General features: G+C 31.4%; 54 protein-coding genes and 2 riboswitches. Of the genes, 45 read left to right on the top strand and 9 right to left on the bottom strand.

Annotated elements, in window-relative coordinates:
• The first annotated feature begins 5 nt into the window (after positions 1-5).
• From RYO54_RS12920 to RYO54_RS12880, 9 genes are all read left to right on the top strand, one after another.
• Positions 6-1,145: an acyl-CoA dehydrogenase gene (locus RYO54_RS12920; RefSeq protein ID WP_315119417.1), complete on the top strand. Its 1,140-nt coding sequence runs from the start codon at positions 6-8 to the stop codon at positions 1,143-1,145.
• Positions 1,146-1,162: 17 nt separating this feature from the next.
• The gene (locus RYO54_RS12915) at positions 1,163-1,942 is read left to right on the top strand and encodes an electron transfer flavoprotein subunit beta/FixA family protein (protein ID WP_315119415.1); all 780 of its coding nucleotides are present in this window, start codon (positions 1,163-1,165) and stop codon (positions 1,940-1,942) included.
• Between the two features lie 16 nt (positions 1,943-1,958).
• Positions 1,959-2,966 carry an electron transfer flavoprotein subunit alpha/FixB family protein gene (locus RYO54_RS12910; RefSeq protein WP_315119412.1) on the top strand — a complete coding sequence of 336 codons (1,008 nt, stop codon included), beginning with the start codon at positions 1,959-1,961 and terminating at the stop codon, positions 2,964-2,966.
• A gap of 84 nt (positions 2,967-3,050) precedes the next feature.
• Positions 3,051-3,899, top strand: a complete 849-nt coding sequence (locus tag RYO54_RS12905) for a 3-hydroxybutyryl-CoA dehydrogenase (RefSeq protein ID WP_315119410.1) — start codon at positions 3,051-3,053, stop codon at positions 3,897-3,899.
• Between the two features lie 191 nt (positions 3,900-4,090).
• Entirely contained in the window at positions 4,091-4,984 is an 894-nt protein-coding gene (locus RYO54_RS12900; RefSeq protein ID WP_315119408.1) for a sulfide/dihydroorotate dehydrogenase-like FAD/NAD-binding protein, read from the top strand.
• Complete coding sequence (gene gltA / locus RYO54_RS12895; protein WP_315119405.1) at positions 4,984-6,375, top strand: NADPH-dependent glutamate synthase; 1,392 nt, start codon at positions 4,984-4,986, stop codon at positions 6,373-6,375. Before RYO54_RS12900 ends, gltA begins: the two co-directional genes overlap by 1 nt.
• A 56-nt stretch (positions 6,376-6,431) precedes the next feature.
• Positions 6,432-7,322, top strand: coding sequence for a DNA glycosylase (locus RYO54_RS12890; protein WP_315119402.1), 891 nt, complete (start codon positions 6,432-6,434; stop codon positions 7,320-7,322).
• 186 nt (positions 7,323-7,508) lie between these two features.
• Positions 7,509-8,996, top strand: a complete 1,488-nt coding sequence (locus RYO54_RS12885; RefSeq protein ID WP_315119399.1) for a 4Fe-4S dicluster domain-containing protein — start codon at positions 7,509-7,511, stop codon at positions 8,994-8,996.
• Between the two features lie 194 nt (positions 8,997-9,190).
• Positions 9,191-9,892: a TVP38/TMEM64 family protein gene (locus RYO54_RS12880; RefSeq protein WP_315119397.1), complete on the top strand. Its 702-nt coding sequence runs from the start codon at positions 9,191-9,193 to the stop codon at positions 9,890-9,892.
• Here the strand turns inward: RYO54_RS12880 and RYO54_RS12875 are convergent.
• The gene (locus RYO54_RS12875; RefSeq protein WP_315119394.1) at positions 9,889-10,515 is read right to left on the bottom strand and encodes a TIGR01906 family membrane protein; all 627 of its coding nucleotides are present in this window, start codon (positions 10,513-10,515) and stop codon (positions 9,889-9,891) included. The genes RYO54_RS12880 and RYO54_RS12875 overlap by 4 nt on opposite strands.
• Before the next feature lie 339 nt (positions 10,516-10,854).
• Here RYO54_RS12875 and groES point away from each other — a divergent pair, with 339 nt between their 5' ends.
• Both groES and groL read left to right on the top strand, forming a co-directional pair.
• A complete protein-coding gene (gene groES, locus RYO54_RS12870) occupies positions 10,855-11,139 on the top strand; it encodes a co-chaperone GroES (RefSeq protein ID WP_315119391.1) in 285 nt (94 codons plus the stop codon).
• Between the two features lie 32 nt (positions 11,140-11,171).
• Positions 11,172-12,803: a chaperonin GroEL gene (gene groL / locus RYO54_RS12865; protein ID WP_315119389.1), complete on the top strand. Its 1,632-nt coding sequence runs from the start codon at positions 11,172-11,174 to the stop codon at positions 12,801-12,803.
• Between the two features lie 123 nt (positions 12,804-12,926).
• Here the strand turns inward: groL and RYO54_RS12860 are convergent, their stop codons facing one another.
• Complete coding sequence (locus RYO54_RS12860; protein WP_315119386.1) at positions 12,927-13,664, bottom strand: ATP-binding protein; 738 nt, start codon at positions 13,662-13,664, stop codon at positions 12,927-12,929.
• Between the two features lie 147 nt (positions 13,665-13,811).
• A riboswitch (cyclic di-GMP riboswitch) is annotated at positions 13,812-13,897 on the top strand.
• A 68-nt stretch (positions 13,898-13,965) separates the two neighbouring features.
• On the opposite strand from RYO54_RS12860, the gene RYO54_RS12855 reads away from it, so the two are divergent.
• From RYO54_RS12855 to guaA, 12 genes are all read left to right on the top strand, one after another.
• On the top strand, positions 13,966-14,454 hold the full coding sequence (locus tag RYO54_RS12855; protein ID WP_315119383.1) for a type II secretion system protein GspG: 489 nt from the start codon (positions 13,966-13,968) through the stop codon (positions 14,452-14,454).
• Between the two features lie 15 nt (positions 14,455-14,469).
• A complete protein-coding gene (locus RYO54_RS12850; protein WP_315119380.1) occupies positions 14,470-14,979 on the top strand; it encodes a type II secretion system protein GspG in 510 nt (169 codons plus the stop codon).
• Positions 14,980-14,991: 12 nt separating this feature from the next.
• Positions 14,992-15,480: a type II secretion system protein gene (locus tag RYO54_RS12845; RefSeq protein ID WP_315119378.1), complete on the top strand. Its 489-nt coding sequence runs from the start codon at positions 14,992-14,994 to the stop codon at positions 15,478-15,480.
• The gene (locus tag RYO54_RS12840; RefSeq protein WP_315119375.1) at positions 15,467-15,883 is read left to right on the top strand and encodes a hypothetical protein; all 417 of its coding nucleotides are present in this window, start codon (positions 15,467-15,469) and stop codon (positions 15,881-15,883) included. Before RYO54_RS12845 ends, RYO54_RS12840 begins: the two co-directional genes overlap by 14 nt.
• Positions 15,884-15,905: 22 nt before the next feature.
• Entirely contained in the window at positions 15,906-17,153 is a 1,248-nt protein-coding gene (locus tag RYO54_RS12835; protein WP_315119373.1) for a prepilin-type N-terminal cleavage/methylation domain-containing protein, read from the top strand.
• A gap of 11 nt (positions 17,154-17,164) precedes the next feature.
• On the top strand, positions 17,165-18,838 hold the full coding sequence (locus tag RYO54_RS12830) for a GspE/PulE family protein (protein WP_315119370.1): 1,674 nt from the start codon (positions 17,165-17,167) through the stop codon (positions 18,836-18,838).
• 14 nt (positions 18,839-18,852) lie between these two features.
• Positions 18,853-20,043: a type II secretion system F family protein gene (locus RYO54_RS12825; protein ID WP_315119368.1), complete on the top strand. Its 1,191-nt coding sequence runs from the start codon at positions 18,853-18,855 to the stop codon at positions 20,041-20,043.
• Positions 20,044-20,066: 23 nt separating this feature from the next.
• Positions 20,067-21,479 carry a hypothetical protein gene (locus RYO54_RS12820; protein ID WP_315119367.1) on the top strand — a complete coding sequence of 471 codons (1,413 nt, stop codon included), beginning with the start codon at positions 20,067-20,069 and terminating at the stop codon, positions 21,477-21,479.
• A 20-nt stretch (positions 21,480-21,499) separates the two neighbouring features.
• The gene (locus RYO54_RS12815) at positions 21,500-22,261 is read left to right on the top strand and encodes a hypothetical protein (RefSeq protein ID WP_315119364.1); all 762 of its coding nucleotides are present in this window, start codon (positions 21,500-21,502) and stop codon (positions 22,259-22,261) included.
• Positions 22,262-22,292: 31 nt separating this feature from the next.
• Positions 22,293-23,060 carry a prepilin peptidase gene (locus tag RYO54_RS12810; RefSeq protein WP_315119499.1) on the top strand — a complete coding sequence of 256 codons (768 nt, stop codon included), beginning with the start codon at positions 22,293-22,295 and terminating at the stop codon, positions 23,058-23,060.
• Positions 23,061-23,134: 74 nt separating this feature from the next.
• Positions 23,135-23,232: riboswitch (purine riboswitch) on the top strand.
• Between the two features lie 103 nt (positions 23,233-23,335).
• Positions 23,336-24,790, top strand: a complete 1,455-nt coding sequence (gene guaB / locus RYO54_RS12805) for an IMP dehydrogenase (protein ID WP_315119361.1) — start codon at positions 23,336-23,338, stop codon at positions 24,788-24,790.
• 15 nt (positions 24,791-24,805) lie between these two features.
• Positions 24,806-26,338, top strand: a complete 1,533-nt coding sequence (gene guaA / locus RYO54_RS12800; protein ID WP_315119358.1) for a glutamine-hydrolyzing GMP synthase — start codon at positions 24,806-24,808, stop codon at positions 26,336-26,338.
• 53 nt (positions 26,339-26,391) lie between these two features.
• Here the strand turns inward: guaA and RYO54_RS12795 are convergent, their stop codons facing one another.
• Complete coding sequence (locus RYO54_RS12795; protein ID WP_315119355.1) at positions 26,392-27,333, bottom strand: LysR family transcriptional regulator; 942 nt, start codon at positions 27,331-27,333, stop codon at positions 26,392-26,394.
• 220 nt (positions 27,334-27,553) lie between these two features.
• On the opposite strand from RYO54_RS12795, the gene glsA reads away from it, so the two are divergent.
• Together glsA and RYO54_RS12785 are read left to right on the top strand one after the other, a co-directional pair.
• Positions 27,554-28,486 (top strand): glutaminase A, encoded by a 933-nt coding sequence (gene glsA, locus RYO54_RS12790; protein WP_315119496.1) that lies wholly within the window; start codon positions 27,554-27,556, stop codon positions 28,484-28,486.
• Positions 28,487-28,599: 113 nt separating this feature from the next.
• Positions 28,600-30,003 carry an alanine/glycine:cation symporter family protein gene (locus RYO54_RS12785; RefSeq protein ID WP_315119353.1) on the top strand — a complete coding sequence of 468 codons (1,404 nt, stop codon included), beginning with the start codon at positions 28,600-28,602 and terminating at the stop codon, positions 30,001-30,003.
• Positions 30,004-30,236: 233 nt separating this feature from the next.
• Here RYO54_RS12785 and RYO54_RS12780 read toward each other — a convergent pair whose 3' ends face one another.
• Both RYO54_RS12780 and RYO54_RS12775 read right to left on the bottom strand, forming a co-directional pair.
• On the bottom strand, positions 30,237-30,809 hold the full coding sequence (locus tag RYO54_RS12780; protein ID WP_315119350.1) for a GNAT family acetyltransferase: 573 nt from the start codon (positions 30,807-30,809) through the stop codon (positions 30,237-30,239).
• A gap of 135 nt (positions 30,810-30,944) precedes the next feature.
• Positions 30,945-32,192: a hypothetical protein gene (locus RYO54_RS12775; protein ID WP_315119347.1), complete on the bottom strand. Its 1,248-nt coding sequence runs from the start codon at positions 32,190-32,192 to the stop codon at positions 30,945-30,947.
• A gap of 190 nt (positions 32,193-32,382) precedes the next feature.
• Between RYO54_RS12775 and RYO54_RS12770 the strand changes: the two genes are divergently transcribed.
• Positions 32,383-32,979: a sugar O-acetyltransferase gene (locus tag RYO54_RS12770; RefSeq protein WP_315119344.1), complete on the top strand. Its 597-nt coding sequence runs from the start codon at positions 32,383-32,385 to the stop codon at positions 32,977-32,979.
• A 150-nt stretch (positions 32,980-33,129) separates the two neighbouring features.
• Here RYO54_RS12770 and RYO54_RS12765 read toward each other — a convergent pair whose 3' ends face one another.
• Positions 33,130-33,501, bottom strand: coding sequence for a YmaF family protein (locus RYO54_RS12765; protein ID WP_315119341.1), 372 nt, complete (start codon positions 33,499-33,501; stop codon positions 33,130-33,132).
• Between the two features lie 91 nt (positions 33,502-33,592).
• Between RYO54_RS12765 and RYO54_RS12760 the strand changes: the two genes are divergently transcribed.
• On the top strand, positions 33,593-33,730 hold the full coding sequence (locus RYO54_RS12760) for a hypothetical protein (RefSeq protein ID WP_315119338.1): 138 nt from the start codon (positions 33,593-33,595) through the stop codon (positions 33,728-33,730).
• On the opposite strand, the gene RYO54_RS12755 is transcribed toward RYO54_RS12760, so the two are convergent.
• Positions 33,709-33,996 (bottom strand): hypothetical protein, encoded by a 288-nt coding sequence (locus RYO54_RS12755; RefSeq protein ID WP_315119336.1) that lies wholly within the window; start codon positions 33,994-33,996, stop codon positions 33,709-33,711. The two genes, RYO54_RS12760 and RYO54_RS12755, sit on opposite strands and share 22 nt — an antisense overlap.
• 253 nt (positions 33,997-34,249) lie before the next feature.
• Here RYO54_RS12755 and RYO54_RS12750 point away from each other — a divergent pair, with 253 nt between their 5' ends.
• From RYO54_RS12750 to gatB, 15 genes are all read left to right on the top strand, one after another.
• Positions 34,250-35,596 (top strand): glucose-6-phosphate isomerase, encoded by a 1,347-nt coding sequence (locus tag RYO54_RS12750; RefSeq protein ID WP_315119333.1) that lies wholly within the window; start codon positions 34,250-34,252, stop codon positions 35,594-35,596.
• A 12-nt stretch (positions 35,597-35,608) separates the two neighbouring features.
• Complete coding sequence (locus RYO54_RS12745) at positions 35,609-36,088, top strand: YaiI/YqxD family protein (protein ID WP_315119331.1); 480 nt, start codon at positions 35,609-35,611, stop codon at positions 36,086-36,088.
• Between the two features lie 123 nt (positions 36,089-36,211).
• A complete protein-coding gene (locus tag RYO54_RS12740; protein WP_315119329.1) occupies positions 36,212-38,215 on the top strand; it encodes a triple tyrosine motif-containing protein in 2,004 nt (667 codons plus the stop codon).
• Positions 38,216-38,267: 52 nt separating this feature from the next.
• Positions 38,268-38,843, top strand: coding sequence for a lytic transglycosylase domain-containing protein (locus RYO54_RS12735; protein WP_315119493.1), 576 nt, complete (start codon positions 38,268-38,270; stop codon positions 38,841-38,843).
• A 75-nt stretch (positions 38,844-38,918) separates the two neighbouring features.
• The gene (locus tag RYO54_RS12730; RefSeq protein WP_315119326.1) at positions 38,919-39,638 is read left to right on the top strand and encodes a pseudouridine synthase; all 720 of its coding nucleotides are present in this window, start codon (positions 38,919-38,921) and stop codon (positions 39,636-39,638) included.
• Positions 39,639-39,960: 322 nt separating this feature from the next.
• Positions 39,961-40,275, top strand: coding sequence for a YerC/YecD family TrpR-related protein (locus tag RYO54_RS12725; protein WP_315119324.1), 315 nt, complete (start codon positions 39,961-39,963; stop codon positions 40,273-40,275).
• A 145-nt stretch (positions 40,276-40,420) separates the two neighbouring features.
• Positions 40,421-41,740 (top strand): amidohydrolase, encoded by a 1,320-nt coding sequence (locus RYO54_RS12720; protein WP_315119322.1) that lies wholly within the window; start codon positions 40,421-40,423, stop codon positions 41,738-41,740.
• An 82-nt stretch (positions 41,741-41,822) separates the two neighbouring features.
• The gene (locus RYO54_RS12715) at positions 41,823-43,346 is read left to right on the top strand and encodes an AbgT family transporter (RefSeq protein WP_315119319.1); all 1,524 of its coding nucleotides are present in this window, start codon (positions 41,823-41,825) and stop codon (positions 43,344-43,346) included.
• Between the two features lie 47 nt (positions 43,347-43,393).
• Entirely contained in the window at positions 43,394-44,578 is a 1,185-nt protein-coding gene (locus tag RYO54_RS12710; protein WP_315119316.1) for a M20 family metallopeptidase, read from the top strand.
• A 158-nt stretch (positions 44,579-44,736) separates the two neighbouring features.
• Positions 44,737-46,977: a DNA helicase PcrA gene (gene pcrA, locus RYO54_RS12705; protein ID WP_315119314.1), complete on the top strand. Its 2,241-nt coding sequence runs from the start codon at positions 44,737-44,739 to the stop codon at positions 46,975-46,977.
• A 43-nt stretch (positions 46,978-47,020) separates the two neighbouring features.
• Positions 47,021-49,012, top strand: coding sequence for an NAD-dependent DNA ligase LigA (gene ligA / locus RYO54_RS12700; protein WP_315119490.1), 1,992 nt, complete (start codon positions 47,021-47,023; stop codon positions 49,010-49,012).
• A gap of 30 nt (positions 49,013-49,042) precedes the next feature.
• Positions 49,043-49,306 (top strand): hypothetical protein, encoded by a 264-nt coding sequence (locus tag RYO54_RS12695; protein WP_315119313.1) that lies wholly within the window; start codon positions 49,043-49,045, stop codon positions 49,304-49,306.
• 147 nt (positions 49,307-49,453) lie between these two features.
• Positions 49,454-49,747 carry an Asp-tRNA(Asn)/Glu-tRNA(Gln) amidotransferase subunit GatC gene (gene gatC / locus RYO54_RS12690; RefSeq protein WP_315119310.1) on the top strand — a complete coding sequence of 98 codons (294 nt, stop codon included), beginning with the start codon at positions 49,454-49,456 and terminating at the stop codon, positions 49,745-49,747.
• Between the two features lie 28 nt (positions 49,748-49,775).
• Positions 49,776-51,233, top strand: coding sequence for an Asp-tRNA(Asn)/Glu-tRNA(Gln) amidotransferase subunit GatA (gene gatA / locus RYO54_RS12685; protein ID WP_315119307.1), 1,458 nt, complete (start codon positions 49,776-49,778; stop codon positions 51,231-51,233).
• Between the two features lie 33 nt (positions 51,234-51,266).
• A complete protein-coding gene (gatB, locus tag RYO54_RS12680) occupies positions 51,267-52,697 on the top strand; it encodes an Asp-tRNA(Asn)/Glu-tRNA(Gln) amidotransferase subunit GatB (RefSeq protein WP_315119304.1) in 1,431 nt (476 codons plus the stop codon).
• A 33-nt stretch (positions 52,698-52,730) separates the two neighbouring features.
• Here gatB and RYO54_RS12675 read toward each other — a convergent pair whose 3' ends face one another.
• Complete coding sequence (locus RYO54_RS12675) at positions 52,731-52,952, bottom strand: hypothetical protein (protein ID WP_315119302.1); 222 nt, start codon at positions 52,950-52,952, stop codon at positions 52,731-52,733.
• A gap of 158 nt (positions 52,953-53,110) precedes the next feature.
• Here RYO54_RS12675 and RYO54_RS12670 point away from each other — a divergent pair, with 158 nt between their 5' ends.
• A complete protein-coding gene (locus tag RYO54_RS12670; protein WP_315119300.1) occupies positions 53,111-54,610 on the top strand; it encodes a peptide ABC transporter substrate-binding protein in 1,500 nt (499 codons plus the stop codon).
• 269 nt (positions 54,611-54,879) lie between these two features.
• On the opposite strand, the gene RYO54_RS12665 is transcribed toward RYO54_RS12670, so the two are convergent.
• Complete coding sequence (locus tag RYO54_RS12665; protein WP_315119297.1) at positions 54,880-56,274, bottom strand: hypothetical protein; 1,395 nt, start codon at positions 56,272-56,274, stop codon at positions 54,880-54,882.
• Between the two features lie 153 nt (positions 56,275-56,427).
• Here RYO54_RS12665 and RYO54_RS12660 point away from each other — a divergent pair, with 153 nt between their 5' ends.
• Together RYO54_RS12660 and RYO54_RS12655 are read left to right on the top strand one after the other, a co-directional pair.
• Positions 56,428-57,033, top strand: coding sequence for an XTP/dITP diphosphatase (locus RYO54_RS12660; protein WP_315119294.1), 606 nt, complete (start codon positions 56,428-56,430; stop codon positions 57,031-57,033).
• A 2-nt stretch (positions 57,034-57,035) separates the two neighbouring features.
• Positions 57,036-57,509, top strand: a complete 474-nt coding sequence (locus RYO54_RS12655) for a metallophosphoesterase (RefSeq protein ID WP_315119292.1) — start codon at positions 57,036-57,038, stop codon at positions 57,507-57,509.
• The last annotated feature ends 162 nt before the right edge of the window (positions 57,510-57,671 follow it).

Here is a 57,671-nt window from a genome sequence, read left to right as displayed (position 1 = left end):
GAGTAATGAACTTTGCATTAACTAGAGAACAAGAATTTGTAAAACAAATGGTTAGAGAATTTGCTGAAAATGAAGTAAAACCAATTGCAGCAGAAGTAGATGAGACAGAAAGATTCCCTATTGAAAATGTTGAAAAGATGGGTAAATTAGGAATAATGGGAATTCCATTCCCTAAAGAATATGGTGGAGCAGGTGGAGACGTATTAGCATACGCATTGACAGTAGAAGAATTGTCAAAAGTGTGTGGTACTACAGGAGTTATAGTTTCAGCTCATACTTCCTTATGTGCTTCAGTAATATATGAACACGGAACAGAAGCTCAGAAACAAAAATACTTACCAGACCTTTGTGCAGGTAAGAAAATAGGAGCATTTGGTTTAACTGAACCAAACGCTGGTACTGATGCTGCAGGACAGCAAAGTGTTGCAGTTGATATGGGAGACCACTATCTATTAAACGGAACTAAAATATTTATAACAAATGGTGGATATGCGGATGTATTCATAGTATTCGCTATGACAGATAGATCTAAAGGAGTAAAAGGAATCACTGGATTCATACTTGAAAAAGGAATGCCTGGATTCTCCATAGGTAAGGTTGAAGAAAAGCTAGGTATTAGAGGATCTTCAACAACTGAACTTATATTTGAAGATGTAAAAGTTCCAAAGGAAAACCTAATTGGAAAAGAAGGAAGAGGATTTGGAATAGCAATGAAAACTCTTGACGGAGGAAGAATTGGAATAGCAGCTCAGGCATTAGGAATAGCTGAAGGTGCTTTTGAAGAAGCTGTAAACTATATGAAAGAAAGAAAACAATTCGGAAAAGAATTATATAAATTCCAAGGATTATCATGGATGATGGCAGATATGGAAGTAGCTATAGAGACCGCAAGACTTTTAGTTTACAAAGCTGCTTGGAAAAAACAAAATAAAATGCCATATTCAGTAGATGCTGCTAGAGCAAAATTACATGCAGCTAACGTTGCTATGGATGTAACAACTAAGGCTGTTCAGATGTTCGGTGGATATGGATATACTAAGGATTATCCGGTAGAAAGAATGATGAGAGATGCTAAGATAACTGAAATATACGAAGGAACTTCACAGGTTCAAAAATTAGTTATATCAGGAAATATCTTTAAATAATAGGAGGGTTCGAGTAAATGAATATAATTGTTTGTTTAAAACAAGTTCCAGACACAACTGAAGTTAAAATAGATCCAGTTACAGGAACTCTTATAAGAGAAGGTGTTCCATCAATAATAAACCCAGATGATAAAAATGCTTTAGAAGAAGCTTTAAGATTAAAAGACGAAAATGGTGCAAAAGTAACTATAGTATCAATGGGACCACCACAAGCTGAAGTTGCATTAAGAGAAGCTTTAGCAATGGGTGCTGATGAAGCTATATTAATATCAGACAGAGCATTTGCAGGTGCTGATACGCTAGCTACATCAAGAGTTCTTGCAGCAGCAGTTGATAAATTAGAATATGATATAGTATTCGCTGGAAGACAGGCTATCGATGGAGATACAGCACAAGTTGGACCAGAAATAGCTGAACATTTAAACTTACCACAAATAACTTATGTAGAAAAAGTTGAAGTGGCTGGAGAAGAATTAAAAGTTAGAAAAGCTTGGGAAGATGGATATGAAAATATCAGAGTTAAAATGCCAGTGCTTCTAACAGCTATAAAAGAATTAAATGAGCCAAGATATATGAGCGTAGGCAATATATTTGGAGCTTTCGATAAAGAAATAAAAGTTTGGAATGCAGATTTCCTAGGAGTAGATAAATCCCTTCTTGGACTTGCTGGTTCACCAACAAAAGTTAAGAAATCAACTACTAAGGAAGCAAAAGGTAAGGGAGAAGTTGTTAACTTACCTGCTAAAGAAGCAGCAGCACTTGCAGTTGCAAAATTAAAAGAAAAACACTATATCTAGTAGGAGGGATTTGAAGATGAATATAGCAGATTACAAAGGTGTTTGGGTATTTGCTGAACAAAGAGATGGACAATTACAAAAAGTTTCTTTGGAATTAGTTGGAAAAGGAAGAGAAATTGCAGATAAATTAGGAGTAGAATTAACAGCTCTACTTCTTGGAAATGACATGGATGAAGCTTGTAAAGAATTAGTAGCATATGGTGCTGATAGAGTTATATATGCTAAACATCCACTATTAAAACATTACACAACAGATGCATATACTAAGGTGATTTGTGAAATAGCAAATGAGAGAAAACCTGAAATAATATTAGTTGGAGCAAGCTACATTGGAAGAGATTTAGGACCAAGAGTTTCTGGAAGACTAGAAACAGGACTTACAGCTGACTGTACAGGACTTGATATTGAAGAAGGAAAAAACCACTTATTAATGACAAGACCTGCATTTGGCGGAAACCTAATGGCTACAATTATATGTACTGAACATAGACCACAGATGTCAACAGTAAGACCAGGGGTTTTTGAAAAATTACCTAAGGATACTGGAAGAAAAGGTGAAATTGAAACATTATCAGTGAATCTAGAACAATCAGATATAAGAACAAAGGTAGAAGATGTTGTAAAAATAGCTAAAAATGTTATGGACATCGGAGAAGCTGAAATACTAATATCTGGTGGTAGAGGAGTAGGTTCAAAAGAAGGATTCGACATATTAAAAGAATTAGCTGACCTTATGGGTGGAAGCATAGCAGGATCAAGAGCAGCTATAGACAATGCTTGGTTAGATAAAGCATACCAAGTAGGTCAAACTGGAAAAACTGTTAGACCTAGAGTATATATAGCTGTTGGAATTTCAGGTGCAATTCAGCATTTAGCTGGTATGCAGGATTCAGACTTCATAATAGGTATAAACAAAGATGATTCAGCTCCGTTAATGAAGGTTGCAGACCTTGCATTAGTTGGGGATTATAAGAAGATAGTACCTGAATTAGTAGCTCAATTAAAGGAAAAGATAAACAACTAATAAAGTGATATACAAGTTTGTATTTAAATACAAACTTGTATCCTTTATAATAATAATTAATACATAAATTAGGAGGGGTAGTTTATGAAAAAAATATGTGTTTTAGGTGCGGGAACTATGGGAGCAGGAATTGCTCAAGCTTTTGCGGTAAAAGGATATGAAGTAATATTAAGAGACATAAAAGACGAGTTTGTTGAAAAAGGTTTAAACGGAATTAATAAGGGCTTATCAAAATTAGTAGCTAAAGGAAAAATGACTCAAGAGGACATGGATGCTATTTTATCAAGAATAACAGGAACAGTTGATTTAAATATGGCAGAAGATTGCGACTTAGTAATTGAAGCTGCTATAGAAAATATGGCAATCAAAAGAGAAATATTTGGTGACCTAGATAGAATATGTAAACCAGAAACTATATTAGCATCAAATACTTCTTCTCTTTCAATAACTGAAATAGCTACAGCTACTAAAAGAGCAGATAAAGTTATAGGAATGCACTTTTTTAACCCAGCTCCAGTGATGAAGCTAGTAGAAATAATAAAAGGTATGGCTACATCACAGGAAACTTATGATGCAGTTAAAGAAGTTTCAGTAGCAATTGGAAAAGATCCAGTTGAAGTTGCAGAAGCTCCAGGATTTGTTGTAAACAGAGTATTAATTCCAATGATAAATGAAGCTGTTGGAATATATGCAGAAGGAATAGCTTCAGCAGAAGATATTGATAAAGCTATGATGCTTGGTGCTAATCACCCAATGGGACCTTTAGCATTAGGTGATCTTATAGGATTAGATGTATGTCTTGCTATAATGGATGTATTATATAGCGAAACTGGTGACTCAAAATATAGAGCACACTCATTATTAAGAAAATATGTAAGAGCTGGCTGGTTAGGAAGAAAATCTGGAAGAGGATTCCATAACTACGCTAAATAAAAAAGCTATCTAATAAAAAACCATTGGACTTTACCAATGGTTTTTTATTATGGAAAAATTTAAAGAATAAATGAAAATTTGTTTCCCATATATTAATTGTTAAATAAATAAAGTTGATAAAGTGTATGAAAGTCCTATATAATCAATATTATGATAGTCAAAATAATTTCAAAGAATTTGGAGGAGAAGTTATGTACGAAATTTTAGAAAAGGAATTATTAGCTCCAAATATTTATAAGATGGTTGTTAAAGTGCCTAGAGTGGCGAAAGCAGCTAAACCTGGTCAATTTATTATAGTAAGAGTTGATGAGAAGAGCGAAAGAATTCCCCTTACAATTTGCGATTATGATAAAGAAAAAGAAACGGTTACAATAGTATTTCAAACCTTAGGTGCTTCAACTATTAAGATGAGTAAACTTGAAGTAGGAGATTATTTTAGAGATTTCGCAGGACCATTAGGAAAGCCATCTGAATTTATATATGAAGATATAGAAGAGTTAAAAAATAAAAATATAATCTTTATAGCAGGAGGAGTTGGTACTGCACCTATTTATCCTCAAATAAAATGGTTAAATTCTAGAGGGATAAATGTAGATGTAATTGTTGGTAGCAAAAATAAAGAGCTATTAATTATGGAAGAGGAAATTAAAAAAGAAGTATCTAATTTATATGTAGCAACAGATGACGGATCTTATGGATACAAAGGATTGGTTACTGATCTTCTAAAAGATTTAATAGATAAAGAAAATAAAAAGTATGACTTAGTTATAGCTATAGGTCCTATGATAATGATGAAATTTATAACTAAGCTTACTAAAGAATATGATATAAAAACAGTGGTTAGTTTAAATACCCTCATGGTAGATGGCACAGGTATGTGTGGAGCATGCAGAGTAACTGTAGGAGGAGAAACTAAATTTGCCTGCGTAGATGGTCCTGAATTTGATGGTCATCTTGTGGAGTTTGATGAAGCCTTAAGAAGACAGAGTATGTATAAAGGGGAAGAAAAGAAAAAACTTTTAGTAGAAAAACAAAAAGAAGAAGGGCACATTTGTCGTATAGGATTAGGAGGGGAGGAAAAGTAATGGCTAACTTAAAGAGAACAGCAGTAGGAGAACAAAAGGCCGATGAGAGAGTAAAGAATTTCACAGAAGTATGCTTAGGCTATAGTGAAGAAGAGGCGGTTAAAGAAGCAGAAAGATGTCTTAATTGCAAAAATCCATTATGCGTTCCTAAGTGTCCTGTAGCTATTAATATCCCAGAATTTATCCAATGCATTAGGAAAAGAGATTTTAAAAGAGCAGCAGAAATAATAAATGAATCTAGTTCCCTTCCAGCTGTTTGTGGAAGAGTTTGTCCTCAAGAAACTCAATGCGAAGGAAAATGTATTTTAGGTATAAAGGGTGAGCCAGTAGCCATTGGTAAGCTAGAAAGATTCATTGGAGATTGGTCAAGAATTAATAATATAGATTTATCTGTTAAAACAGATAAAAAGAGTGAAAAAGTGGCTGTCATAGGAAGTGGTCCTGCAGGGCTTGCCTGTGCTGGTGATTTAGCAAAAATGGGATATGGTGTAACTATATTTGAAGCCCTACATGAACTAGGGGGAGTTTTGGTATATGGTATACCAGAATTTAGACTTCCAAAGGAGACTGTGGTTAAACATGAGATAGATAATGTAAAAAAGCTTGGAGTAGAGATAGAAACAGGCGTTGTAATAGGTAAGACATTAACCATAGACGAACTTTTAGAAGAAGAAGGCTATAGTGCAGTATTTGTTGGTTCAGGAGCAGGGCTTCCTAAATTTATGGGCATACCAGGTGAAAATTTAAATGGTGTGTTTTCTGCAAATGAATTCTTAACTAGAAGCAATTTAATGAAGGCATTTAAAGAAGATTATGATACTCCAATTAGAGCAGGTAATAAGGTTGCTGTAGTGGGTGGAGGAAATGTTGCTATGGATTCGGCTAGAACTGCAAGAAGACTAGGTGCAGAAGTACACATAATATATAGAAGATCAGAAGATGAGCTACCAGCGAGATTAGAAGAAATTCACCATGCTAAAGAAGAAGGAATAATTTTTGATATTCTTACGAATCCAATGGAGATAATCGGAGATGAATTTGGATGGGTAGAGGCAATAAAGTGCATAAGAATGGAATTAGGTGAGCCAGATAGCTCGGGAAGAAGAAGGCCAGTAGAAATTAAAGGATCAGAATTTGTAATGGAAATGGATACTGTTATAATGGCTCTAGGCACTTCCCCTAATCCGTTAATAGCATCTACTACTGAAGGACTAAATATAAACAGATGGGGATGTTTAGATGTAGATGAAAACACCTGCAAAACTTCCAGAGAAGGGATATTTGCAGGAGGGGATGCGGTTACAGGAGCAGCTACTGTAATACTTGCTATGGAAGCTGGGAAAAAGGCAGCTAAGGGAATAGATGAATACTTAAGAGGAAAGAATAAGTAATAAAATTGCGAGGCAACTAAAAAATTGCTTCGCAATTTTTAAAAGGAGGAAATAAAATGGATTTTGAATATGTAGAAGAAACTGAAATAGAAAGTATACCCGCAGTTATGGTGAAAAATGTGGATAATTTTGAATTAGCTCACATTTTTGAATGTGGACAGTGTTTTAGATGGAATAAAACCGAAACAGGTAGTTATATTGGAGTAGCCTTTGGCAAGGTTATTGAGGTAGAAAAAAAGGGCAATGATGTATTGATATATAATACAAATGAAGAAGAGTTTAAAGATATTTGGGTAGGGTATTTTGATTTGTATAGAGATTATTCAGAAATAAAGACTATTCTTAAAAAAGATAGTTTGTTAGAGAAGTCTGTTATATTTGGAAATGGAATAAGACTACTACAGCAAGAGCCTTTTGAAATAATAATTTCTTTTATTATTTCAGCAAATAACAGAATACCTATGATAAAAAGAGCTATAGATAAGATAAGCAAAAAATGGGGGGAAGCAGTAGAATACAAGGGTAACACCTATTATGCCTTTCCTACTATAGACAAATTAAAAGATGCCACTGAAGAAGAACTAGAGCTTTGTGGAACGGGGTTTAGAGCTAAATATATAGCAGATACAGTAAATAAAATATATAATAAGGAATTTGATATAGATTGTATTAAGGAAAAAAGTGATGATGACTGCCATAAAGCATTGCAGAATTTTATGGGAATAGGTCCTAAAGTAGCGGATTGTATCATGTTATTTTCTATGGGAAAATATTCAGCTTTCCCAGTAGATGTCTGGGTTAAAAGAGCTATGCAACACTTTTATTTGGCACCAGATTTATCTCTAAAAAAGATTAGGGATTTTGGTAGAGATAAGTTTGGAGAGGTATCAGGTTTCGCTCAACAATATCTTTTTTATTACGCAAGAGAAAATAATATATTAGTATAAAAATCAGACTAATCTTATGTAAATTGAAGAAAATTTAAGTTCTTTAAAGCTGATGTTCGAATTTATCAGTATACAAGTAAAAATGTGTATTAATTTTTTATGAGTTTCTGTTATAATATATATGATAAGAATTTAACAATCAAAGTTAATAGCTTGTTTATATATATTTAGGAGGAATTATAAAAAATGATAACCTTTGAAAATCAATTGAAAAAATTGAAGTATCTAGTATTAAAAGAAGTAGCTAAGATGACACTAGAAAACAGATTAAATAAAGAAGAACTAGAGAGAATGCCTTTTGAAATAATAAACGGAGACAGGGCCGAATATAGATGCTGCGTGTACAAAGAAAGAGCAATAGTTTACGAGAGGGCGAAACTTGCAATGGGTTGCCTGCCTAATGGACAAATTGCAGAGGAACTTGTAAATGTGGAAGATGAGGATCAAATTGTATATGTAATTGACGCTGCTTGTGATAAATGTCCTATAAATAGATTTGTGGTAACGGAAGCTTGTAGAGGATGTATACAACATAAATGTGTTGAAGTTTGTCCAGCAGGAGCTATAACTAGGGCAGCTGGAAGAGCATATATTAATCATGAAACCTGCAAAGAATGCGGCTTGTGTAAAGAAGTTTGTCCGTATAACGCAGTAGCTGAAGTAATGAGACCTTGCAAAAGAGTATGTCCTACAGGAGCTTTAAAAATGAATCCAGATGATAATAAGGCAGAAATAAAAAAGGAAGACTGTATTAATTGTGGTGCTTGTATGTCTGCATGTCCATTTGGAGCCATATCAGATAAGAGTTTTGTTGTAGATATTATTCGTGATATTATGGATAAAAAGAAAGTATATGCAATCGTTGCTCCAGCCATTGCAGGACAGTTTGGACCAGAGGTAAAAGTAGGGCAGATAAAGGAAGCTTTAAAGAAAATAGGATTCACAGATATGATAGAAGTTGCTTGTGGAGCAGATGCAGTATCAGTTCATGAAGGTAATGAATTAATTGAAAGGCTTGAAAGTGGAGATAAGTTTATGACTAGCTCCTGTTGTCCTGGATTTCTTAGCTATATAGAAAAGAAATTTCCAGACTTAGTGGATAAAATATCAGGAACAGTATCCCCTATGGTAGCTACAGGAAGAATGATTAAAAAAATGGATGAAGATGCTATGATTGTATTCGTAGGGCCTTGCACAGCTAAAAAGAATGAAGTAAAAAGAGCAAGTATAAAGGATGCTGTAGATTATGTCATGACTTTTGAAGAGATTACAGCCCTTATGGGAGCTTATGATATATGGCCATCAGAGTGTGAGGGAGTAGAAACCAATGATGCGTCAGTTTTTGGAAGAGGATTCGCACAAGGTGGAGGATTAACTTTAGCTGTACAGAACTATGTGAAAGGCTTAGGAACTAATATAGAACTGAAACCAGTTAGAGCAAGTGGATCAGATGAAGTAAAGAGAACTATGATTATGGCTAAGGTTGGAAGATTATCTGGTAACTTTATTGAGGGAATGATGTGTGAAGGTGGATGTATAGGTGGTCCAGCGACTATGGCACCAATGGCCAAGGTTAAATCTCAATTAGCTAAGTTCTGCAAGGAATCTGATAAAAAAGATGTAATTGCAAATGACATGTTAGAAAAATTTGAAGGTGTCAATTTAGAAAGATAATTAAGTTAATATAAAATAGTGTAAATTTTGAAGGCATATAGCGCTAAAATATATCTAAACAGATATTTCGGCACTATATGCCTTATATATTATAATATTAATGTAGAATTAAGGAATTTTTATGCTCTTTTGAGTTACAATATACAGTAAGATAATAGTTAGAAAAACAAATTTGTGATTAAGGGTGTATAAAAATGAGGAAATTTGATATAAGAGATTATAAATCAGAGATAGCATTGGGAATTTTAGTATTATTGTTTGCTTGGGTTGGATATGAATATTATTATCAATATCGTTATTTGGTGAAAAATCCAAGGCAATTAAAAGAAATTATAATGTCTTATGGCAGATATGGAATCTTAGTATTTATTTTGATGCAAGTCGTCCAGGTGATAGTTTTTTTTATCCCTGGGGAAATAGTTCAGATTACAGGAGGGTACATTTATGGTACAATTTACGGAAGCTTAATATCTTTAGTAGGAATATGCTTGGGAGGATTAATTTCCTATAGTATAGCAAGGGTGTATGGTAAGCCTTTTGTTTGCAAAATAATATCAAAAAAGCAGGTTAAACATTTCGACAAGATACTAAGCTTGGGCAGCGTAAATTATATAGTATTTCTACTTTATTTAATACCAGGAATACCTAAAGATGCTTTAGGATACATATGTGGCATTTCTAATATTACCTTTAAAAATTTCGCCTTATATTCTACCTTAGGAAGAATACCAGGCATTATTATATCAGCTTATTTTGGAGCTAATATAGGTGAGAAGAATAAAACCATATTAATTTTAATAGCTGTATCTATGACTATATTATTTATAATAGGAGTTTTAAAAGGCGAGAGAATAATAAGGGATATATTAAAAAAAGATGAGAACCAGATAGTTTAAATCTGGTTCTTTTTATATAATAAATGATTTAAAAAGCTAAGTATTATTATAAAGATGTTTATTAAAATACCGCAATGCATGAAAAAATCTTGAGGAAGCATGTTTATAACAGGATCCTTGGCTGGATCGAATATCCAATAATCATTACTAAAGAACAATTTATGAAATATAACAAAAACCTTATCAAAGTTTATTAAAAATGTAATAAGTAAAATTAAAGGTATGCTTATTAAAAATATGCTCACATATTTGAAAACTGTATAGTCTTTATTTTTTTTGCAATAATGTAAAGCTAGAATTGTGATTATGCTGCTTATAAAAAATAAGTAATCTAATTTTATAAATATATTTTTAACCTCCCGAAAGTGTAAAGCTCCCTCATCAGATGAAGGAAGGTTTGGTATTTTAAAATCTTCTTTATTGTGAGAAGTAATATATTTTATTAAATAATTATAATTTTGTTTAATATCTTCTATAGAAAAGCCGGAATTCTCTACTATATTTAAGTGTTTAATATCAAAGCGGTAAAGAGGTTTAAAATTAACGGTAAGTTTTACAGCAGAAATTATAAAGAACAATGAAATAAATATTGAAAAAAGTATATTTACAAATCTTTTATTCATGACAATCTCCTTTGCTTTAGCTACTCATTTATCATTTTAAATTATAAAAATATATCTATTTCTAATTATAATGCTTTATAATCTATTGTAAATATGAAGTTTTAGAAGATTTAAAAGGGATTTGGAGTAAAAAATAGGAATAGGGCAATAAATAAAGATATGTATGAATATTTTGCCATAATCATGATATAATACAAAATAGATTCAATTATTAGAGTTGATATAATAAATGGTATTATTTATTATTATAATTGTATTAGCACTCGTAGATGATGAGTGCTAACAAGAAAAGTTTTAAATTTCATTATTATATATAAAAAACATTAAGGAGGGGTTTAAATGAGAGTTAGACCACTTGGTGACAGAGTTGTTATTAAAAGAATTGAAGTTGAGGAAACTACTAAAAGTGGAATAGTTCTTCCAGGAAGTGCAAAGGAAAAACCACAAGAAGCTGAGGTTGTTGCAGTTGGTCCAGGAGGAATGATCAACGGAAAAGAAGTTGTAATGGAAGTAAAAGTAGGAGACAGAGTGCTGTTTTCAAAATATGCAGGAAATGAAGTAAAGGTTGACGGAATTGAATATACAATATTGAAACAGGATGAAATTCTAGCTGTTCTAGAATAATCCAAATTGATAATATTGAGGAGGTTTTGCAAATGGCAAAGAACATATTATTTGGCGAAGAATCAAGAAGATCTATGCAAAGAGGTGTAGATAAACTTGCTGACACAGTTAAGGTTACACTTGGACCAAAGGGAAGAAACGTTGTTTTAGATAAAAAGTTTGGATCACCATTAATAACAAATGATGGTGTTACTATAGCAAGAGAAATTGAGCTTGAAGATGCTTATGAAAATATGGGAGCTCAATTAGTAAAAGAAGTTGCTACAAAAACTAATGATGTAGCGGGAGATGGAACAACTACAGCTACATTACTTGCACAGGCTATAATAAGAGAAGGATTAAAGAATGTAACAGCAGGAGCTAATCCAATGCTTGTTAGACGTGGAATACAGATGGCTGTAAATAAAGCTGTAGAAGAAATCCAAAAGATTTCAAAACAGGTAGAAGGAAAAGAAGATATAGCAAGAGTTGCAGCTATTTCAGCTGGAGACGAAGAAATAGGTCAGTTAATAGCTGGTGCTATGGAAAAAGTAGGTAACGAAGGTGTTATCACAATTGAAGAATCAAAGAGTATGGCAACTGAATTAGACGTTGTTGAAGGAATGCAGTTTGACAGAGGATATGTAAGTGCATATATGTCCACTGATGCAGAAAAAATGGAAGCTAATTTAGATGAACCATATATATTAATTACAGATAAGAAGATATCAAATATACAAGAAATTCTTCCAATTCTTGAACAAATAGTTCAACAGGGAAGAAAGTTATTAATCGTATGTGAAGATGTTGAAGGAGAAGCATTAACTACTTTAATTGTTAATAAATTAAGAGGAACATTCACTTGCGTAGCAGTTAAAGCTCCAGGATTTGGAGATAGAAGAAAAGAAATGCTTCAAGATATAGCTACTTTAACTGGTGGAGAAGTAATATCTGAAGAATTAGGAAGAGAATTAAAAGATGTTACAATTGAAATGTTAGGTTCAGCTGAGTCAGTTAGGATAACTAAAGAAACTACTACTGTAGTTAATGGCAGAGGAAATAAAGAAGATATAAAATATAGAGTAGATCAGATAAAAGCTCAAATAGAAGAAACAACTTCTGAATTCGATAAAGAAAAATTACAGGAAAGACTTGCAAAACTTGCTGGTGGAGTAGCTGTAGTTAAGGTTGGAGCTGCTACTGAAACTGAATTAAAAGAAAATAAATTAAGAATAGAAGATGCATTAGCAGCTACAAAAGCAGCTGTTGAAGAAGGAATAGTTCCAGGTGGTGGAACAGCTTTTGTTGATGTAATCTGTAAAGTTGAAGAACTAGATTCAGAAGTACATGACATAAAAGTTGGAATAGATATAATAAGAAAAGCTCTAGAAGAACCAGTAAGACAGATAGCTTACAATGCAGGAGCAGAAGGTTCAGTTATAATTGAAAAAGTAAGAGCAAGCGAACCAGGAACAGGATACGATGCATTAAATGAAAAGTATGTTAACATGATAAAAGCTGGTATAGTTGACCCAACTAAGGTTACAAGATCAGCATTACAAAACGCTGCATCCATTGCTGCAACATTCTTAACAACTGAAGCGGCAGTAGTAGATGTTCCAGAAAAGAATAGCACTCCAATGCCAGCACCAGGAATGGGAATGGGAATGGACGGAATGTACTAAAAAATGCCTTGTATTTTTAGTTAAAAGTGAAGAATTAAAAGTTAAAAATAAAGGAGGGAATTTCAGTAAATCTGAAATTCCTTCCGTTTTTCTTCACTCTTCAATAAAAAATGCAGAGCATTTTTATTTTTGTTTCCACATGTTTTTTAAATCTACATTTGTTAATGATGTTAATAACTTTCTTTGAGCATCTGGATAACTTTCTTCTAATTTTATAAGAAGATTTTTCATTTCTTCTCTTGTAGTTTTTTTATCTACGGGACATAAGCTTTTAATCACAGGAAGGTTATTTTCTCTTACAAATTTTTCAATAAAATCTTCTCTTATATAAACTAAAGGTCTAATTATGTTTATTTTTTTATCTTCAAAGTGTATATTAGGGTGAAAAGTTCCTAATTTACCTACCTTTAAAATATTCATAAATAGGGTTTCGATAACATCATCACTGTTATGGCCCAATGCTAATTTATTTATGTTATTAAACCCAGCAACTCTAATCAAAGCACCTTTCCTTAAGGTTGAACATAAGGAACAGGGATTTTTTTCTTTTCTATCATCAAAAACTACTTCTGCAATATTAGTTTTCTCTATAATCAGTGGTATATCATTTTCCATACAAAAGGATTGTAATGGAGATAAATCCATACCTAAATCCATATCTATGTTTATGCCTATTATTGAAAAGTCTTTAATGGCAGTAAGTTGAATAAGCTTTAGTACAAAAAGTAAGAATACACTATCTTTACCCCCAGATAGGCCTACCCCAACTCTATCACCAGATTCTATCATATTATAAGTAGCCACAGCTTCTCTTACACTTCTAAGAAACATCCTATTAAATTTTCTTTCGAAAGCTATCATATTTAATGCCCCCAATTGTATTATTAGTTATTTAGAACATTATTAAATATATTATAAATTTATTAGTTTGTCTATATGTTAATATGTCTATATTTCTATATTGTATAATTTGGAAAAAAATGATAGAATTGTAATTGAATAATATTAATTATTTAGGGGAACTTTGAAGTACACATCTAAGTTGGGCATCTATGGTGTGTATGGAGTTAGTGATGCAACCCACCCTATATTCATACTCGTATGAATATAGGGTTTTATTTTTATTTAATAATTATGTAAAAAATGAAGGGATGGGATGAAAATGAAAAAGGTAAAAAAAGCTTTTACTCTAGTAGAGCTTTTAGTAGTAATTGCAATCATAGCAATTCTAGCAGCAATTATTGCACCAAATGCATTCAAAGCAATCGAAAAAAGTAAAGTAGCCACAGCGGAGTCAGACTATAGAGCAATAAAGACAGCCACACTAAGTTATTATTCTGATATGGGACTATGGCCAAACAAAGAGGAAAAGGGTAAAGATGAAGAAAACTTGTTTATTAAGGGAAGTGGTCTTGAACCAAATTGGAATGGACCTTATCTAGAAAAGTGGCCAAATAAGAATCCATGGGGTGGAACTTATAAAATAGTTACATCAGGCGATACTGTAAAATTAGAGTTAGATAAAGTTCCAGAGAAAGCAGCAAAAAAAATAGATTTAGATTTGGATGGAACAGAAAATCCAGATGGCGGAATTGTAATATATACAACAAGCGGTGGAACTTATACTGTAACTATAATAATTTCACAATAGGGGATGAACTTAATTATGAAAAAGATTAAAGAGGGTTTTACATTAGTAGAGCTTTTAGTGATTATTGCTATAATAGCTATACTTGCAACCATAATAGCTCCAAATGCATTTAAAGCCATAGAAAAAAGTAAAGTAGCTACAGTGGAGTCTGATTATAGGGCTATAAAAACAGCAACTTTGAACTATTATACGGATACAGGGAAGTGGCCATCTATGTATGATGCAACACTAGAAGGATTGTTTATAACAGGTAAAGATAAGAATAATAAGAAATTAGATAATTGGGATGGGCCGTATTTAGAAAAGTGGCCAAGTAAAAATCCATGGGCTGGCATTTATAAAATAAATACACATGGAGATATTGTAGAATTAGAATTTGATAAAGTTCCATTAAAGGCGGCAGCGAAAATAGATTTAGATTTAGATGGAGTAGAAGGAAATAATAAAGGTTTTGTTATGTATGGACTAAATGATGATAATACCTACACAGTGAGAATTAGAATTACTCATAGAATTCCCGAATAAAGGGCTGGTAAAATGATTAAAATTAAAAAATATAAAAGTGGATTTACCTTAGTAGAGGTGATCATAGCTATGGTACTGATAATAGGTACTGTAGCTATTTTTTCAAGTGTGGCATATTCCTCTTTGAAAGCAGGTAACAAAAATAAACAAGGATTAGAGGGGACTATTATAGCACAAAACTACTTAGAGCTTATTAAAGCTAAAAAGGAAAATGGAGAAATTAAAGATTTAGAAACACTAGAAAATTATATTATGAGTTTAAGTTTTAATATCAGTGAAGGTGGATATTACAAAGAAGATACTAAAGAGGGCATAAAATATGGTGTATACATGAAATTTATATTAAGAGAAGATAGTGAAGTAGGAGAATTAGTAGATATATTGGTGGAAGTTCATCCTCAGGATAGCAATAGTGTTGTAAAACTAGGGACGAAGATATACATCCCTGATATAGAGGATGAGGAACAAAGGGAGGGCGTAGAGAAAAATGAAGCATACTAGAAAGCATAAAAAAGCCTATGCTCTCCCCCTTGCAATAATTACAGGAATAGTACTTGTAAGCTTAAGTGCAGCCCTTTTAGTATCTATTAACAACGAAATAATTATAAATAAGAGAAGTAAAGAGAGAATTATAGTAAAGAAACTAGCTGAAGCTGGAATAGAGGAAGCATTCTACACTTATAATAGTAAATTATTTAAGGATGAAGAGATGAAAGATTTTACTGGAGAAGGGACTGTAGAAGGGATAGGAAAGTATATATATTCTTATGAAACCATAGATGATGAAAGTAAAATAGGGAAGGTTATTTCCCAGGCTATTATCGATGGACAGGATAAATACAGAATATTACTAGATTTTTCTCTAGAGAATGGGGAAATAATTCACTGGGAAGAAAAAAATTAAAGACATTTCTAGGAGGAATGCTATGAAAGGGAGTAAAAAATTTAAGAAAGGCTTTACTTTAGTAGAACTGATAATAGTAATAGGCATATTTTCCTTTATTGTAGGTCTAGCTTATTCAGTTATAAATTCCTCCTCTATTTTTATTAATAAACAAATTAATAATGTAAATAAGCAAAATGATATAAGAGTTACAGTGGAATGGATTACTAAGGATTTACAAAGTAGCGATAGCCTTACATATAATGAGACAGAAGAAATTATATATTGCATAGGAAATAATGGAAGAGAAGTTAAGTATATCAAAGAAGAGCAGGGAGCTATTAATGGAGAAAAGGTATATAAGATAATTAGAGAGGACAATGAAGATAGATTTATTTTAATTGAAAATATCCCTCTTGGAGGGTTTGTAATAGATAAATTAGATAATCTTTTTAGTGTAAAAATACTAATAAAAGATAAATTTAATAAGGATAGAGAAGAAGAGTTTTATGTCACCACTAAAAAGAATGTGGCTATAATAGATAAGCCTGAAGAGGAAAAAGACGGGCAGTGGGGAAATTGTGTCATTGTAGCTAACTATTTAGATGTTTCAGGTGGTGCTGCAGTAGAGGCCCCTGATTCTACTATAATTGTTAGAGATGATAAGGACAACACTATGAAATTAACCGGTGGCATAAGTATTTCTGCAGCAAACATATATATAAGTCATAATTTAGATTTGGAGGGCAGTGCAAGAATAGGGAATGATGATAATTCTAGTTCCATATATATTGATGGAGATGTTAATTTAAATGGAGATTCTTATATATATAAAACTTTATATTATACAGGAAAGCTGGATGTTCAGCATTGGATTGATGTAGAAGGGAAAAAAGTTGATAAAATTAATTTTCCAAACATATGGGTACCTTCATTAGAATTAGAGGAGTGGTATATAGAAAAAGGATTTAAATATATAAAAAAACATTCTATCACGGAGGGGACAGCCAGTGATGGAATGAAAGTTTTATTTGAAGACAGCTATAGGTTTCCCTCATGGCAGTCATATTCAAAGGTGAATGTGGTAAGTAAAGAGGATATAACATTGAGCGGCAATGTAAATGTAAATGGAATATTATTTGCCCCTAATGGCACAGTTAACGTTGGGGCAGGCTCATCTTTTGCGGGTATTATAGTGGCAAAAGACGTTCAAATATCAGGAGGTGCTAAAGTTAAATTTCAGAAATTTAATATAAAGGACTTACCCTTTAAATTAGAACATAAAATGTAAGGAGAAAATCGATGGGGAAAATAAGAAAAAGATTAGGAGAAATACTTATTGATTCTGGACTTATTACAGATGAAATTTTAAATAGAGCGTTAATCCTTCAAAGGGAAACAGGAGAAAAGCTGGGAACTTTGCTTATTACAAAGGGCTTTGCTACAGAAGAACAGATTGTAGATGCGGTTAAAAAACAGCTAGGTATAGAATATATAAATTTATATGAATTGAATATAAGGCCAGAAATAATTGAAATAATTCCAGAGACCATGGCGAGAAAATATGAGCTTTTACCTATAGATATAATAAATGGAAGATTGCTTGTGGTAATGGCTGACCCATTAAATTATTTTGCTATAGAAGATATAAAAGCCGTAACGGGTTATGTGGTAAAAACATCTATATCCCTAAGAGGTATTATACTAGAAAATATTGAAAGATATTATGGTAAGAGTAAAGCTGAAAAAGCAGCAGAGAATTATGGAAAAGTATATGGATATAAAAGATCCACCAATGAATTAGAAGAAATTTCAGATGAAGAGTCTGCTCCAATAATTAAATTTATAAATACGGTAATAGATAATGCTATACTAAACAACGCTTCAGATATACATATAGAGGCTGAAGAGGAAGAGATGAGGGTAAGATACAGAATAGACGGAGTTTTAAGAGAGATAATTAGGGTAGATATCGGTATGATTGAAGCTGTAATAAGCAGAATAAAAATAATGGGAGATTTGAATATTGCAGAAAAAAGAATACCACAGGATGGAAGAGTTAACTACAGAGCAAAGGGAAAAAACGTAGATTTAAGAATTTCCATAATACCTACTATACTCGGAGAAAAAGTTGTAATGAGAATCCTAGATAAAAGTAACTTTTCCCTAGGATTAGATAAGATAGGGTTAAATCTTAATGAAGAAGAAAAACTAAAGGAAATAATCTCAAAACCTTACGGCATCATATTGGTATGTGGCCCTACAGGAAGCGGGAAGACTACCACATTGTACTCTTTATTAAACCTATTAAATGATGAATCAAAGAATATAGTGACCATAGAGGATCCAGTTGAATATAACCTTAAAGGAATAAACCAAATGCAAGTAAATAACAAGATAGGTTTTACCTTTGCATCTGGATTGAGAAGCATTTTAAGGCAGGATCCAGATATTATATTGGTAGGAGAAATAAGAGATAATGAAACAGCAGAGATATCTGTAAGATCCGCATTAACTGGTCACTTAGTGTTATCTACTATTCATACTAATAATGCCTCAGGGGCCATAACAAGGCTAGAGGATATGGGAGTAGAGCCTTTTTTACTTTCATCAACGGTAATTGGAATAGTAGCTCAAAGGCTTGTAAGAAGAATTTGTCCAAGTTGTGTAGAAGAATATATTTCAGAAGAAAAGGACATGAGGCTTTTAGGCCTAAAGGAAAAAAGGGTTTTAAGAAGGGGAAAAGGATGTAGCATCTGTAATCATACAGGCTACAAAGGAAGGACGGCTATATTTGAAATACTAGAAATAGATAGGGAAATGAAGAATATAATTGACTTAAGAAAAGGTGAAAGAGCCATAGAAGAACAAGGTATTAAAAATGCCACAATATTATTAAGGGAATCCTGTATTGAAAAAGTTATAAAAGGTGTAACCACTGTGGATGAGATGTTAAGAGTGACTTATGGTTATTAAGAAGGTTGATTGATATGATGAAATTTGTATATAAAGCTAGTAATGAGAACTTTCAAATTATAAAAGGATATATAGAAGAACAATCAGAAGAGTTTGCAATGGAAAAGCTAAAAGAGAAGGGTTTAAAGGTAATATACCTTAAAAAGAAAAAATCTATTTATAATTTAACTATTAAAAAGAAAAAGCTTAAGGATAATGATATAGCTAGTTTTTGTGGACAAGTTGCCATAATAATAAATACCGGAGTAAGTATAGTAAAGGGATTGGAGATAATAGCGAGTCAAGATAAAAAATTCAAGGAAGCTGCAGAAGAAGTATTGATTGGACTTAGAAAAGGGGAAACCTTTGCTAATTCTATGAAGGTCTCTGGGATTTTTCCACAATTATTAATTGATATGGTTTATTCCGGTGAATTAAGCGGCAATTTAGATGAGGTATTATTTAATATGGAGAGTTTTTATAGAAGGGAAGCTCAAATAAAAAGCAAAATAAAAGGAGCTTCTGTATATCCAACAGTATTGCTTATGCTTACCATGGCCATGATATTTTTCTTTAACTTTTTTGTGTTAAATAAATTAAAACAGATATTTGAAGATGTAGAGAATTTACCATTTATAACCCAAATCCTACTCGGAACAATGAATTTTGTAAATAATAATATTTTTCTATTGTCTATTTTACTAATAGCAGGTGTTATAATATTAAATTTTATTTTGAGAGTTTCGAGAGTAGGGTCATATATAGATAGGCTATCCTTAGGTGTACCACTATTAGGGGAATTGAAAAGAAATGTAATCATAAATAGGTTTTCAAGAAGTATGGGGATTTTTATGAAGTCTGCTGTACCTATAATAAATGCCTTAGAAAATATAGAAATGATTATAGAAAATAAGTATATAGGCCTTAAGATAAGCAAAGCAAAAGGAGAGATAATAAATGGAATAAGTATAGGGGAGGCCCTAGAAAATGAAGGACTCTTTGATACTTTAGCCATACAAATGATTAAAATCGGTGAAGAAACTGGTAAATTAGAAGAAATGTTTTTTAAATTAACAGATATATATGATAAAAAGGTTGAAGGAAATATTAATAAGATGATGACCTTAGTAGAGCCCATATTCACTTTAGTAATAGGACTCTTTGTAGGGATTATTATAATAGCAATAGCAATGCCCATACTTCAAATGTCAAATGGCATAAATTAATCTTTTAAATGGGGGAATTAAATTTGCCAAAGAATAAAGTTATATTTAGATTTAATGAGGATACTATTGATTTAGTATTGATGGAATACAAGTTTAATAAAACAATATTAAAAAACCATAAAACTCTAGCTGTTAAAGTTGAAAATAATTCTATGTATAGTAATGAAAAAACTATTATGGATTCAAAGCTTTTTATTGAAGAAAATAATGTAGTCAGTAAAATGGCTATCGTCATTCTCGCTTTAGATGGTGTAATAACAAGGCTAGTAGAAACCCCTTATATGAAGAAAAAAGAATTGCAATCTTTTATAAAGAATAATATAAATGATTACTTTACTGTAAACATGCAAGATTATTATTATGACTATAGAATAGTGGAGGTATCTTCGGATAAAGTAAAGAAATTTAGCTTATTATTAGCAGTAATACCTAAAACTAAACTTAATGATATACATGGATATTTAGAAAAACTAGAAGTTAAAATTGAAAAAATCACCATATACCCTGAATGTATAGCAAATTTACTAAAGAAAAGGGAAGATAATAGTATAGCTATAGTGGATTTTGTTAAGGATGGTAATAATATTACTATTCTAAATGGAAATAAGTTGTTTCTACATTCCAGCTCCCATGTCTATGGCAATATTGAAGAAAATTATGAGGAAGTATTAGATAATATAGGATATTTTTTAAATTTTTACTCAACAAGACATTTTGGCAGTAAAGTAGATAAAATATACATATTGGGAAAGGTTCCTAAAGAGAATGGGTTTTTAGAAGAACTAAAAAAACAAATTGATATTCCATTAGAAATAGGAATAGATAAAGTTTTTAGAAGATACGTTACAAAAGAAATAGAAGATATAGATTTTTTTTCTGATGTATTTGGATGTGATTTTAAGGGTATAGATTTTAAAAAATCACTTAAGTTCAATAGCCTTGATGGAGCTTCTAGAGATAATAAACAATATATAGTTTTAGTTTCATCTTTAGTGATTCTAACTTTTTTATGGAGTGGATTATCCTCTTATTTAATAAATAGAAAGATCAATAGCTTTGATATTACTAGATTAGAAGAAAAAATTAAAATGTTTGGCGGAGCGAAAGAAGAGTACAATTTGCTAATGAAGCAAAGGAAGTTATATGAAAAAGATCAAAAATCTTTAGAGAGAATTAAGGTGGAGGGCGTAGAACATATTTATTATCTAGAGGAATTTAGACATGGGTTACCTTCTAATATATTAGTTGAGAGTATTCATATAGAGAAAGATAAAATAGAATTAAAAGTAAATATTGATAGTAGTACTATGGATAGAGCTAATTTATATATCGCCATAAACAACATGAATTTATTTAAGAAGAAGGAAATAGAAAGCATTAAATTAGATGATACAGAGAATGAAGATACTATAATATTAGAAATAAAAAATCCGTAATAAAGGTGTGAAAGAGCATTATGGAGAATAGTAATAAGGGTATAGTAATATTTTTAATAATTGTAATTGCTTTATCTTTAAATTATATGGTTTACCAATATATTCTTCAGCCTAAATACAATGATCTAAAGGTATGTAAAGAAGAATATATTGAGAGAGAAGATGAACTAGAAGAGCTTATAAAAACCAAAAATAATATTAAAAATGTGAAAAATGAAAACGAGGCTTTGAAGAAAAGTATAGAAGAATTGGACAAATTAATTGCTAAAGAAATAGATACTCCACAGCTAGTTTATGATTTTTATAAATCCTGTAAAGATTACGGCATAAATGGGGAAGAAGTTGAATTTTCCTTATCCCAAGAAGGTTTTTTAGAAGATGAAAAAGACACAAGGGAAGTAAAAGAAAATGAAGTAAAAGAAAATGAAGTAAAAGAAAAGAAATTAAAGGAAAAGGAAGGAGAATTAGAAGAGGATATAATTAGACTAGAGATTCTTTTAAAGGTAAATGGAGAAAAAAATAATATTGAAAAGTATATAAAGAGTTTAGATAAAATAACAAAGAGAAAATTAAATGTTAAAAGCATTAAACTATTCTCAATGGATGAGGAAAACAATTTATCACCAGAGAGTATAGGAATCATAAGAAGCAACTATATAGAAGTGGAGATAAGCTTTTATCATTATGTAGAATTAAGCAATGAAGAAATAGAAAAAATTAAAAAATATGATTTTTATCACAACAAAATAGGCTTTGACTCAATTCCAGAGATGTTTAGGTAAAGGAGCAGATACTTTGTTTTATGTAATATTAATGTATGTGTTGATTTTTATAGTAGGTCTATGTATAGGTAGCTTTTTAAATGTATGTATATATAGGATACCAAGGGAGGAAGGTATAGTATTGCCTCCTTCTCATTGTACCAATTGTAATAATAGATTGATTTGGAAGGACTTAATACCTATAGCTAGCTATTTATTCTTAAAAGGACAATGTAGATACTGCAAAGAAAAGATATCTTCAAGATATGCTATAATGGAGCTTATTACTGGCATTTCATATGTATTGGTATTTATTAAGTATGGCTTTTCTTTATATTCTCTTAAGTATTTAATTTTGATTTCGTTATTAATTGTAATATCTCTAATAGATATAGACACCATGAATATTTACTTTAAAACCACTGTTTTTGGGGTTCTTTGTGGAGTAATAATTTTGGCTATCGAAGGAATAAATAGTGGCTATGGAGTTTATAATTACTTATATTATTTTTTAGGGGGAATAATTCCCGCCATTATAATAACATTAATAATACTGATTACAAGAGGTATGGGGTGGGGAGATGTGGAGATATTCTTTATATGTGGTCTGTTTTTAGGAGTTAAGCTCTCCATAGTTATGATGTTTTTGTCTTTTGTCATAGGGGCCATAATATCTCTATTTTTGTTATGTACTAAGAGAAAAACTAGGAAGGATCCAATACCTTTTGGACCATTTATTGCATTGGGAGCTTTTTTTGCAATTTTAATGGGAGATGCAATTATAAACATTTATATGAGCTTTTATGTAAATTTGATATAAAATCTTTCAAAAAGCTTTCATAAAATAATTGACAAAATGTAAAATTATCAATAAAATAGTGTAAACAGTTCGTTTTAGTCGAATAATATATTACTCATATATCCCCTGGATATGGCAGGGAGTATCTACCGGGAGCCTTAAATTCCCGACTATGGGTGGAATTGTTGCATGCAAATTGGACATGCTAATTTCACTTATAGAATTAGCATGTTTTTTTGTGTTTAGGCAAAAATAAAATATACTAATTTATAATATATAAAGGAGTGGAAAGTTTTATGGCAATAATTTTAAAGAAGGGGTATACTTTTGATGACGTTTTACTAGTTCCTAATAAATCAGAAATATTACCTAAAGATGCAAGTTTAGCTACTTATTTAACTAAAAAAATAAAATTGAATATTCCATTGATGAGTGCTGGAATGGATACAGTAACTGAATCAAGAATGGCAATTGCTATAGCAAGAGAAGGCGGAATAGGCATTATACATAAAAATATGTCCATTGAACAACAAGCATTTGAAGTAGATAGAGTTAAGAGACAAGAAAATGGCGTTATAACAGATCCTTTCTTCTTATCCCCAGACAATTCTGTACAAGATGCACTAGATTTAATGAGCAGATATAGAATTTCAGGCGTTCCTATAACAGTTAACGGAAAGCTAGTAGGAATTATTACAAATAGAGATATAGTATTTGAAAATGACTACTCTAAAAAGATTTCAGAAGTAATGACAAAAGAAAATCTAATAACAGCTCCAGAAGACACTACAATAGAAGAAGCAAAAGAAATATTGATGAAACATAAGATAGAAAAGTTACCATTAGTAGATTCAAATTCTAACTTAAGAGGACTTATAACTATAAAGGATATAGAAAAAGTAAAACAGTTCCCTAATAGTGCTAAAGACTCAAAAGGAAGATTGTTATGTGGTGCAGCAGTAGGAGTCACTGCAGACATGTTAGACAGAGTTAAGGCTCTAGTAGAGGCTAATGTGGACGTGGTAACGATAGATACTGCTCATGGACATTCTAAAGGAGTTTTAGAAGGAGTTAGAAAAATAAAAGAAAAATATCCAGAACTTCAAGTAATTGCAGGAAATGTTGCGACAGCAGAAGCTACAAGAGATTTAATTCTTGCAGGAGCTGATTGTGTAAAAGTAGGTATAGGACCAGGATCAATTTGTACAACTAGAGTAGTTGCGGGAGTAGGAGTTCCTCAACTTACAGCAGTTATGGATTGTGTAGAAGAAGCTGAAAAACATGGAGTACCTATAATAGCTGATGGTGGACTTAAATACTCAGGAGATATAGTAAAAGCACTTGCAGCAGGAGCTAAAATATGCATGTTGGGTTCAATGTTTGCAGGTTGTGAAGAATCACCAGGAGAAACAGAAATATATCAAGGAAGAAGCTATAAAGTGTATAGAGGAATGGGATCCCTAGCTGCGATGGCTTGTGGAAGTAAGGATAGATATTTCCAAGAAGACAATAAAAAGCTTGTTCCAGAAGGAGTAGAAGGAAGAGTTCCATACAAAGGATCAGTTACTGATACAATATATCAACTTTTAGGTGGAATACGTTCGGGAATGGGTTATTTAGGAGCTAAAACCCTTGAAGAGCTTTATAAAACTGCTATTTTTGTAGAACAAACAGCTTCAGGATTAAGAGAAAGTCACCCTCATGATATATCAATTACTAAAGAAGCACCAAACTACAGTGTAAATCAATAAGATTTGGAGGATATTATGGAAAGAGAATTAGTTCTTGTCATAGATTTTGGAGGCCAATATAATCAACTTATCGCTAGACGTGTAAGAGATAACCACGTTTATTGTGAAATAATACCTTATAATTATTCAATAGAACAGATTAAAGAAAAAAATCCTAAAGGGATAATATTTACAGGTGGACCTAACAGTGTTTATGGAGAGGATTCACCAAAGATAGATAAAGAAATTTTTAATCTAGGGGTTCCAGTGCTTGGAATATGCTACGGACACCAACTTATATCTCATACTTTAGGTGGAGTTGTAGAAAGCGCTAAGGTAAGAGAATATGGAAAAACTGAAGTAAAGATAAGCAGCGGCTGTTCTCTATTTGAAGGAATAGAGATGGAAGAAAGCTGTTGGATGAGCCATACAGACTATGTATCAAAAGCTCCAGAAGGATTTACAATAGTTGCGGACACTAGCGTATGTCCTGTGGGAGCAATGGCTAATGAAGAAAAGAAAATATACGGTGTTCAGTTCCACCCAGAAGTAGAACACACACCTTTTGGAAAAAAGATGTTATCAAACTTCCTTTTTAACATCTGCGGATTAAAGGGAGATTGGTCAATGTCTTCCTTTGCTGAAGAAAAAATCAGAGAAGTTAAGGAATTAGTTGGAGATAAAAAGGTAATATGCGCGCTATCAGGTGGTGTTGACTCATCAGTAGCAGCCCTTATAGTTCATAAAGCCATAGGAAAACAGTTGACATGTATATTTGTTGATCATGGTCTACTAAGAAAAGATGAAGGTGACCAGGTTGAAAGTGTATTTAAACAGCAGTTTGATATGAACCTAATAAGAGTAAATGCTCAGGAAAGATTCTTAGGAAAATTAAAGGGAGTGTCAGACCCTGAAAGAAAGAGAAAAATTATAGGTGAAGAATTCATAAGAGTATTTGAAGAAGAAGCAAATAAACTAGGAGAAATTGATTTCTTAGTACAAGGAACTATATATGCTGACGTAGTGGAAAGTGGAACTAATACTTCTGCAACTATAAAGAGCCACCATAATGTAGGAGGGCTTCCAGAAGACATCGAATTTAAACTTATAGAACCATTAAGAGAATTATTTAAAGATGAAGTTAGAGCAGTAGGAGAGGAATTAGGAATACCACATAAATTAGTATGGAGACAGCCTTTCCCAGGACCAGGATTAGCTATAAGAGTACTAGGAGAAATTACTGAAGATAAGCTAGAAACAGTAAGAGAAGCAGATGCTATATTCAGAGAAGAAGTAGCTAATGCAGGTTTAGATGAAGTGATTTGGCAGTACTTTGCATGTCTTCCAAATATTAAATCTGTAGGAGTTATGGGAGATGAGAGAACTTATTCTCATACTATAGCCCTAAGAGCAGTAAACTCAACTGATGGAATGACTTCAGATTGGTCAAGAGTACCTTATGAAGTTTTAGATAAGGTTTCTAGAAGAATAGTTAATGAAGTTAAAAACGTAAACAGAATAGTTTATGATGTAACTTCAAAACCACCAGCGACAATTGAGTGGGAATAAAAAACAGAAACCTGATAATGGCTAGAGATAGCTGTTATCAGGTTTGTTTTTTATTAACCTCTCTTGTGTTCAGATAGTCTACGAAATCGTTCTGTAACATTGGTTATGAATTCCTGTGTCCTGTCATTTAATTGCGCATTGTTTCTTGTTATCACTTCAAAAAGGACACTATTTTCGCAGCCTTCAATGGGAACTGATATAACATCGAACATTGCGTCCTGATTTTCAAATTCTCTAATTCCTATGGTATAGAAATTGCTTGTGGAAATGAGATTCATTAAGGTTGCTCGTCCATATACATAGACTATCTTACTTGAGTTGTTGAGATCCTTATGAGATCCTTTTTTCATGATATTGTATATGAAATCCTCATATTGTCCAAGGTATCGAACAAAACCATACTTTTTAAGGGAATCTAGTGATATTATATTTCCTTGCTGAATTAACTCATGATGCTTTGAAACGCAGATTTCTGGTGCAAACTCTGCGATTTTTTTCCAAGTTAATTCATTTTTTTCGATTAAAGAATGAATGTTCTTAGTTTCATGGATGTCGTAATGGATGATTCCGACATCGGTGTATCCGTTGGCCACATCTATAATTACATCCCTAGTGGTTCCTTCATTTAGAAGATAGGTGAATTCATCGATGTTTTCTGTTCTGCTGCAAACTTCATTGAAACTTTCCATAATGTGGGTAAATTTAGTCATGGAAACACGTAACTTATCTGAAATTTTAATATTTGTAGGTGTGAATTTCTTTAAAGCTTCTATTTCGTTTAGTATGGATTTGGAGTGTTTAAGAAAATACTCCCCGGCAGAGTTCAGATTTACTCCTCTGTTGGTTCGATTGAATAATTCAAATCCGATAGCCTTTTCTAAGTCTTTGATTATATTGCTTAAATGAGGCTGTGATATGTATAATTTCTGCGCGGCTTTGTTAATGGATCCACATTCCGCAACTGTTACAAAACTTTCAAGTTGATTAACATTCAAATTATTACAACCCCTTTCTGATCTTGGCAATGGTAAAGTATGTAAATTACAAAGAATTATATTAGAGTTTATCATATTCTAAAAAATATAGCTATAAATTTTTTGAATAGTAGCTATATTTTTTAGATATTACCGAATATTAACCAAATGGGTTATTATAATATATAATAAGGAAATTAAATATATTAGGAAGTAGGTTCATAAAATGGAAATCAAAAATATTGCCAAAGTATTAAATGATGCATTGGAATATGGTCGTAAGTACATAAATAAAGGAAATGTTGCAACGTATATTCCTGAATTAGCGAAAGTGGACAAGAATTTGCTTGGAGTTAGCATAGTGACGATAGATGGCAGAAGATACCATGCAGGAGATTGGCAGCAGGAATTCACTATTCAAAGCATCTCGAAAACGATTTCTCTAATCTTTGCTCTAGAGCATTTTCGATCAGAATATGTGTTTAGCAAAGTAGGTATGGAATCTTCAGGGGATCCATTTAACTCCCTGGATAAACTTGAAACAAAGAATAAATGCCCATCAAATCCTTTTATTAATGCTGGTGCCATCGCTGTAGCTGGATTGATTGCTGATAAATATGAATTTGAGAATTATCTGGCATTGGTACGTAGTCTTTGTGGAAGAGATTCAATTGACGTAGATGAAAACATATACATGTCGGAAAATGAGACAGGCATGTTGAATCGCTCTATGGCATATCTGATGAAGAATAGCGGGGTTCTTGACACGGATGTGGAAGAGACGTTGAAATTTTATTTCAGAATGTGTTCAGTCAAGATAAATACCAATGACTTGGCCAACTATGCATCAATCCTAGCAAACGATGGAGTGGAAGTTAAATCTGGAATTCGATTGATTGATAAATATACTATAAAAATCGTCAAGTCTCTTATGGTGACCTGTGGCATGTATGATGGGTCAGGAGAATTTGCCATTAGGGTAGGGATGCCTGCAAAGAGTGGCGTAGGCGGAGGTATCGTAGCTTCTGCTGAAAATAAAATGGGAATCGGAGTTTTTGGACCTGCAATTGATGCTCAGGGAAACAGTATAGGAGGTTATCATATCCTTGAATACCTCTCAAATGAGTTAGGATTACATTGTTTTAGTAGAGAATTAAGTAATGTCGTGTATTAACTAAATAATTTTTGTTTCAGTGTTATGGAAAGAAGGTGATATATGTAGAACTAATTAAACAGCGCTTACAAAATAAGTAACAAAGATTTCACAAAATTTTAAGGAGGGGTCTTATGTACGCAAAATTTATTGGCAATTTAAGTAATTTTCTGTATACGTATCTTTTACCAATACTATTAATTGGAGGTGGATTGTATTTTTCATTTAAAACTAAATTTGTTCAACTTCGTTTGCTAAAGGAATCTATAAAAGTTGTAAATGAACCTGCAGAAAATGAAAAAGCCATGTCCTCATTCCAGGCTTTGATGGTTTCTACAGCTTCCAGAGTTGGAACTGGAAATATTATTGGTGTATCTACAGCAATTTGTATAGGTGGAGCCGGATCAGTATTTTGGATGTGGATTGTAGCTTTTCTAGGTGCATCATCTGCTTTCGTTGAAAGTACTCTTGCACAAATCTACAAGAAGCGTGACAAGGACGGTGGTTCCTATGGTGGACCAGCACATTATATTGAAGATGGATTGAAGAACAAGACTTTAGGTATGATTTTTGCAATAATTTTAATTCTAACATATATGGTGGGCTTCAACATGCTAGCAGCATATAATATTAATTCTGCATTTGCAACATATAGTTTTTATAATCCAAAATCAACTCCAATGATTGTAGGAGTAGTTTTAGCAGCGTTGACTGGATTTAGTATTTTTGGTGGTGGAAAGAAATTAAGTGAAATTGCTTCACTACTTGTTCCAATAATGTCGATAATGTATATTATCGCAGCATTTATCATAATATTTAAAAATATAGGTATTGTTCCAGCAATGTTTGCTGATATATTCTCACAAGCATTTGACTTCAAGGCTATATTTGGTGGTTTCGCTGGATCAGCTATAATGATGGGATTAAAAAGAGGATTATATTCCAATGAAGCGGGTATTGGTTCTGCACCAAATGCTGCAGCTGCAGCTGATGTATCCCATCCAGCAAAACAGGGATTGGTTCAGATGATGTCAGTATATCTAGATACATGGGTAATTTGTACAGCAACTGCAATAATGCTTTTAGCTTCGGGAGTTTCTCCAGATCCAGAACTTGCTGGTGCAGCATACAATGTGGCTGCATTGACCAATAACTTCGGAGTGTTCGGACAGCATTTCTTCACATTTGCATTATTCCTATTTGGATTTACAACTTTAATTGGAAATTACTTCTACTCAGAATCTAACTTGAAATATATATTTGGTGAAAAAACAAGCAAAACCACTTTCAATGTTTTCCGTACTATAGCAGTAATTGTTATATTATTTGGTACAGGAATGGAATTCGGTGTTGCATGGGATACAGCGGATGTGCTTATGGCATCAATGGCGTTAATTAACATTCCAGCAATATTCATATTGAAAGATCCAGTAATTGCTTGTATGAACGATTATCTTGAGCAGAGAAAGAATGGAAAGAATCCAGTGTTCAAAGCTTCTTCCATAAACTTGAAAGATAAGACAGATTTCTGGAACTAGTCACTTAAGCAAATAAAAAATTAGATATCTGAATAAGTATCAAGTGATTCTTAGGTTCAGATGGAATTTGCTTAAAAGGAATACTTACTCCAACTGAAGCTTAGAAGAACTTATCCAGGGACGTAGCATCCGTTATCTTCCACTTGTAGAAGATGGGAGTATTACGGATGCTAGTCATCGGATAAAACCTGATAAAGGCTTAAGTAAGCTTTTATCAGGTTTATTTTATGATATTAAATAGTAGAACCTGTAGTCTTTTTCGATGTGTCATATCCTAATTCATAGTATTGATTATTGTTGAATTCAAAGGTTTTAATTACATCAAGTCCAAGCTTTTTAGTATGGGCATTATAAGAACGTGGATTGATTTTATTAATAAAAGTAATTAAAATAGGGTATCTTTTATTCATTTGAATTCTTGAGAACTCAAAAATATTTAAAAGTACTTCTGAACCACGATAGTCCTTGTGAATGCAAACTGGTCCATATTGATAAGAATTTTCTGTAGAAAGAATTTGACCTAGATACTTTGTATTTGGTAGGTCCTTTATCATATGTTGAAACAGAGGCCACGCCGACCAATATTTCCAAGATGCAGCCATGGCATAAGCCACAACTTTGTCACCATCACAGGCTATAGCAAGTCCACTTTCCTTTTGGATTAATTCCTTAAATTGCTCTTCAGTAAATAAAGTTGTAACAAATCCATTAGCTTTATCCTCTTCGCTTATAGTTGACACATGATACTTTTGTTGTAATTTTGAAATAGCAGGAATATCTTCTAATGTAGCATTTCTATATTTCATTAAAATCTGCCCCTTCCAAATAATTGGTTAAATATCTATTTATTTCCGATTGATTTATATTGTAGTTGATTGTTAGTCTTATGTCTATAATTATTTAGATTATTTAGAAATTGTAACCACTATTTTTGTATGAAACTATTTGATTTCTTCCATAGGCGGAGAATTTTTAATTACAACTATATATTGATAGTAGTCTGTTGTGACACCTTCAGTTGGAATCCCACTATTTGGTTGTAACTGCCAAATTAAATTTTTATTAAAAGGAGAATTTCCACCATTTAATTTAAACAAAGTAGTATCTGTTTTCAAATAATCTTTAAATACATTATTTTCTCTTAATGTATTTGTTGTATGGATTGTTGGACTTTGCATAGGATTATAAGTTGTACAATTATTATACATATAAATAATAGATATAACTTTTCCTTTCACTGGAGATTCTTCGTTTTCCATTAGTGAAGCTAGGTAATAAGTATTATCATATATGCTGCGTTGGGTGACATGATAAGCACCGAATTGTCCATAAAATTTACCTTTAGGCAAAGTGTTATAGATATGTATAAAATTTTTATACATCTGCATATCTCTTAGATTATAAAATGTTGCATTGTCTAGAGAGAATTCAAAGCTAACACATAAATTATCAGTTACTAAATTAAAGTCAAAGAATTTTTCCCCTAAATACCTTTTGTAAATATCATAATTTTCATTAATACTTTTTTTCAAGTCCAGGGAAAGGTTTTTTAATATTTGGGGATTGGTTATATTATTTTCATATGTATGCTGTAATTTTTTTATAACAGGTTTTATTTCTTCAGGTGGTTCATTTTTAGGTATTAAAGAATACATATAACGAATTGCTATATTTTGTTGATGCTCTATATCAATTCCTACCACCTGTATTTTCTCGTCATCTGGTAGAGTTTTATTTAATTCATATACTTCTATCCATTTATTGTAATGTTCTATAGTATAGCTAGCAGTATCTTTCCATTCTATAAATAGTTCTTTTAATATACTTTCATCTCCTGTATTTAAATATTTATTTAAATAATATGCATGACTATAGGGTAACTCACATAGATAGTATTTTATATTTGTCTTTTCTTTTAGATATTTAAGAAATTTTAATTCTAGCTCTCCGTTCGCAGCTGCTCCATGAACCTCACCAGTTAAGAATATTTCATTTTGTTTTAAATCCTTATCCAATAAGTTGAAAGAAGAAAAATCATCCTTATCTAAGATTAAATTTGAATGATTTTTATTTAAATATTTATCTACATTAGAGTTAGTTGGTTTTGTGGAATTACATGATGTAAATACTATAATAATAAGAATGCTTATAATAGTTTTACTTAATAATTTTATATTTATTTTACGCATCTAGAACCCCTTTATTTCAAATAAATTACATTTAATTAATATAATATAATAAAATCAAGAAAGAATCAATAATGTAAATATATAGATATATGTTATAATTTTATTAGCAAGTAGTATATTTGTAATTTGTTAAAAACTTTAAATATTATAAGTTGTATATGTAGGTACTATATAATAGGAGGTAATTAGTATGACAGAAAAAGAAAAAATGTTAAGTGGAAAACCATATAAATCCTTTGGTGAAGAACTATTAGGTGAACGCCAGCATGCAAAAGAAATGATATTTGAATTTAACTCTTTACGTCCAAATGAAATTGAAAAGCGAAATGAAATTATAAAAAAATTACTTGGTAAGACTAGTGAAAATTTCTTTATAGAGCCACCATTCCGATGTGACTATGGATATAATATTTCTATTGGAGAAAATTTTTATTCTAACTATAATTGCACCATTTTAGATTGTGCTAAGGTTACTATTGGTGACAATGTTTTGTTTGCACCAAACGTAAGCCTTTTTACAGCAGGTCATCCCATTCATTTTGAGCCCCGTAATGAAGGATTTGAATATGCCTTTCCAATAACTGTAGGTAATAACGTTTGGATAGGCGGCGGCGTTATTGTGAACCCTGGTATTACTATTGGAGATAATGTAGTAATTGGATCTGGTAGCGTTGTAACAAAGGATATTCCATCAAATGTAATAGCTGTTGGTAACCCGTGCAAAATAATTAGAGAGATTACAGAGGAAGACAAAACTAAGTATTTTAGAAATCTTACAATTAAATAACTTTAGTTGCATTATTGCTGACATTCTCAGCTGTATTTTTAAGTAAAAAGGTTAACTTTTAAAATATCTTATTATTCAAACCTAAATTTATAGCACTTGGAAATAATCCAAGTGCTACGTATATTCTAAACAGGAAAGAACCTGATATTATTAGGTTAATGGGCTTTGAATAAGTGTTGCGAAAATGAAAGAGTGATTATGACCGTCATCTATTGTAGTAACACCTGTTGCTAAGTGAACATGTTTGCCATTGCCAACATTAATAGCTAACCCTGTAGTTATACCTACTTCGTGATGATGATCAAAAAAGTCAGTATTAGTAAGAATAGCATGAACGTGAGAGTTACCCATAGGAATAACTTCACTTGTAACGCCAGCAAATCTATGGTTGTGTCTTTCATCACCTTGTTCAGCTAATCTTGTACTTCCTTCAAATTCATGAACGTGAGTTTGAGTATCATCGGGATCATTGGATTCATTGCAATTACAATTTTGGGATTTTGAGCTTTCATCAAATAACATAACAACACCTCCTTACATAATATTAATATTCGATAAATTAGATTTTGACACTCTAAAAATGGATTCAAAAAAATGTAAGAGGTGCAAGGATATGAAGAATGATAGGGATAAGCAAGTAGAAGTAGATATAGAAATGAATATAACTGCAGAAAAGACTGCAGTTATATTTGTGTACTTTATTGTGAATGGCACTTATCTAAAGAATCATCATCTCATACGACGGAAATGATGGAAATGATGATGAACGTGATGATGGAAAAAATGACGTCTACGGCGGCGACGACGGCGACCACGAGGGTCATCGAAAGCTGGATCTAAAAATGATCTATACATATCATCATCTTCATAATCCATACTATTAGGCATCATGTGATAAGGCATCATTGGGGCTCCATACATATTAGGATAGTAGTCCATCATAGGTCTCTCATTAAAGTCATTGCGGATTTGATTAGAATCCTGATTTGAAAATTCGTCATTGTTTCTAAAATACATTTACATTCCTCCAGATAAATTTCAATACATAATATTATAGTATTTATATGTAAGAAATTTGTTACCATATTTTTGAAAGAAATTGTGAAAAATGTGAGTAAAGAATAATTCAGCAAGAATAAAACATAGTAAAAAAGCAAACTTTAATAAAAGAATAAAGTCTGCTCTTTTTTCTGACTTTCATTAATTTACTCTAATTGGATATATTGCTATAATAAAATTTATAAGATAATGATTGTGGGAGGAGTTATATATGAACAAAATTACTTTAGATTTAAACTATGCAAAACCTTATTTAAAGGATGAAGAAGTGGCGTACTTTCAACCATATATCAATGAAGCTCATAAAATGCTACATGAAGGAACAGGTACGGGGAATGATTATATAGGATGGGTAGATTTGCCTATTAATTATGATAAAGAAGAATTTAATAGAATTAAGGAAGCAGCAGAAAAAATAAAGAAAAATTCTAAAGTTTTAGTAGTTATAGGCATAGGTGGTTCATATTTAGGAGCTAGGGCTGCCATTGAAATGCTAAACAATACTTTTTATAATAATTTACCTTTGGATAAAAGAGAAACTCCAGCTATATTTTATGTTGGAAACAATATAAGCTCTACATATATTTATGACTTAATTAATTTCATTAAGGATATGGACTTTTCTATAAATGTTATATCTAAATCAGGTACTACTACGGAGCCTGCTATAGCTTTTAGATTGTTTAAAGATTTAATAGAAGAGAAATATGGTAAGGAAGAAAGTAAAAATAGAATATTTGTAACTACAGATAAAAAAAAGGGAGCGTTAAAATCCTTAGCGAATAAAGAAGGTTATGAAACTTTTGTTATACCTGATAATGTAGGAGGAAGATATTCAGTGCTTACTGCAGTAGGATTACTACCTATAGCTGTTTCAGGTGTAGATATTGATCAGATGATGAAGGGTGCTAGTGATGCTAGGGGAGATTTTATGGAAAGGGATTTATCTAAAAATCCATGTTATAGATATGCAGCGGCCAGAAATGCTTTATACAGAAAAGGCAAGACTGTAGAAATAATGGCTAACTTTGAACCATGCCTACATTATTTTGGAGAGTGGTGGAAACAGTTATATGGGGAAAGTGAAGGTAAGGATGGAAAAGGTATATTCCCAGCAGGAGTTGATTTCTCAACAGACCTACATTCAATGGGACAATATATTCAAGATGGACTAAGAATAATCTTTGAAACATTTATAAATGTTGAAAAACCCAGGGAAGAAATAATAATTAAAGAAGACAAAGAAAATTTAGATGGATTAAATTTTTTATCAAGTAAGAGTATGGATTTTGTCAATAAGCAAGCATTAAAAGGAACAGTGCTAGCTCATAGGGATGGAGGAGTACCTGCTATGGTTGTTAACATACCAGAGTTAACTCCATATTATTTCGGCTATGCTATATACTTCTTTGAAAAGGCTTGTGGAATAAGTGGATATCTTCTAGCGGTAAATCCATTTGACCAACCGGGAGTAGAGGCCTATAAAAAGAATATGTTTGCACTACTTGGCAAACCAGGCTTTGAAGATTTAAAGAAAGAATTAGAGAGTAGAGCATAGAGAGGAAAAACAGTGAGAATAATAGTAGATGCGGACGCTTGTCCAGGAAAAGACATAATTGAAAAAGCAGGAAAAGAAAACAATATTCCAATTATAATGTATTGCGATATTAATCATATAATAAATAGCGATTATAGCGAAATTAAATACATGGATTGTGGATTTCAAAGTGTAGATATGGCTATTGTAAATGCAGTGAAAGAAGGGGATATAGTAGTTTCTCAAGACTTTGGTGTTGCAGCTATGTGTCTTGGGAAAAAGGCTTATCCAATTAGCCCTAAAGGGTATATCTATAGCGATAAAAATATAGATAGATTACTCTTCGAAAGACATTTAGGAGCAAAGGTAAGAAGAGGCGGTGGCAAAACTTCCAATCATAAGAAGAGGAACAAAGAGGATGATGAAAGGCTTTATGGCAATTTAATATACTTAATAAAAAACTGTGACACAGTTTTGGAGAGTGAAGAGTTAAAAATTAAAAATGAAGAGTGATGGATGAAATTCCTTTACTCTTCACTTTTCACTCTTAACTCTTAATTAAACAAACCCCTATTACAATATATGGATACATAGTATAATATAACTTAGGGATATTTTTACGGGGAGTGAATTTATATGGATGATATAAATATTATATTTAATTTAAATAGTCCTCAGGAGAAAGATACGGATATAAATATAAGAATTGAAAATAAAAGTGATGAGGAATTATTATATAAATTTTTTATTGGTTCTAATGGAGTTTGGGATGTTATACAAGATTTTAGTGAATTAGATTGGGTGGATTGGACTGCAAAAGAAGATGGCAAATATACTATAATGGTACAAGCAAAGAAAAGAGATAGTAGTAAGTTATTTGACTATGTTCTAAGAAATGATTATATCATTGGAAAGTCAGAAGAAACCTTAATATCCTCTTTAAATATTGATAAAAAGGTAGTAAAAGTAGGTGAGAAAATTACTGCTACAGTTGTATCTAATAAAGTTCCTATAATGTACAGGTATTGGATTAGGGAAGAATACAGTTGGAATTTAATAAAAGACTATTCTACTGAAAATGTAATAACATTTACAGCAAAAACTCCAGGTAGAAATGAAATATTAGTAGAATGTAAAGATATCAATTCAAAAAATAATTATGATGATTTCGATAAAATAGACTTCAAGATATTACCCTTAGAAAAGGTAGAAATAAAGAATTTTAAGTGTTTAACAAAGGAACTATTAGTAGATAATGAATTAATATTTCAAGTTGATGTGAACTCTTCAGATAATAGGACAACCCTCTATAAATTTGTAAAGATCAATCCTGATGGTTCAAATGTTTGTATACAAGATTATTCCAATAGAAGAATGGTGAATTTCATTGAAAAGGAAAGTGGAGATTATAAATTATTATGCTACGCTAGGGATATGTACTCCCAGAAAGAATATGATGATGTTGGGGCAATAAATTATAATGTAAAAAAGTATAGAAATATAGAGATTAAGAGTTTTACTACAGATAAAATTTTCCCCCAAACTTGTGATACAGAAATTCTTTTAAAAGCCGTTGTTTTTGGTGGGAAAGATTTACTTTATAGATACATAATTGATGGAAATTATGGTGAAGATTCTGGCTATATAAGAGAGAATAATTATGCTTGGACTCCTAAAATGGCAGGAAGCTATAAAATAACTCTATGGGTTAAGGATAGTTCTTTTCATGGTAATTACGAATGCATGGAGGAAATCAGCTTTATTATTGATGAAAAAAGTAAAGATTTTGTTATGATTGAAGAGGTTACGTTAGATAAGGGAGATAATATTATTGTAGGAGAAAGTATCCTTGCAAAAGTAATAGCCACTGGAGGTATGAACTTAAGATATAGTTTCATTGTAAAAAAGGATGGTATAGTTAATTCCGTAATAGATTATGGAAGTGCAAATTGGGCAAGATTTACTGCTACAGAGGAAGGAAAGTATGAATTAGAAGTAAGGGTTAAAGATAAATATTCTACAAGACAGTACGATAGTCACGAGATTGTATACATAAATGCTTTTGAATATCTCCCTTCCAATATTGAATATGTTTTATATACATCTAAAGATTATTTCCTATGTGGCGATAAAATAACTATGGATGTTGTAACTACTAATGGAAAAGATACATTAGTAAAATATGTGTTAAAAATCAATAGCCACAAGGTTGAAGAAAGTGACTATACTTTTAGTAAAAGATATAGCTTTACTCCAAAATGTAGCGGAGTATACCTTTTGCACATCTATGCTAGAAACATAAAAAGTAAGGAATTATTTGATAGTAAAAGGGACATAAAAATAGAGGTTAAAGATGCATTGCCCATTACGGATACAAAACTTAAATGCGATAAAAGAGAAATTTCAATTAATGAACCTGTCATCTTTTCTGTGAACCACAACGGAGGTAAGGATGTACTATATGAGTTTTATATGATGGATGACAGAGATTGGATAAAAGTTCAAAGTTATAGTAAAAAGAAGGATTATAGTTTTATACCCTTTTCTACTGGAAACTTTAAAATATTAGCCTTATGTAAAAGCAGTTATAATAAAAATTCTTATGAGGATTATGATGTTTTTGAATTTGAAGTGAAATAAATTAGATGATATATAAATAGATAATAGATTAAAGAAAGGATAGGTGATAGTGTTGGAGATTAATGACTCACAAAAGATTGAGAATTTTGTTCAACTTCAATTATTTAAACAAATATTTGATAAGGCCGTTGGGGATTCACCTGCTTTTGCCGTGGTTATGGAGAGCTTAACTAAGGCTATGGTAGGGGATGACAAGAATGTAGTAAACTATATCAATGAAGAAATAAAAAGTAATGATAATATAGAGGAAGTTGTAGAGAAAGCATCTAAAAAGTTTTCTATAGATAAGGATTTAATTAAGGCAGTAATAAAGCAAGAATCGGATTTTGATCCTAGTTCCACATCCACAGCTGGGGCTATGGGACTTATGCAACTTATGCCAGGCACAGCAGAATACTTAGGGGTTAACAATCCCTACGATATAGAAGAAAATGTAAATGGGGGAACTAAATATTTAAGGGAGTTATTAGATGTTTATGGAAACCGTAAAGAACTAGCCCTTGCTGCATATAATGCAGGACCTGGTACATTACAAAATAGAGATGTAAAAGAAGCATCTGAAATTGAAAGGCTTCCTCATGAAACTAGGGACTATGTTAAAAAAGTTATGAAGTATTATGGAAAATAAACAGTCAAAAGACTGTTTATTTTTTGTGCGTTTATGGCTATCATATAATTAGTAAACAATTTGGAGGTAATAATATTGGAAAGATTAGATAAAATACTAGCTAACTTAGGATACGGTACAAGAAAAGAAGTAAAAGCATTAGTAAAGAGCGGAGCTGTTGAAGTAGATAATGTGGTAGTGAAAGATTCAGGAACAAATATTGATCCCAATTCATCTATAATAAAAGTAGATGGTGAGGAAATAAATTATAGAAAATATATATATCTTATGATGAACAAACCTGCAGGAGTTATTTCAGCAACCTATGATAATAATTGTGAAACAGTCATAGACTTGCTTTTGCCAGAACATCAAGCATTCAATCCTTTTCCAGTGGGAAGACTAGATAAGGATACTGTAGGGCTACTTCTTATTACTAATGATGGAGAGTTGAATCATAAGTTAATATCCCCTAAATGGAATGTGGATAAAATATATTATGCGGAAATAGACAAAAGAGTAGATGAAGATGATATAAAGGCATTTGAAAAAGGCATAACTTTAGATGACGGATATAAATGCATGCCAGGAAAACTTGAAATAAAAAATGCAAATGATGATGGTTCTGAAGTATATGTTACAATACAGGAGGGAAAATTCCATCAAGTAAAAAGAATGTTCGAAGCATTAAATAAAGAGGTAGTATATTTAAAAAGAATTAAATTCGGCAACTTAGACTTAGATAAATCCTTAGAAGAAGGAACTTATAGGGAAATTACAAAAGAAGAATTTGAAATGTTAAATAATTTTAAATAATTGATTATATGTTTACAAATTAGTAAAAAATGAATTTTTTCAAGCATGTTAATAAAATATTAATATTTTTTCTTGCATTACATCTTGAAAATTTGCAATAAATTTTATATAATGAAGTTGCAAGAATAAATAAAAGAATGAATAGCCCCCTTTTATTTATTGAACAACCCATGCCCCAATGGGTTGTTTGCTTTTTTTGATTATTTTTTGCAATATACAAAAAATTCAGCCAGCATAGTGGATATATTTCACTATTAATGTTAAAATTTAAATAATGCTATTAATTAATACTATTAATATTATTAATAAGGAGCTGAATGCTGTGAGTGCATATAAATCAAAAATTGAAGATAAAGAAATTGATTTTCTATATGATGCTATATTAAAGTTACAAACTAGAGAAGAGTGCTATAAATTCTTTGATGATATTTGTACTATTAATGAAATACAATCTTTGAGTCAAAGAATGCAGGTAGCCAAAATGTTAAAGGATAAAAGAACATATCAAGATATATCCATAACAACAGGCGCTAGTACTGCTACAATAAGTAGGGTAAATAGGTGTTTAAATTATGGTAGTGAGGGATATGAAGTTGTATTATCCAGGCTAGAAGAGGACAATAAAGAAAATAAGTAATATACATAAAAGGATTGGTAAAATTACCAGTCCTTTTTTATTTAAATTACATATCTTACAATAAAGGGAAAAATTACTTTTTGGCGAATAATAATATAAAATAATATTGTTTTAATATTCTAATAATTTTATGGAGGAGAATTCTATGATAAGCGATAAAACATTTTTAGATAACTATATAGATAATTTGGAAGAGGAGATTGTACATATTCGAAGAGATTTCCATAAATATGCTGAATCAGGATGGACTGAGTTTAGGACTGCCTCAAGAATAGCAGACTACTTAAATAAATTAGGTTATGAGGTTAAATTAGGGGAAGAAATATTTAAAAAGGAAGATATGATGGGTTTGCCATCGGAAGAAGAGCTAAAGTCTAATATAAAAAGAGCTTTACAACAAGGTGGAGTAGAAGAATATATAACAATGATGGAAGGGGGATATACTGGAGTAGTGGCAGTACTAGATACTGGTATACCTGGCAAAGTTACTGCATTTAGATTTGATATCGACGCAAATGATGGGTTAGAAAGCCACTCTTTAGAACATAGGCCCTTCAAAGAAGGATTTTATTCAGTAAATAAAGATGCTATGCATGCTTGTGGACATGATGGACATGCAGCTATTGGGCTAGGATTAGCTAAAGTTTTAAAGGAATTTCAAAAGGAATTAAAAGGTAAAGTAATGTTGATATTTCAACCAGCGGAAGAAGGAACTAGAGGAGCTAAATCAATGGCTAATAGCAATATTTTAGATTATGTTGATTACTTCCTTAGTGGCCATGTAGGTTTAATGTCTAATAAATTTGGAGAGATAGCCTGCAATACAGAAGGATTTTTATCTACAACAAAAATGGATGTTGTATTTAAAGGAAGAGGGTCCCATGCTGGAGTATCTCCTCAAAAGGGGAAAAATGCACTTCTTGGAGCAGCAACAGCTGCATTAAATTTACATACATTGTGTCAACATGAAGAAGGAGTAGGAAGGATTAATGTAGGAGTTTTAAATAGCGGAAAGGGAAGAAATATAATTCCTGATTACGCAATAATGAAGATAGAAACTAGAGGGGAAACCAATAATATCAATGAATATATTACAAAAAGAGCCAAAGAAGTTATAAAAGCTTCAGCTATTATGTATGATTTAGAATGGGAAATTAAAGTTGTAGGAGGAGCAGAGAGCTCCAATAGTGACGAAGAATTATCTAAAATTTTTAAGGAGGAAGTAAAAAATATTAAAGAGATAGAAAGTATAGTGGATCGCGTAAAACTTACGGGCTCTGAAGATGTAACTTACATGATGAATAAGGTTCAAGAAAAAGGGGGCAAAGCAGTATATGTGATCTTTGGAACAAAAATTGCAGCAGATCATCATAACAACTCCTTTGATTTTGATGAAGGAGTATTAAAAATAGCTATAAAAGCATACGCGCATACTGTAATGAAATTAAATGGAAAGGAGGGTTAAAGATAATTAAAGCTTGAACATTAACATATTAATCAATCATAAATTATCAATTATCCATTATTAATTATCAGGGGGAATGGGTATGAATACTGAAAAAAATTTAGCTAGTCAGAAAAAAACTGGGGGATTTCTTGCTTGGGTCGAAAGAGTAGGTAACAAAATACCTCATCCATTTATACTATTTTTGTGGCTCATAGTTATAGTGTGGGTAGCTTCTTTCATATGTTCAGTTATGGGAGTAAGTGTGGAGAACCCTGTAACTGGAGAGGCTGTTGTAGTTAAAAATTTACTTTCTGGGGAAGGCATAAGATATATATTAGAGAATATGATTAAAAATTTCACGAATTTTGCTCCACTAGGATTAGTTTTGACCATGACTTTAGGTATAGGCCTTGCAGAGCAGGTCGGGTTTATGACAACTTTCATGAAAGAAACAATACTTGGTTCTTCACCAAAGGTAATTACTTTCATGATTATGCTAATTGGTATATGTGGAAACGTAGCTTCTGATGCTGCCATAGTTGTTATTCCAGCCATTGCAGCAGTAATATTTGTTTCCATAGGTAGACATCCACTTGCAGGTATAGCATTAGGATATGCTTCCACTACAGCAGGATTTAGCGCTAACTTAATGATAGCCGGAACAGATGCATTGCTTGCAGGAATAAGCACAGAGGCATTACAAATCGTAAATAAGGGTGGGGAAGTAACACCAGTAAGTAACTGGTTTTTCATGGCAGCCTCAACATTTATATTAGCAATTGTAGGTACAGTTATTTCAGAAAAAATTATAGAGCCAAGACTAGGACAATATAATGGCAAAAAGCAGATTAAAAATGAAAAAGTAACTCCAGAAGAAAAGAAGGGTTTAAGAAAAGCAGGAATGGGAGCTTTAGTCTATGTATTGGTTATATTAGCTGTAATAATTCCTAAAAATAGCTTCTTAAGGGATCCTAAAACAGGCTCCTTAGTACCTTCTCCTTTCTTAAATTCAATAATACCCTTACTTTTATTCTTATTCATTATAGTTTCATATATTTATGGTAAAGAAGTAGGTAAGATAAAGAAATTTGCAGATGTGCCAAAGTACATGGCCATAGCTATAAAAGACATGTCTTCATATATTGTATTGGTATTTGTTATAGGACAGTTTATAGCTTACTTCAATTGGAGTAATTTGGGATATGTTATAGCTGTAAATGGAGCTAATGGACTGAAAGCAGCTAACCTAACAGGAATGCCATTGTTTATATTATTTATATTATTCGTAGCCTTTGTAAACCTATTTATTGGAAGTGGTTCTGCAAAATGGTCATTGCTTGCTCCAATATTTGTTCCAATGTTCTATCTATTAGATTATAATCCAGCATTAACACAAATGTTATATAGAATAGGAGACTCTACAACTAATATCATATCCCCGCTGTTTCCATACTTCCCGATCATATTAGCTCTAATTAATGAGTATGACGAAGAAGCAGGGGTAGGCACTGTGTTGTCCTTGATGATACCTTATAGTTTAATCATGCTTGTAGTTTGGATAGTGTTTGGCATGATTTGGTTTACACTAGGATTACCGCTAGGGCCAGGAGCGCCTATAAGATAATATTAAACTTATGAATTCAGCTGTTGTTTAATTGGAGGTGGTTTATTTTGACTAAAGAGTTAATTGATAAACTAATAGATGAAAATTTGGGGGATATCATAGATATTAGAAGGAATATACATGCACATCCGGAACTTGGAATGGAGGAGCATAGAACTGCTGATGTTGTATACAAAAATCTTCAAGGCTTAGGTTTGAAAGTAGAAAAAGGTATTGGGAAAACAGGTGTAGTCGCTCTTTTAGAAGGGCAAAAAGAAGGAAAAACAATTTTGCTTAGAGCGGACATGGATGCACTCCCTATAAATGAGCAAACGGATCTACCTTTTAAATCACAAAATAAAGATGTGATGCATGCCTGTGGTCATGATGTTCACACTTCAATACTTTTAGGGGCAGCAAAGGTATTGTCAAATATGAAGGATAGCATAAAGGGAAATATAAAATTTGTGTTCCAACCTGCAGAGGAATGCAATCCAACTGGCGGGGCAAACTATATGATAGAAGATGGGGTTTTAGAAAATCCTAAAGTAGATGGGGCTATTGCTCTTCATGTTTGGGACGTGCCATTAGGTAAGGTAGGAGTAAAAAAAGGGGCTATTATGGCTCAGTCCGATAGAATATTTATAAAAGTAAAAGGAAAGAGTGCCCATGGTTCTGCACCTCATCAGGGAGTTGATGCTATTGTAGCAGCGGCACATGTAACAACTGCCCTTCAGACTATAGTAAGCAGAAATGTAAGTCCTCTGGATAGTGCTGTAGTTACTTTAGGTGTTATAAAGGGAGGGTACAGATATAATGTAATACCAGATGAGGTAACCTTGGAAGGAACAGTTAGAACCTTTGCACATCACGTAGCGGATATGATGCCAGGAAGAATTGAGAGTATAGTAAAAAATGTCTGTGAGGCATTAGATTGTGGCTATGAATTTAAATATGTAAATGGATATCCATTAACGTATAATGATGAAACTTTGACGGAGAAAGTTATGGAATCTTTAAAAGATTCTATAGGGGAAGAAAATCTAATCATACCACAACATCCAGCAACAGGAGCTGAGGACTTTTCCTTCTTTAACAAGCATGTGCCTTGCACCTTTATGTGGTTAGGTTGTAAATCAGAAATAAATGAAGATTGTTGTGTACTTCATAACCCTAATTTCATTTGTGATGAAAGAGCTATACCGATTGGTATAAAAATACTATGTAATACGGCGATAAATTTGTTAAAATAATATAATATAAAAGATTGGTTTAGAGTTAAATTTTAAACCAATCTTTTTAAACGTTTTATTAAAATAAATATTAAAGGTGATTAAACAGGTAGTTAAGTGATATAATATAAACTGATTCAGTATATTTGAGTTATTAGGAAACAGGGAGTGAAAGATTAATGGATTTAAGCAAATTATTAAATAAGGAGCAACTTGATGCTGCAACCACTGTACAGGGTCCCTTGCTTATATTGGCAGGAGCAGGGTCAGGTAAAACTAGAGTTTTAACTTATAGAATAGCTCACTTGATAAAAAATTTAGATGTATATCCTTCTCAAATATTAGCTATTACCTTTACAAACAAAGCAGCAAATGAAATGAAAGAAAGGGTAAAAAATATTGTTGGAAGTGAAGCTGATAATATGTGGATATCAACTTTCCATTCTAGCTGTGTAAAGATATTAAGAAGAGAAGCTGAAAAAATTGGTTATAATAAAAACTTTGCCATATATGATAGCTATGACCAAAAGACTTTAGCTAAAGAATGTTTAAAGGAATTAAATATAAGTGATAAAGATTTTGATGAAAAATCAGCTTTAAATAAAATTGGAGAGTTTAAGGATAATTTAATCTCACCAGAAGAGGTAGTTAAAAAAGGAGACAGTAATTATAGATTAAAAAAATTAGGAGATATTTACTCCTTGTATCAAAAAAAGCTTAAGAATAATAATGCCATGGATTTTGATGATTTAATATTTAAAACCGTTGAACTTTTTAAAAAGAACCCAGATGTTTTAGAGTTTTACGGAAGAAAGTTTAAATATATAATGGTAGACGAGTATCAAGATACTAATAGATCCCAGTATGAATTGACACGATTACTAGCTTCTTCTCATAAAAACATATGCGTTGTAGGTGACGATGATCAATGTATTTATGCATGGAGAGGAGCAGATGTAAGAAATATTTTAGAATTTGAAAAAGATTATCCAAATACTAAAATAGTAAAGCTTGAACAAAACTATAGATCCGTAAGTAATATATTAGACGCAGCTAATGGTGTTATAAAAAATAATAGCTATAGAAAAATTAAGATTCTAAGGACCAATAACGAAAAAGGTGAAAAAATCAAAATTTACAGAGGCTATTCAGATATAGAGGAAGTACAATTTATTTCATCAGAAATTAAAAAGATATCAAAGGAAGAAGATAAAGGCTATAAAGATTTTGGTATATTATACAGAACCAATGCACAATCACGTATTTTTGAAGAAGCATTTATGAGAAATAAGATACCTTATAAAATTATTGGAGGATTAAAGTTCTATGACAGAAAAGAAATAAAGGATATAATGTCATATCTAAAATTAATTAATAATCCTCTAGATGATGTGAGCTTAAAAAGAGTAATAAATGTTCCTAAAAGAGGGATAGGTGATAGCACTGTAGACAAGGTTCAATCTTTTGCATCTTCCATGGAAGAGTGTATGTATAGCGTTTTGTTAGATGTAGACAGTATAGGACTATCAGCAAGAGCAGTAGCTTCCATTAATAAATTTATAAGTTTAATAAATAGCTTCATAAGAAAAAGGGATGAAATAAACGTATCAAAATTAATAGAAGAGATATTACAGAGCACAGGATATATGGAGGAATTACAAAAGACTAATAATATTGAGGATTTAAGTAGGATTGAAAATTTAAAAGAACTAGTGTCTGCTGCTGTGCATTTTGAAAGCAATTCAGAAGATAAAAGTCTATCTGCATTTTTAGAACAGGTTACCTTAGTTTCGGATGTAGATAATTATGATGAAGAATCTGATGCTGTGGTATTGATGACAGTGCATAGTTCTAAAGGCTTAGAATTCCCTGTAGTATTTATGGCGGGAATGGAGAATGGAATATTTCCAGGGATACAATCCTTAGAAGATGAGGAAGAGATGGAGGAGTCTAGAAGACTTTGCTATGTTGGAATAACAAGAGCTAAAGAAAAACTATACATGACATCAGCAGAAAGAAGAACTATTTTTGGTAGAACTGTAGCCTATGCGGAGTCAGAATTTATTAATGAAGTAGCTATAGATTTAAAAGAAAATATAAATTTAAATAAAAATAATAATTATAATACCTATTATAATAAAAGAAACGTATATACAAATAGAGAGTTTTCAAATATTAATAATACAGTATTAAATAAAATAGAAAATACAAATGAAATAAAGATTAAAGATGATAATGAAGAAAACAAATTGACTGCGGATCAAGTAAGGCCTGGGAAAAAGGTGAAACATGACAAGTTTGGAGTGGGAACTGTAGTGAGTGCTATTCCAAGTGGGGGAGATTTAAAGCTTACAGTAGCTTTTGATAAAATGGGAGTGAAAATATTGATGCTGAGCATGGCACCGTTAGAAGCAGTTTAGAGGGGGATGTATTTTGAGTAAAGATAATAAAGAGACAGATGCGATGATAGACAGGATATATTCTCTAGTAGAAGAATTAAATAAATATGCTCACGAATACTATGTGTTAGATAATCCTTCAATATCCGATAAAGAGTATGATAAAAAATACGATGAATTGGTACAGTTAGAAAAAGAAACTGGACTTATGCTACCCTATTCTCCTACTCAAAGAGTTGGAGATAGGATATTAGTTCAATTTGAAAAATATCAACATAAAGGGCCATTATGGAGCTTAGATAAATCACAAAATGTAAATGGCTTGACTGAATGGCATAATAGAAATGTTAAAGTTATACTTCAGTATAATAGTACCCATGAGGATAAGTTACCTCTTCCATCATATATAGTGACAAAAAAGTTTGATGGACTTACTATAAATTGTACCTATGATGAGAATGGTTTATTAATAAAAGCTGCCACTAGAGGAACAGGTATAATAGGAGAGGGTATTACAGAGCAGGCAAAGACAATCAAATCATTGCCACTTAAAATCAATAATAATTATAGCTTTGAAATCCATGGAGAAGCTATAATGACTAAAAAAGCTTTTGAAGAGTATAATAAAAATGCAGTTATCCCTTTAAAAAATTTAAGAAATGGGGCGGCTGGTGCTCTTAGAAATTTAAATGTGAAAGAGACTGCGAATAGAAATTTATCTGCATTTTTTTATGATATAGGATATAGTGAAGGAAAACCCTTTGAGACCTATACGGAGATGTTAGATTTTATAAAAGAAATGGGTTTCCCTGTGGATACATATATTAAAAACTGTAACTCTATAGAAGAAATTCAAAAAGAAATAGAATATATAAATAGCATTAGAAATGAATTAGATTATGATATTGATGGAATTGTAATAGCAGTAGATCATATAAAAACTAGAGAAATATTAGGATATACAATAAAATTTCCTAGATGGGCTATTGCATATAAATTTGAAGCAGAGGAAGCTACCACTACTTTACTAGAAGTAGAGTGGAATGTAGGTAGAAGCGGACGAGTAACACCTACAGCAATATTAGAACCTGTAGAGTTAGCAGGAGCAACAGTTAAAAGAGCTACCTTAAATAATATGGATGATATAAAGAGAAAAGGTGTAAAAATAGGTAGTGAAGTATATGTTAGAAGATCTAATGATGTTATACCAGAAATAATGGGTGTAGTTGAGGATAGCATACATAATGGATTGGAAATTCAATCACCTGAAAAATGTCCATATTGTAATAGTGAATTAATTCAAGATGGTGTACATTTATTCTGTGAAAATACTCTATCGTGTAAACCTCAAATGGTTAAGAGTATAGTACACTTTGCAAATAGAGAAGCTATGAATATAGAGGGATTTAGCGAAAAAACAGCAGAGCAATTTTTTGAAAAATTAAATATAAAATCTATTGGAGATTTATATAGGATAAAAAAAGATGAATTATTGACATTAGATAAATTTGGAGAAAAGAAGGCTAGCAATATTCTAAATGCAATAGAAGGTAGCAAAAATCCTCAGTTATCATCATTTATATATGCTCTAGGTATTCCAAACGTCGGCAAGAAAACTGCCAAAGACTTAGTGAAGAGCTTAAAAACCTTAGAGAATATAAAAAATGCTTCTTTAGAACAATTGACATCTATAAAAGATATTGGAGAAAAAGTAGCTTATAGTATAATAGATTTTTTTAAACAGGAGAAAATAATTAATAGTTTAAATGAATTACTTGACTTAGGTATAAGTCCAATAGCTGATGAGATGAATATAGAAGAAGATAGTCCATTTAAAGATAAAACAATAGTAGTTACGGGTTCATTAGAAGGCTATGGGAGAACAGAAATAAAGGAAAAGCTAGAGAGCCTAGGAGCAAAAGTATCTAGCAGCGTCAGCAAGAAAACTAACTACCTTTTAGTTGGTAAAGAACCTGGTTCTAAATATGATAAAGCTGTTGAATTAGGAGTTAAAATAATAAATGAAGAAGAATTCAATCAAATGATTAAAGGTTAAGTTCAACAGATAAAAAATGGAGGAGTAGAGATGAGAAGAACTATTAGTGCGTTAGGATGGGTTTCTGTGTTTTTTACAACTGTAGCCATAATATTGACTATGCTTACAACCTACCAATTTGTTTATATTAAGTATTTTAATAGCTACTATACTTTGCAATTGTGTCTCTTCTTTACGATGGTCATCTGGGCTGTAAAATTTATAGATTTAAAAAATATTAAAAAGATGTATCCGATTGTTTGTAGCATATTAGCAGCAGGAAGTATGTTTTTTATGTTTATGAAAGTATATTAAGTGTAGCAAGATATCAACAAACTCTTTTGAGATGTTGATATCTTTTTGCGTATGATTCAGTATGTAAAAAATAATTTTTATGATACAATATATATTATGTTATTTTACAGTAGTTATAAAATTTTCTAAGAAAGAGAGGGTAATAGAATGTCAATCACTAAAAAGGATGTAGAGCACGTAAGTGAATTAGCAAGAATAGCGCTAAAAGAAGAAGAAAAGGAAGCTTTAATTGAAGATTTAAATAAAGTATTAACATATATGGAAAAATTAGATGAGCTTGATACTGACGATGTAGATATAATTGTAAATCCATATTATGTAGAAAATGTATTTAGGGAAGATAAGGTAGAGCCTTCTATGAAAATAGAAAAGGTGTTATCAAATGCTCCAGAAAAATTAGAAGAGTACATATTAGTTCCTCAAATCATTGATGGAGAATAACTTTTAAAAGAGGGAGGTAATTAGAATTATGGAATTATATAGTCTCACAGCTCATCAGTTGAAAGACATGATTAAAAATAAAGAAGTAAAAGTAGAAGAAGTTGTTAATAGTTTTATAGATAGAACAGAAAGTGTTGATTCAAAAGTAGGAGCTTATCTTTATACGGGAAAAGAAGAAGCCATAGATACAGCTAAAAAACTTGATGAAAAGATATCTAAAGGAGAAGAACTAAAGGGATTAGGTGGAGTGCCTGTATCCATAAAAGATAACATAAGTGTTGAGGGAATGCAAAATACTTGTGCGTCTAAAATATTAGAAGGTTATATTTCACCCTATGATGCTCATGTAGTACAAAGAATAAAAGAAGAAGATGGAATTATACTTGGAAAGTTAAATTTGGATGAATTTGCAATGGGATCCTCTAATGAAAACAGTGCGTATAAGCTAGTAAGAAATCCTTGGGACTTAGAAAGAGTACCAGGAGGATCTTCAGGTGGATCTGCAGCAGCAGTTGCATCCATGCAGACACCATTAGCACTAGGAACGGATACAGGAGGATCAGTAAGACAACCAGCTGCTTTATGTGGTATAGTAGGTGTTAAGCCAACATATGGAAGAATTTCAAGATATGGAGCGGTAGCCTTTGGCTCTACTCTTGATCAAGTTGGAGTAATGGGAAAGGACGTAAGAGACTCTTCACTATTAATGCAGCATATAGCAGGTGCGGATAATAGAGACTTTACTTCAGCAAAAATAGAAGTTCCCGATTACAGTGCTTATTTAAACATGGATATTAAGGGAAAGAAAATAGGAGTACCTAAAGAGTTCTTTGGGGAAGGCTTAGATGAAGGAGTGCGTAAAGCTGTAAATGAAGCTGTAAAAGTTTTAAGAGAAAATGGAGCAGAAGTTAAAGAATGTTCACTCCCATTAACGGATTATGCATTATCAGCATATTACATAATTTCCAGTGCTGAGGCTTCATCTAATTTAGCTAGATTTGATGGAATTAGATACGGGGCTAGAACTAAGGATTATTCAGACCCAGTGGATATATACTTTAAAACAAGAGATGAAGGTTTTGGAAAAGAAGTTAAGAGAAGAATAATGCTAGGAACTTATGTGTTATCAGCAGGATACTATGATGCATATTATAAAAAGGCTTTAAAGGTTAGAAAACTTATAAAAGATGATTATGAACGCATATTTAAAGAATTTGATGCTATAATATCACCTACTTACCCAAGCAAGGCCTTTAAAATCGGAGAAAAGTCCGAAGATATAATGGCTATGTATTTATCCGATGCTTATACAGTTCCGGTAAGCGTAGCAGGGTTGCCAGCTATATCTATACCATGTGGTATGGTGGATGGTCTGCCAGTAGGTATTCAAATAATAGGAAATTACTTTAGAGAAGACACTATATTTAATATAGCATATAGTTATGAACAATCTACAGATTGGCATAAAATGAGAGCTAAATTATAATTATCATTGGGTAAGAAAAGGAGTTGAAAACATATGGATTTTGAAGCGGTGATTGGTTTAGAAGTGCATGCTGAACTTTCAACAGAAACGAAGATCTTTTGTGGATGTACAACAGAGTTCGGAGGAAAACCAAATACACATGTATGTCCTATATGCTTAGGATTACCAGGTTCACTTCCACAATTAAATAAAAAGGTAGTAGATTATGCTATTAAGGCTGGTTTAGCACTTAATTGTGATATAAATAAAGTTTGTAAAACTGATAGAAAAAATTATTTTTATCCAGATTGCCCTAAAAACTATCAGATTACTCAAGATGAAGTACCTATTTGTCATGATGGATATATTGAAATAGAGCTTGAAAATGGAGAAAAGAAGAAAATTGGAATAGAAAGAATACATATTGAAGAGGATGCTGGAAAGCTTCTTCATACTAAAGCAGGTACCTTAGTTGACTTTAATAGAGCAGGAGTACCTCTTATAGAAATAGTTTCAAAGCCAGATATGAGAAGTCCAGAGGAGGCTACTCTTTATTTACAAAAACTTAGGAGTATTTTATCTTCAATTCAAGTATCCGACTGTAAAATGGAAGAAGGATCTTTAAGATGTGATGGTAACATTTCTATAAGAGAAAAAGGAACTAGCAAATTTGGAGTTAGAACAGAAATAAAAAACATGAATTCTTTTAAGGCCTTAGAAAAAGCCCTTACATATGAGTATGGTAGACAGGCAGAAGCGGTTAAAAATGGAGAAATGCTATCTCAAGATACTAGAAGATGGGATGAGGCTAATAATGTTACTATAGTTATGAGAAGTAAAGAGAAGGCAAATGACTATAGATATTTTCCAGAAGGAGATTTGGTTACTATAAATGTATCCGATCAATGGATAGAAGAAATAAGAGCAACTATACCTGAATTACCACATGAAAAAGAAAGTAGATTTGTAGAAGAGTATGGAATACCTAAATATGATGCCTCCGTATTGACATTAACTATGGCTATGGCTCGCTATTTTGAAGAAACTGCTAAATTAAGTGGAGATGCTAAAGCTTCTTCAAACTGGCTGATGGGGGATATATCTAGATTATTAAATGAAAATTCCATGACTGTTGATGAATTGAAGTTTACACCTTCTCAGCTTTCAGAATTAATTAAATTGATAAATTCCAATACTATTTCAAACAACATTGGAAAGAAAGTTATAGAGGAAATGTTCGTTACAGGTAAGGATGCTAAGATTATAGTAGAAGAAAAAGGATTGGTTCAAAATAACGATGAAGCTGCTATATTAGAAGTAGTAAAGAAAGTTATAGAAGGAAATCCTAAATCTATAGAAGACTATAAAAATGGAAAGAAAAGAGCAATTGGATTCTTAGTAGGTCTTATTATGAAGGAAACAAAGGGAAAAGCAAACCCTCAAATTGTAAACAAACTTGTAGTAGATGAAGTAGAAAAACTTTAATAAAAACCTTGTGGATTTTTATCCACAAGGTTTTTATAAGTTTAAGTCATTATTTTTTGATACAACATCTTGTATATCTTCTTTTAGTTTTAGATTAGTTGATAAATTATATATATGTAGATTTAGCTTTTCAAGCAAATAGTTTTTGTATTTAATCTGGTTAATTATTTGCTTTAAGGTTATAAAGCTTAATATAGACACACTAGCTAATATACACATAGTTATGATTCCAACAATTTGAACAGCAAGAAGCATAAATCCCCCTCCATATTATGAAAAATACTAAATAATTACTGTATTATAGATTAAGTATATACCATAATAATATTTTTTTAAATAACTTGTTTTAATTTTCAAATGAAGGGGAATAATTACTAATATTGAATGGTAATAACTTTATGTGAGGGGAAATGATGAAGAAATACATTGCATTGATAATATGTATATTTGTGTTTACGAGTGGTTGTGTAGAAAAAAAGAAAAATATAAATCCTCTTTATAATAAAGACTCTATAATATATGGGGTGGAAGCTTTCCCTAAAGATTTAATTTTATTAGATGATACTAGAGGAGAATATAATTACTTATTAATTAATTTATTTGAAGGATTAGTAAAGAAAGATGATGAAGGCAATATTATTCCAGGCTTAGCTTATAAATGGGACATTGGAGAAAATGGCACTAAATATACTTTTAAAATTAGGAAGGATGCTAAATGGAATGATGGAGGGAGTATAACAGCTAGAGATTTTGTGTATTTCTTTTCAGAAATATTAAATGTAGAGATAGATAATGTTTTCGATTATCATTTGTTTTATATAAAAGGTTTAGAAGAATATAGAAAAGGAGATATTAATTTTTTAAATACTGGGGTAAAAGAGATTGATAAAAACACTTTAGAGATTACATTAAAATATCCTTGTAGCTATTTTTTAGATATTCTATCAAGCCCTAAATATTCTTTAAGAAAAATAAATTATACCCTTAAAAGCTGGGAAAAGGACTATGATTACATAGAATATTCAGGACCCTATATAATAAAAAATGTGGATAAAGATATAGTAGAATTAGAGAATAACACTGAATATTGGGATAGTGAAAATATAAAGAATGAAAAAATAACCATACAAAATGAAGGTAGCGAAGAGGGAGCTTTAGCAGCTTTTGCAACCTCTAAAGTTGATTTTTTGAAGGTTTATAATCTATGGAATGATGAAAATATTAAAGATGGAAGTTATATTATTCAAAGCGATTCTTATGTAGGAAAGGGTATGGCTTTCAACTTTAAAAGAGATAAAGTTGAAAATGATAAATTAAGAAAAGATATATATGATAGTATTGATAGAGATTACATAGTTAAAAATATTTTCAAAGATAAGGCTACACCTTGGAAATATTCTAAGGATAGAGCAGTCTCTTTCAGTAAATATGAAGATCTTTCTTTGGAGCTGGTTTATATAAAAAATAAATGCAACGATGAATTAGCAAAAGAACTGAAAAAGCAGCTAAAAAATAAGTTGAATATAGATATATTATTAAAGGCCTACGATGAAGTAGAAATAAAAAATATATTAGAGAAGGGTGACTACGATATAGCACTTTTAGATATAATAAAAGAGTATAAAAGCCCCATTTCATTTTATGAAAAAATATGCTCTAATAGTTATTTTAATTTTTATAATTATAAGAATGAAACCTATGACAATATGGTATTTAAGGCTAAAAGAGAAGGGGATACAATAAAACAAGATAAATTATTGAATGAAATAGAAAAGCTTCTTGTAGAAGAAGTGCCGGTAGTTCCTATATTATTTGAAAAAAATCTTATATATACCAATAATAATCTTTATAATATATTTTTAAATTACAATGGTGATATATTATTTAATAATATTAATTTTAATAATATTTAAAGCTTCCCAATTAAACTTTATGGGAAGCTTTTTTGGAAGATTTTTTTTCGGTAAAATAAGCACAACTATAGTCATTGGTAATAAGACTGGAAATTTTTGATACATGGTTTAATGTGCAATTGCCATTTTTACAATGGATACAATTTTCGGAGCAATTTATGTTCATCATATTTTACCTCCCCTAGTATAAAGCAAAGGAAAAATATTAAAACTTAGATTAATTATATTATATGCAATTAATCTATTTATATAGTAATTAAAATTTTACTTTATTGGCAACTAATATTATGAAGATATATTATAAAGAAAAATGGTATAGTGTTTCTATCGCTATAGAATGAAGATTTACCCTGTTTAAAAGAGGATTTTTTTTCATTATACTTTACGCTCTTAACAAATATTGGTGCTAAATTCAAATTTTCAGAAGATGCTATATATGATGGTTTAAACTCGGATTCATCTAATAGGTCCTCGGAGTTTAAAGAGAAGTTTCTATATCTTTCTCTATCATCTAAAGTTGGAGCATCTGGCCAGCTTAATATCATTCCAGAGTTTATTAATTGTTTTTTATATACACTAGCTATAATAGGAAATAAGTTAGAGGAACTACAATCTAAATTTTCAGAAGATATCATAAGGCATAATAAATAAAGAGAGATTTCCATTGGAGAAAATTTTAAAGAATCCTTTTCTTTTAACTTTACAAAAATTCCCCATTCTTCATTGTAACATTTAATTAATTCCTCATGCAGCCTATTCATTATATCCTTATATCTGATAAAGCCTGTATTTCTATATAATAAATAGGAATTTATATAAGATAAACACAAATTCTCAACTTTTACTTCAGAATTTAATTCAATATTATTAATATAATTTTCATTAATTAGTTCAAAAATATCTAACATCAACAAATTAGCATCTTCATTTTTAGAATAACTATAAAATACATTGAGGGAAAAGCATAATTTTAAAAGTTCATCAATAGATAGATTATATAATTCATGTCTATATTGTAAGAACATATTTAATATATCTAAAGAAAAAGTTCTATAGCCTAAAACATCCTTTGAATCATCATCTAGAGATGCTTTATAAAAAGCTGCCATCAATAAAGCTTGATCAGAGAACTTGAATTTATTATCTTTTGCCTCTAGATTATAGTCATTTGCAGAAGAATCCGTTAGATCTATTTTATCAATAAAAACCCCCTCTTCATTCCTTAAATTGCTAGCGTAAAATTGCAACTGTTTTTTTACTATATTATTATATATAAGATGGTAGCAATATTTACGTTTATCAATACTTTCAAATTGCTTATAATAATCTCCTAACTCTAGTAAAGATAGAGTCATAAATGCATTGGTTGATATATTTATTTCTTTCTTTAGTTTATCATCAGCCCAATAAAATCTGTCATTTACTTTCTTTAACTTTGGATTGGATTTCTTATATATGGATATAATTGGATAAGAGTGCTTTAATACGTTGATTTCATCTTCAGAGAGTTTTTTGTTTTTGAATTCTTTAGTATCAATAAGTATACCGCATTTTGAATTAAGTAATATATCTTTGAGAGATTCTTTTGATAGATGGAACAATTGATTTTTTATGTTCTCCTTGCTTAAAGCATTAAGTCTTAGAAAAGGTCCGATATATTTCAAACACAACACCTACTATAAAATTAATCCTTATATAAATAATATGATAAATATAAAGAAATAGTTCTAAGAAAATTTTAAATAGCAAAAAAATCTTATATTGTTATATAATTATGATTAGGAGAATGATATTTTTAACAACAGGATGGTGGAAAAATGAGAAAATTAATTATAGCTAGTAATAACAAAAATAAAATAAAAGAAATAAAAGAAATATTAGGTGGTTTAAATATTGATGTAATAGCATTAAAGGAAACAGGAATGGATATTGAAGTTGAAGAGACAGGGGATACTTTTATAGAAAATGCCTATATAAAGGCATCAGAAATATTTAAGTTGTTTAAAGAGGATAATTGCATGGTGCTAGCTGACGACTCTGGTTTGTCAGTAGAAGCTTTAGGAGGGCAACCAGGAATATATTCAGCAAGATTTGCAGGAGAACATGGAAACGATAGAAAAAACAACGAAAAATTACTCAATATGATGAAAGATGTTGAAAATAGAAAAGGAAAATTTATATGTGCAATGGCGCTAATTATAGATGAAAATAATATTATAAAAGTGCAAGGAGAAGTAGAAGGGGTTATTGGATATGAAGAAAAAGGTGTCCATGGTTTTGGATACGACCCTTTATTCTATTATCCAAAGCACAATATGACTTTTGGCGAAATGGATGGAAATCTTAAAAATAATATAAGTCATAGAAGAATAGCTTTAAATGAGCTTGAAAAAAAGATTAAAGAATATTTTCAGGGGGAATAGCAGTGTTAATCGGTGTTGTCAGTGATACCCATAGACATACTTGGATTTTAGATAGGGTTATGGATAAGTTTACAGAGGTAGACTTGCTAATACATCTAGGAGATAATATACAAGATGTAAAGGACTTTAGTAAGTTATATAAGGGTAATATTATAAACGTAAAAGGTAATTGTGATTATTCCAATGCAGTTCCTTCAGAAATTATAACGGAAATAGGTGGACATAAATTTTTTATTACCCATGGACATAATTATGATGTGAAAAGTGGATTGTCTAGGCTGAAATATAAAGCTATGGAGCTAGAAGCTAAGGTGGTTTTATTTGGACATACTCATATTTCACAAATAGTATATGAAGAAGGGATATGGTTTGTAAACCCTGGAAGCCCTGTGTTAGCAAGGGATGGGTTTAATAGTGTGGCTTTAATAGAAGTGGATAAAGACAAGATAAATGCTAGTATAAAAGCAATTAGATAAAAAAAAAATTAAAAAAATTAAAATTGGTATTGACGTATTAAAAGATATCGTGTAGAATAAACTATGTCGTCGGGAGTTAACAACGAGAAACGAACTCCTGAAACATAACGGGGTGTGGCGCAGATGGGAGCGCGCGTGGTTTGGGACCATGAGGTCGCAGGT

Origin of the sequence: uncultured Clostridium sp., from assembly GCF_963515715.1 — a bacterium.
Lineage (GTDB): Bacteria > Bacillota > Clostridia > Clostridiales > Clostridiaceae > Clostridium_AW.
This window is presented reverse-complemented; position numbering and strand designations above follow the sequence as displayed.

Coding starts and splice junctions, on each gene's coding strand:
- RYO54_RS12810 (WP_315119499.1), top strand. CDS start 22,293: ATGTATGTGTTGATTTTTATAGTAGGTCTATGTATAGGTAGCTTTTTA.
- gltA (WP_315119405.1), top strand. CDS start 4,984: ATGGCTAACTTAAAGAGAACAGCAGTAGGAGAACAAAAGGCCGATGAG.
- RYO54_RS12770 (WP_315119344.1), top strand. CDS start 32,383: ATGACAGAAAAAGAAAAAATGTTAAGTGGAAAACCATATAAATCCTTT.
- ligA (WP_315119490.1), top strand. CDS start 47,021: ATGATAGACAGGATATATTCTCTAGTAGAAGAATTAAATAAATATGCT.
- RYO54_RS12660 (WP_315119294.1), top strand. CDS start 56,428: ATGAGAAAATTAATTATAGCTAGTAATAACAAAAATAAAATAAAAGAA.
- RYO54_RS12720 (WP_315119322.1), top strand. CDS start 40,421: ATGATAAGCGATAAAACATTTTTAGATAACTATATAGATAATTTGGAA.
- groL (WP_315119389.1), top strand. CDS start 11,172: ATGGCAAAGAACATATTATTTGGCGAAGAATCAAGAAGATCTATGCAA.
- guaA (WP_315119358.1), top strand. CDS start 24,806: ATGGAAAGAGAATTAGTTCTTGTCATAGATTTTGGAGGCCAATATAAT.
- RYO54_RS12840 (WP_315119375.1), top strand. CDS start 15,467: ATGAAGCATACTAGAAAGCATAAAAAAGCCTATGCTCTCCCCCTTGCA.
- groES (WP_315119391.1), top strand. CDS start 10,855: ATGAGAGTTAGACCACTTGGTGACAGAGTTGTTATTAAAAGAATTGAA.
- RYO54_RS12755 (WP_315119336.1), bottom strand. CDS start 33,996: ATGTATTTTAGAAACAATGACGAATTTTCAAATCAGGATTCTAATCAA.
- RYO54_RS12915 (WP_315119415.1), top strand. CDS start 1,163: ATGAATATAATTGTTTGTTTAAAACAAGTTCCAGACACAACTGAAGTT.
- RYO54_RS12695 (WP_315119313.1), top strand. CDS start 49,043: ATGAGAAGAACTATTAGTGCGTTAGGATGGGTTTCTGTGTTTTTTACA.
- RYO54_RS12920 (WP_315119417.1), top strand. CDS start 6: ATGAACTTTGCATTAACTAGAGAACAAGAATTTGTAAAACAAATGGTT.
- RYO54_RS12855 (WP_315119383.1), top strand. CDS start 13,966: ATGAAAAAGGTAAAAAAAGCTTTTACTCTAGTAGAGCTTTTAGTAGTA.
- guaB (WP_315119361.1), top strand. CDS start 23,336: ATGGCAATAATTTTAAAGAAGGGGTATACTTTTGATGACGTTTTACTA.
- RYO54_RS12890 (WP_315119402.1), top strand. CDS start 6,432: ATGGATTTTGAATATGTAGAAGAAACTGAAATAGAAAGTATACCCGCA.
- RYO54_RS12900 (WP_315119408.1), top strand. CDS start 4,091: ATGTACGAAATTTTAGAAAAGGAATTATTAGCTCCAAATATTTATAAG.
- RYO54_RS12845 (WP_315119378.1), top strand. CDS start 14,992: ATGATTAAAATTAAAAAATATAAAAGTGGATTTACCTTAGTAGAGGTG.
- RYO54_RS12885 (WP_315119399.1), top strand. CDS start 7,509: ATGATAACCTTTGAAAATCAATTGAAAAAATTGAAGTATCTAGTATTA.
- RYO54_RS12775 (WP_315119347.1), bottom strand. CDS start 32,192: ATGCGTAAAATAAATATAAAATTATTAAGTAAAACTATTATAAGCATT.
- RYO54_RS12905 (WP_315119410.1), top strand. CDS start 3,051: ATGAAAAAAATATGTGTTTTAGGTGCGGGAACTATGGGAGCAGGAATT.
- RYO54_RS12740 (WP_315119329.1), top strand. CDS start 36,212: ATGGATGATATAAATATTATATTTAATTTAAATAGTCCTCAGGAGAAA.
- RYO54_RS12780 (WP_315119350.1), bottom strand. CDS start 30,809: ATGAAATATAGAAATGCTACATTAGAAGATATTCCTGCTATTTCAAAA.
- RYO54_RS12760 (WP_315119338.1), top strand. CDS start 33,593: ATGAAGAATGATAGGGATAAGCAAGTAGAAGTAGATATAGAAATGAAT.
- RYO54_RS12815 (WP_315119364.1), top strand. CDS start 21,500: ATGGAGAATAGTAATAAGGGTATAGTAATATTTTTAATAATTGTAATT.
- RYO54_RS12750 (WP_315119333.1), top strand. CDS start 34,250: ATGAACAAAATTACTTTAGATTTAAACTATGCAAAACCTTATTTAAAG.
- gatA (WP_315119307.1), top strand. CDS start 49,776: ATGGAATTATATAGTCTCACAGCTCATCAGTTGAAAGACATGATTAAA.
- RYO54_RS12675 (WP_315119302.1), bottom strand. CDS start 52,952: ATGCTTCTTGCTGTTCAAATTGTTGGAATCATAACTATGTGTATATTA.
- RYO54_RS12860 (WP_315119386.1), bottom strand. CDS start 13,664: ATGATAGCTTTCGAAAGAAAATTTAATAGGATGTTTCTTAGAAGTGTA.
- RYO54_RS12715 (WP_315119319.1), top strand. CDS start 41,823: ATGAATACTGAAAAAAATTTAGCTAGTCAGAAAAAAACTGGGGGATTT.
- RYO54_RS12910 (WP_315119412.1), top strand. CDS start 1,959: ATGAATATAGCAGATTACAAAGGTGTTTGGGTATTTGCTGAACAAAGA.
- RYO54_RS12765 (WP_315119341.1), bottom strand. CDS start 33,501: ATGTTATTTGATGAAAGCTCAAAATCCCAAAATTGTAATTGCAATGAA.
- gatC (WP_315119310.1), top strand. CDS start 49,454: ATGTCAATCACTAAAAAGGATGTAGAGCACGTAAGTGAATTAGCAAGA.
- RYO54_RS12825 (WP_315119368.1), top strand. CDS start 18,853: ATGATGAAATTTGTATATAAAGCTAGTAATGAGAACTTTCAAATTATA.
- pcrA (WP_315119314.1), top strand. CDS start 44,737: ATGGATTTAAGCAAATTATTAAATAAGGAGCAACTTGATGCTGCAACC.
- gatB (WP_315119304.1), top strand. CDS start 51,267: ATGGATTTTGAAGCGGTGATTGGTTTAGAAGTGCATGCTGAACTTTCA.
- RYO54_RS12880 (WP_315119397.1), top strand. CDS start 9,191: ATGAGGAAATTTGATATAAGAGATTATAAATCAGAGATAGCATTGGGA.
- RYO54_RS12835 (WP_315119373.1), top strand. CDS start 15,906: ATGAAAGGGAGTAAAAAATTTAAGAAAGGCTTTACTTTAGTAGAACTG.
- RYO54_RS12785 (WP_315119353.1), top strand. CDS start 28,600: ATGTACGCAAAATTTATTGGCAATTTAAGTAATTTTCTGTATACGTAT.
- RYO54_RS12830 (WP_315119370.1), top strand. CDS start 17,165: ATGGGGAAAATAAGAAAAAGATTAGGAGAAATACTTATTGATTCTGGA.
- RYO54_RS12850 (WP_315119380.1), top strand. CDS start 14,470: ATGAAAAAGATTAAAGAGGGTTTTACATTAGTAGAGCTTTTAGTGATT.
- RYO54_RS12875 (WP_315119394.1), bottom strand. CDS start 10,515: ATGAATAAAAGATTTGTAAATATACTTTTTTCAATATTTATTTCATTG.
- RYO54_RS12670 (WP_315119300.1), top strand. CDS start 53,111: ATGAAGAAATACATTGCATTGATAATATGTATATTTGTGTTTACGAGT.